General features: G+C 59.6%; 38 protein-coding genes and 1 riboswitch (1 of these 39 only partly in view). Of the genes, 20 read left to right on the forward strand and 18 right to left on the reverse strand.

Going from position 1 to position 41,672, the window contains the following annotated elements; genetic code table 11:
* Both IH944_11640 and IH944_11645 read left to right on the forward strand, forming a co-directional pair.
* Positions 1-1,043, forward strand: the 3' portion of a protein-coding gene (locus IH944_11640) for an MmgE/PrpD family protein (GenBank protein MCH7905198.1). Its footprint begins 574 nt before the window's first position; 1,043 of the gene's 1,617 nt are visible here — the last part of the coding sequence; the start codon falls outside the window, past its left edge; its stop codon occupies positions 1,041-1,043.
* A gap of 66 nt (positions 1,044-1,109) precedes the next feature.
* Complete coding sequence (locus IH944_11645) at positions 1,110-1,880, forward strand: heparin lyase I family protein (GenBank protein ID MCH7905199.1); 771 nt, start codon at positions 1,110-1,112, stop codon at positions 1,878-1,880.
* Between the two features lie 332 nt (positions 1,881-2,212).
* On the opposite strand, the gene IH944_11650 is transcribed toward IH944_11645, so the two are convergent.
* The gene (locus IH944_11650) at positions 2,213-2,953 is read right to left on the reverse strand and encodes a TerC family protein (GenBank protein MCH7905200.1); all 741 of its coding nucleotides are present in this window, start codon (positions 2,951-2,953) and stop codon (positions 2,213-2,215) included.
* A gap of 59 nt (positions 2,954-3,012) precedes the next feature.
* Between IH944_11650 and IH944_11655 the strand changes: the two genes are divergently transcribed.
* Entirely contained in the window at positions 3,013-4,164 is a 1,152-nt protein-coding gene (locus IH944_11655; GenBank protein ID MCH7905201.1) for a hypothetical protein, read from the forward strand.
* On the opposite strand, the gene IH944_11660 is transcribed toward IH944_11655, so the two are convergent.
* The gene (locus IH944_11660) at positions 4,161-7,049 is read right to left on the reverse strand and encodes a glycosyl hydrolase (GenBank protein ID MCH7905202.1); all 2,889 of its coding nucleotides are present in this window, start codon (positions 7,047-7,049) and stop codon (positions 4,161-4,163) included. The genes IH944_11655 and IH944_11660 overlap by 4 nt on opposite strands.
* A gap of 24 nt (positions 7,050-7,073) precedes the next feature.
* Positions 7,074-8,078, reverse strand: coding sequence for an acetoin utilization protein AcuC (locus IH944_11665; protein MCH7905203.1), 1,005 nt, complete (start codon positions 8,076-8,078; stop codon positions 7,074-7,076).
* A gap of 138 nt (positions 8,079-8,216) precedes the next feature.
* Here IH944_11665 and IH944_11670 point away from each other — a divergent pair, with 138 nt between their 5' ends.
* The 3 genes from IH944_11670 to IH944_11680 are packed head-to-tail and all read left to right on the forward strand — an operon-like array spanning position 8,217 to position 10,876.
* Positions 8,217-9,101: a UbiA family prenyltransferase gene (locus tag IH944_11670; protein MCH7905204.1), complete on the forward strand. Its 885-nt coding sequence runs from the start codon at positions 8,217-8,219 to the stop codon at positions 9,099-9,101.
* Positions 9,102-9,104: 3 nt separating this feature from the next.
* Positions 9,105-9,365, forward strand: coding sequence for a hypothetical protein (locus tag IH944_11675; protein MCH7905205.1), 261 nt, complete (start codon positions 9,105-9,107; stop codon positions 9,363-9,365).
* Positions 9,362-10,876, forward strand: a complete 1,515-nt coding sequence (locus IH944_11680; GenBank protein MCH7905206.1) for an amidohydrolase — start codon at positions 9,362-9,364, stop codon at positions 10,874-10,876. Before IH944_11675 ends, IH944_11680 begins: the two co-directional genes overlap by 4 nt.
* A 134-nt stretch (positions 10,877-11,010) precedes the next feature.
* On the opposite strand, the gene IH944_11685 is transcribed toward IH944_11680, so the two are convergent.
* Genes IH944_11685 through IH944_11700 form a run of 4 tightly spaced genes read right to left on the reverse strand, consistent with a single transcriptional unit; the run spans position 11,011 to position 15,068 of the window.
* On the reverse strand, positions 11,011-11,649 hold the full coding sequence (locus tag IH944_11685; GenBank protein MCH7905207.1) for a hypothetical protein: 639 nt from the start codon (positions 11,647-11,649) through the stop codon (positions 11,011-11,013).
* Between the two features lie 13 nt (positions 11,650-11,662).
* Positions 11,663-13,273, reverse strand: a complete 1,611-nt coding sequence (locus IH944_11690; protein ID MCH7905208.1) for a hypothetical protein — start codon at positions 13,271-13,273, stop codon at positions 11,663-11,665.
* 1 nt (position 13,274) lies between these two features.
* Positions 13,275-14,528 (reverse strand): tetratricopeptide repeat protein, encoded by a 1,254-nt coding sequence (locus IH944_11695; protein MCH7905209.1) that lies wholly within the window; start codon positions 14,526-14,528, stop codon positions 13,275-13,277.
* Between the two features lie 60 nt (positions 14,529-14,588).
* The gene (locus IH944_11700) at positions 14,589-15,068 is read right to left on the reverse strand and encodes a hypothetical protein (GenBank protein ID MCH7905210.1); all 480 of its coding nucleotides are present in this window, start codon (positions 15,066-15,068) and stop codon (positions 14,589-14,591) included.
* Between the two features lie 163 nt (positions 15,069-15,231).
* Here IH944_11700 and gcvT point away from each other — a divergent pair, with 163 nt between their 5' ends.
* The 4 genes from gcvT (at position 15,232) to IH944_11720 (ending at position 19,209) form a co-directional block, all read left to right on the forward strand.
* A complete protein-coding gene (gcvT, locus tag IH944_11705) occupies positions 15,232-16,326 on the forward strand; it encodes a glycine cleavage system aminomethyltransferase GcvT (protein ID MCH7905211.1) in 1,095 nt (364 codons plus the stop codon).
* 41 nt (positions 16,327-16,367) lie between these two features.
* Positions 16,368-16,676 carry a hypothetical protein gene (locus IH944_11710; GenBank protein ID MCH7905212.1) on the forward strand — a complete coding sequence of 103 codons (309 nt, stop codon included), beginning with the start codon at positions 16,368-16,370 and terminating at the stop codon, positions 16,674-16,676.
* A gap of 194 nt (positions 16,677-16,870) precedes the next feature.
* A complete protein-coding gene (locus IH944_11715) occupies positions 16,871-17,542 on the forward strand; it encodes a hypothetical protein (GenBank protein ID MCH7905213.1) in 672 nt (223 codons plus the stop codon).
* Positions 17,543-17,589: 47 nt separating this feature from the next.
* A riboswitch (S-adenosyl-L-homocysteine riboswitch) is annotated at positions 17,590-17,678 on the forward strand.
* A gap of 115 nt (positions 17,679-17,793) precedes the next feature.
* A complete protein-coding gene (locus IH944_11720) occupies positions 17,794-19,209 on the forward strand; it encodes an adenosylhomocysteinase (GenBank protein ID MCH7905214.1) in 1,416 nt (471 codons plus the stop codon).
* Between the two features lie 178 nt (positions 19,210-19,387).
* On the opposite strand, the gene IH944_11725 is transcribed toward IH944_11720, so the two are convergent.
* From IH944_11725 to IH944_11740, 4 genes are all read right to left on the reverse strand, one after another.
* The gene (locus IH944_11725; protein ID MCH7905215.1) at positions 19,388-20,020 is read right to left on the reverse strand and encodes a hypothetical protein; all 633 of its coding nucleotides are present in this window, start codon (positions 20,018-20,020) and stop codon (positions 19,388-19,390) included.
* A 153-nt stretch (positions 20,021-20,173) separates the two neighbouring features.
* On the reverse strand, positions 20,174-20,770 hold the full coding sequence (locus IH944_11730; protein ID MCH7905216.1) for a transposase: 597 nt from the start codon (positions 20,768-20,770) through the stop codon (positions 20,174-20,176).
* 99 nt (positions 20,771-20,869) lie between these two features.
* The gene (locus IH944_11735) at positions 20,870-21,373 is read right to left on the reverse strand and encodes a hypothetical protein (GenBank protein MCH7905217.1); all 504 of its coding nucleotides are present in this window, start codon (positions 21,371-21,373) and stop codon (positions 20,870-20,872) included.
* Positions 21,374-21,382: 9 nt separating this feature from the next.
* A complete protein-coding gene (locus IH944_11740) occupies positions 21,383-21,886 on the reverse strand; it encodes a hypothetical protein (protein MCH7905218.1) in 504 nt (167 codons plus the stop codon).
* Positions 21,887-22,028: 142 nt separating this feature from the next.
* Between IH944_11740 and groES the strand changes: the two genes are divergently transcribed.
* The 4 genes from groES (at position 22,029) to IH944_11760 (ending at position 25,159) form a co-directional block, all read left to right on the forward strand.
* Positions 22,029-22,319, forward strand: a complete 291-nt coding sequence (gene groES / locus IH944_11745; GenBank protein MCH7905219.1) for a co-chaperone GroES — start codon at positions 22,029-22,031, stop codon at positions 22,317-22,319.
* 45 nt (positions 22,320-22,364) lie between these two features.
* The gene (locus tag IH944_11750; protein MCH7905220.1) at positions 22,365-22,880 is read left to right on the forward strand and encodes a four helix bundle protein; all 516 of its coding nucleotides are present in this window, start codon (positions 22,365-22,367) and stop codon (positions 22,878-22,880) included.
* Positions 22,852-24,489: a chaperonin GroEL gene (groL, locus tag IH944_11755; protein ID MCH7905221.1), complete on the forward strand. Its 1,638-nt coding sequence runs from the start codon at positions 22,852-22,854 to the stop codon at positions 24,487-24,489. The genes IH944_11750 and groL overlap by 29 nt, the downstream gene beginning before the upstream one ends.
* Before the next feature lie 109 nt (positions 24,490-24,598).
* Positions 24,599-25,159 (forward strand): four helix bundle protein, encoded by a 561-nt coding sequence (locus IH944_11760; protein ID MCH7905222.1) that lies wholly within the window; start codon positions 24,599-24,601, stop codon positions 25,157-25,159.
* 77 nt (positions 25,160-25,236) lie between these two features.
* Here the strand turns inward: IH944_11760 and IH944_11765 are convergent, their stop codons facing one another.
* Positions 25,237-26,223 (reverse strand): hypothetical protein, encoded by a 987-nt coding sequence (locus IH944_11765; protein ID MCH7905223.1) that lies wholly within the window; start codon positions 26,221-26,223, stop codon positions 25,237-25,239.
* A 204-nt stretch (positions 26,224-26,427) separates the two neighbouring features.
* Here IH944_11765 and IH944_11770 point away from each other — a divergent pair, with 204 nt between their 5' ends.
* From IH944_11770 to IH944_11780, 3 genes are all read left to right on the forward strand, one after another.
* Positions 26,428-27,507, forward strand: coding sequence for a hypothetical protein (locus IH944_11770; protein MCH7905224.1), 1,080 nt, complete (start codon positions 26,428-26,430; stop codon positions 27,505-27,507).
* Between the two features lie 257 nt (positions 27,508-27,764).
* Complete coding sequence (locus tag IH944_11775; GenBank protein ID MCH7905225.1) at positions 27,765-29,714, forward strand: VWA domain-containing protein; 1,950 nt, start codon at positions 27,765-27,767, stop codon at positions 29,712-29,714.
* A gap of 299 nt (positions 29,715-30,013) precedes the next feature.
* Positions 30,014-31,198: a PEP-CTERM sorting domain-containing protein gene (locus IH944_11780; protein MCH7905226.1), complete on the forward strand. Its 1,185-nt coding sequence runs from the start codon at positions 30,014-30,016 to the stop codon at positions 31,196-31,198.
* Positions 31,199-31,642: 444 nt separating this feature from the next.
* On the opposite strand, the gene IH944_11785 is transcribed toward IH944_11780, so the two are convergent.
* Together IH944_11785 and IH944_11790 are read right to left on the reverse strand one after the other, a co-directional pair.
* Positions 31,643-33,007: a M20/M25/M40 family metallo-hydrolase gene (locus IH944_11785; protein MCH7905227.1), complete on the reverse strand. Its 1,365-nt coding sequence runs from the start codon at positions 33,005-33,007 to the stop codon at positions 31,643-31,645.
* 57 nt (positions 33,008-33,064) lie between these two features.
* On the reverse strand, positions 33,065-33,871 hold the full coding sequence (locus IH944_11790) for a dienelactone hydrolase family protein (GenBank protein ID MCH7905228.1): 807 nt from the start codon (positions 33,869-33,871) through the stop codon (positions 33,065-33,067).
* A gap of 249 nt (positions 33,872-34,120) precedes the next feature.
* Between IH944_11790 and IH944_11795 the strand changes: the two genes are divergently transcribed.
* Positions 34,121-34,606: a methylated-DNA--[protein]-cysteine S-methyltransferase gene (locus tag IH944_11795; GenBank protein ID MCH7905229.1), complete on the forward strand. Its 486-nt coding sequence runs from the start codon at positions 34,121-34,123 to the stop codon at positions 34,604-34,606.
* Positions 34,607-34,706: 100 nt separating this feature from the next.
* On the opposite strand, the gene IH944_11800 is transcribed toward IH944_11795, so the two are convergent.
* The gene (locus IH944_11800) at positions 34,707-35,246 is read right to left on the reverse strand and encodes an adenylate kinase (GenBank protein ID MCH7905230.1); all 540 of its coding nucleotides are present in this window, start codon (positions 35,244-35,246) and stop codon (positions 34,707-34,709) included.
* 5 nt (positions 35,247-35,251) lie between these two features.
* The gene (locus IH944_11805; GenBank protein MCH7905231.1) at positions 35,252-37,942 is read right to left on the reverse strand and encodes a pyruvate, phosphate dikinase; all 2,691 of its coding nucleotides are present in this window, start codon (positions 37,940-37,942) and stop codon (positions 35,252-35,254) included.
* 216 nt (positions 37,943-38,158) lie between these two features.
* Between IH944_11805 and rpmE the strand changes: the two genes are divergently transcribed.
* Together rpmE and IH944_11815 are read left to right on the forward strand one after the other, a co-directional pair.
* Positions 38,159-38,407 (forward strand): 50S ribosomal protein L31, encoded by a 249-nt coding sequence (gene rpmE / locus IH944_11810; protein MCH7905232.1) that lies wholly within the window; start codon positions 38,159-38,161, stop codon positions 38,405-38,407.
* Between the two features lie 103 nt (positions 38,408-38,510).
* Positions 38,511-39,803 carry a PLP-dependent transferase gene (locus IH944_11815; GenBank protein ID MCH7905233.1) on the forward strand — a complete coding sequence of 431 codons (1,293 nt, stop codon included), beginning with the start codon at positions 38,511-38,513 and terminating at the stop codon, positions 39,801-39,803.
* Here IH944_11815 and IH944_11820 read toward each other — a convergent pair.
* On the reverse strand, positions 39,800-40,396 hold the full coding sequence (locus IH944_11820) for a thioredoxin family protein (protein ID MCH7905234.1): 597 nt from the start codon (positions 40,394-40,396) through the stop codon (positions 39,800-39,802). The two genes, IH944_11815 and IH944_11820, sit on opposite strands and share 4 nt — an antisense overlap.
* A 69-nt stretch (positions 40,397-40,465) precedes the next feature.
* The coding region (locus tag IH944_11825; protein MCH7905235.1) for a hypothetical protein at positions 40,466-41,672 on the reverse strand (1,207 nt) is incomplete at its 5' end.

Consider the following 41,672-nt stretch of genomic DNA (forward strand, 5'->3'; position numbering starts at 1 on the left):
CCGCCGAGCAGATCGAGTCGGCCATCGGCATGTTCGTCGCGCACTACATCCCCTGGCGCGCGATCCGCGCTGGCAAACAGCTTTCGGATTCGAAGGGCGCGTCGGCTGCGATCTCGACTGAGGCAGCGATCCTCTGCATGAAGCGCTCGATGAACGGCTTCGTCGGGCCTCGCGATATCTTCCGCAATCCCGAGGCGCTCTTCCGTTTCTTCGAGCCGACGACCGACGGCGCGGAGCGTTGGAGCGAGCAAGGCGACTCGCCGTTCGAGCTGGTTCTGTCGCACTCCGGCGACGACTTTGCGGTGATGGGGATGCACTTCAAGCTCGGGCTGTACGAGCATCAGTCGGCCGGCGCGCTACAGGGGATGATCGATCTGCTTGCGGCGAACCCTTCGCTTTTGGAGAACAACGGCGACAACATCCAGCGCATCACGATCCTCGCCTATGAGCCCGCGTTCGGCATCATCGGCAACCCGATGAAGAAGGACCCCAAGACGCGGCAGAGCGCCGATCACTCGATGGCGTACATCGTTGCGACTTTGCTCCGCAAGGCGATCGAGCGCGGCTCTCTTCCGAGCAGTACCGATGAGATTTGGAAGTCGCTGATGCTGACTCCGTTCGACTTCAAGGTCGACGAGTCGGCGATCTTCCACCCGTTGACGCGATCGTTGATGGAACGCATCGAGTTCCAGCACGGAGGCCCGGAGTACGACGCGAAGTACCCGGACGGGATTCCCACGTCCGTGAAGATCGAGGTCGCCTCAGACCAACCCGAACCAACCCGAACAAACCCGAACCAGCCCGAACAAATCCTGGACTCCGGCCTCGTCATGTATCCCGCCGGGCACGCGCGCAACACGACCGCCGACCTCCCCGACATCCTGGGGCACAAGTGGAACATGCTCGGCGAGATCGCACTGCCAGACGGCGGCGATACGAGAGCCTTGGTCGAGCGGCTAGAGTCGATCACGGATAGCGACGCCCACGAACTCAGTTCGTACTACGACTTCGACATAGCCGAGCGACTGGGGTACGAAGAGTAGGATCAGGCGATGAACACGGGAGGATGACTGCTCGCCCTGCCCGAGAATGGATAGAATAGTAGCAGCATGCTGTCCTTAGTAGTCGCACTCGCGATCCAACAGCCCGTCATCTTCGCCGATGGCTTCGAGTCCGGCACGCTAGACGGTTGGGGCGACAACCGGGGGACGATTGAGATCGTCACAGACGACCCGTACGAAGGGAACCGGTGCATCAAGTACACCGGCGAAGTCGGCAGGGAAGAGGGGGCGCACCTCGTCCACTGGTTCATGCCCGGCGTCGATGAGGTTGCGATCAGGTGGGCGGTGAAGTTCGCGGACGACTTCGACCAAGGACGGTTCATGCACCTCTGCGCTGTCGGCGGGAACCGCACGGACAACAAGTGGTCGTCGTTCGGGAAGGCAGGTCTAAAACCGAACGGCACTGACTTTTTTATCACGAATCTGGAGCCTACGCTGGGCAAGAGCACCCCGCCTGGAACGCTCGTGTTTTACTCCTACTGGCCGGACATGAAGCGCGATCCGGGTGGAAAGTACTGGGGCAACATGACGCACTCCGAACTCCAGGTGCCGCGTGGCAAGTGGGTCGTGATGTCTCTCTGGATCAAGCTGAATACGCCTGGGAAGAGCGACGGCGAGCAGGCGTTTTGGATGGACGGAAAGCTCGGCGCACACGTCAAAGGCATCCGCTTCCGCGACTCGAACGTCCTGAAGCTCAACTCCTTCTTCCTCGACCTTTATCTGCACGACTCGAAGAAGGTCAACGTCTGCTGGTTCGACGACGTGGTGATCTCAAGAACGCCGTTCGAGTGGATGAAAGGTGATAACGTAGGCCGATGACGTGTGCCCCAGTCAGGCCCGACAAAGTTTATCCGTGTTGCGAATGCGAGCCCCAATCCCTCCCCCGGTCCAACTGAACAACGATCGCCGCAAACTTTCGTGGCCGGGGGAGGTTAGGAGGGGGCAGATGAGATCTCAGATCTCAGATCTCAGGTTTTAGAGTCGGAGGCCGTTGCTGTCGAAAGCTAAGGTCGCCCAGGAGGACGACCCTCCATGGGGAAGTCAAAAGTTCCCAGTCCCGAGTCTCGAACGAACCCGAACAAACCTGAACCAATCCGGACAAGACCGAGCAAATCCCGTGTGTCACGATTCGACTGCATTTGGACGCACGATCACTCCGGCGAGTAGTCGCTGCGCAGCTTCAACGGTTTGACTTTCGGCCGCACGCGAAGGTTCAACATCTCGACGCCGATCGCAAACGCCATCGCAAAGTACGTGTACCCCTTCGGGATGTGCTGGCCAAATCCCTCCGCAATCAGATTCACGCCGATGAGAACGAGGAACGACAGCGCGAGCATCTTGACCGTCGGGTGCCGCTCGACAAAGTTCGAAACAGGCGTCGCGAAAATGAGCATGACGATCACAGCGACGACGATCGCCGCTACCATCACGCCGATCTGCTTAGCCATCCCGATCGCCGTGATGACCGAGTCGAGCGAGAACACTATGTCCAGCACGAGGATCGTCGCGATCACTTGCGAGAACGTCGCCTTCACGGTCGCGTCCTTTCCGTGCTCCTCGCCCTCCAGCTTTCCGTGAATCTCCATCACCGCTTTGTAGATCAAGAACAGTCCCCCTCCCAACAAGATCAGGTCGCGCCCCGAAAAGCCGTGACCGAACGGGGCGAAGAGGTCAGTCTCCAGCCGCATGATCCAGGTCAGCGACAGCAGCAGCAGGATGCGCATGATGAGTGCAAGCGACAGGCCGACCTGTCGCGCTTTCGCCTGCTGGCCCTCTGGCAGCTTGCTGCTCACAATCGAGATGAAGACGATGTTGTCGATCCCGAGAACGATCTCCAAGACGGTCAGCGTGAGAAACGCAGCCCAGATGCTGGGGTCCGTGATCCAGTCCATAGCCGAATTCTGGCCGATGCTGGCGTTGGGCCGCCCAACACTAGCGTACAATACACTGTATGTCCTGGGTTCGGCGAGCCGCCTTGATCTTCCTGGCGACCGTAGCTGCGGCTAGCGGCCTGGCTCAGAGCCACGCCCAAGAGTTTTGGCACTCCTCGCTGTCGAGCCTTGCTTTTCAGGAACAGACCGCCCTGCTGATCGACCTCGATTACTGGAATCCGCCTCCGGTATTCCAGTACCGGACGAGGCAGGGAGTCGCGGGCTTGAGCTTGTTTGGGCATTTCATCGGCAGATCGTACGTCCAGGTCGGCGGCGTGTCGGTTCTTCGGCGACAGATGTCGGTAGACGACCTCCGTTCGCGAACGCCGTCGGATCAGATTCTTGACTGGCTAAGGGTGCAGAGCATGTCGACGTTGAAGCGGCTGGTCGATGGCACCTTCGATGCATCGACTTTGACCGCCGAAGAGCTGCGGATGTTTCGATATGCGTCGGTGTCAGTCGGCGGTGAACTGGGGTACGTGATGTCAACCAAGTTCGCGGACGAGCTGGCTGTTCGACTCGTGTTCGTCCCGCAAGTCGAACAGATCGACGCCGAACCAATGCGGCTGTTGCGTCGCGAACCAACCCTGGAGTTTCAGAAGCTATCGGTTGCCGGACCAGTCGCATTTCCTGCGATGCCAGATGAGGGCATCGATTTTGGTCGGGGGGCCGTTATGACCCTAATGGCGCTGGCAGAGCGGCTTGGAGGCGACGTGCGGTTCGATCCTCGACTCGCGGGGAGCGTTTACTTTGTCGCCGGCCGAGCATCAAGGGAGGATTGGCTTGCGGCGGTCAACTCTGCCACGCAGACTCTGGAAACGCGCCCAGCGATCGCCCAAGAGCCGCGAACGAGCGATGTTTTGACCGTGATCGAGCGCGCCTACGTCGGTCGAGCCGACACCGTCAGCGTCCTAGGCTCTGCATCGGTCGCTGACTGCCTCGCGAGGAAGCAAGTTCAGTTGGGCGAGCTGTTCGACGAGCGATTCAAGGCGTCAACCGAGGTGTTCCTAGACGAATACGGATTGACTTTGGAGTCCAAGGTCACGCTTTCGCCAGGGTTGATGCTGGTCATCGGAACCCCCGGATTCTCACCCGTTGACACAGGCCAGCGCGACGCCGCCGGTTACCCGATCATCTTCAACACGCTGCACCGAGTGCGGATCTGGTTCTAGTCGCGGATCTCCCATTCGATCGTCTTTTGGGTATCGCCCACCGTGATCTCGATCGTGTATTCCCCAGGCGGCAAGTAGCTTGGCCGCGAGTATGGATCAGCGAGCGCTTCTTGCAGCGTCTTCGGCTTCTCAATCTTCTTCGGGTCGGCTGACTCGCGCGCTTTCACCTGTAAGCCGAAAGTGAAGAAGTTGAACCCCGGTGTAACGACCAAAGCTTGCTCAACGACCGCCTTGCCGTCGCTGTCGAGCACTCGCAACGATCCATCGCCGCTAACACGCGACCAGAACCTGCCGTCCACCTCCGGCTCGCGCGGTTCCGACTTGTCCCACGGCTGTTTGCGATCGAACCCCCACCGCTCGCTGAACCGAAGAGAGTCGACTTCCCAAATGTACAAGTCGCTGCCGAGGATCTCGTCGGTAAGATCTGCCACGGGCTCCACGTCTACGATCCATACCGACCGTGCGTGCGTCGCGATCACCATTTCGCGCTCGCGCTCTTGAATGACGAGGTCGTGAACCGGAACGTGGGGAAGTCCGCCGCCATAAACCTGCCAGCTTTCACCGGAGTCCATGCTGAAGAAAACGCCCATGTCGGTGCCGACGTAGAGCACGTTCTCCAGGTCGGGGTCTTCACGGATCGTGTTGACCGGCTCGAACGGGAGGTTGCTCGCGATGCTCTCCCAGGTCTTGCCGTAGTCGGTAGATTTCCACACATACGGCGACCACTCGTCTTGGCGGTAGCCGTTCTGCGTGCAGTAGACGGTTTCCTCGTCGTGCCGGCTTGCGATGATGCGCGTCACCCATCGGTCGGTAGCCGTCGTCGGGATCGCATCCCAAGTTACGCCGCCGTCTTTCGTTACATGGATCGAGCCGTCGTCTGCGCCGGCGTAGATCACACCGAATTTGAACGGGCTTTCATCGAGCGCCGTGAGCGTCGAAAACGGCACGTCTCCTCGCGGCAGCTCTTTGGTCAGATCGGGGCTGATCGCCTCCCACTTCCGGCCCTGATTGAACGAGCGGTGAACGAACTGCGAGCCGATGTAGATGATGTCCGAGTGGTGCTTGCTGATCACGATCGGAGAGATCCAGTTGAATCGCAGCCCCCGCCCCGAAGGCCGCGCCGACCAGCGTCGCCCTGCCGCTTGATCGATCGCGCTGTGCGAGCCGAACTGCGACGCGACGTAAACAACGTCGCCGTCGTTGCGCGGATCGACGGCGATCATGCTGCCGTCGCCGCCGGCGATCCCTGTCCACCTGGTGATCGGGTCGATCCCCTGCCGGTAGTTGCTCGGCCCTTTGATCGTGCCGTTGTCCTGTAGGCCGCCGTAGATGTTGTAAGGGCTCTTGTTGTCTACAGCGATCGTGGTGTACTGGCCGACGGGCACGTTGTTCAAGTGTCGCCATGTTTTGCCCGCGTCCATGCTGAGGTACGGCCCCCCGTCGTTGCCGTCGATCATGCGATTCGGATTCCGATCGTCGATCCAGTAAACGTGGCGATCAACGTGGTTGCGCGGCGCGATGGATTCCCAAGACCTTCCTCCGTCCTCCGACTTCAAGAGGCGCGTGCCGGTGATGTAAAGCTCGTCGGGGTTCTCTGGATGTACCGTCACGCGACCGCAGTAGTAGCCGAGCATCGACCCGACCGTCGGCGATACCAGCTCCCAAGTCCGTCCGCCATCGTCGCTGCGCCAAACTTGGCTGTTGGTTCTGCGCAAGGCGAACAGGTTTGGATTCTCCTTCAGCAGCAGCTCTCCGAGTTCAACCACGCCAAGGTCGCCGTCCTTGATCTGCTTGATCACATCGTCGACGTCCTCATCATCCGGCAGCTTGTTTCTCAGGAAGGTCTTCAACTCATCTTCGGGGACTTGCTTGAGCAGGCCGTCGCTCATTCTGCGAAGGCGCCACGCCGTCAGCTTTCCGTCCGGCACGCGCTCGTCCATCCACTCAGTGTCTTCGTACGCCGACTGGTTGTCGATGTAGACGTAAACGACGTTCGGATCGCTAGCGCTGAACGCCACGCCGGTGCGTCCCATGGCGTCTCCCGATGGGAGGCCTTTGACCACCGCCCACGTATCGCCGCCGTCTTCTGACAAGTAAAGGGCGCTACCGGGGCCGGACTCCAACATGTTCCAAGCACGTCGGTCGCGATGCCACGCCGCTGCAAATATGCGGTCGGGGTCGCTCGGATCGATCGCAAGATCGATGACGCCCGTCCATTCGTCGATTGCCAAGACGTGCTCCCAAGTTTCGCCGCCGTCCTTTGTTCGATAGACTCCACGGTCGTGGCCTTGGCTGTACAGCGCACCGTTGGCTGCGACGAAGACCGTGTTCGGATCGTTCGGGTGGATCGTGACCCTGCCGATGTTATGTGTCTCCTCCAATCCCATGTGCTGCCACGTCGCGCCACGGTCTACGGATTTGAAAACGCCGGTGCCGCTGTAGTGCGTGCGCGCGCTGTTGTTCTCGCCTGTCCCGACCCAGATCGTCCGCCCGTCATCCGAAACATCGGTGTCCCCGATGGCGAAACTGCTTTCGAAATCGAACAGCGACGTCCACGTGATGCCGTCGTCCTCCGTGCGCCAGAGCCCTCCGCTCGCGTAACTGATGTAAAGCGTTGTCGGTTCGCTCGCAGGACTGTCGACGTCGACGACCCGACCGCCCTGATGCTCCGATCCGACGCTCCGCCACATAATCTTCTGGAACGTTGAGCTGCGCTCCATCTCCATGCGCTTCTCAAACTCTCGAAGGCGAAGCTTCTGCGACATGCCGGTGACAGAAGGCGTGTGGTACTTCTCGATCTCCTCAGTTTTGGACATCGGGTAACTGACGGGAATGCGCTGTTGGACGGCGTTCAAGGCAGTAAGGAGGAGCAGGCCGCTAATCATTGCTTTTAGTATGCCTGATCGAACTCAAAGTTGCAGAAGCTCGGCGACAACTCGTTCTGCCGCTGCCTTTCCTCGACCGCGAGGGCTCGGCAAATGTCGGTCAAAAAAGTGCGGCATGCCCCAGTCCGGCGGGATCGCATCCGGGATTTCGTCCGAGAACTCGATCCCGGCGAGCGTCATGACCGCCGCTGCCCACATCCGCGGTACGCAGGACTGCTCGTAGCCGCCCCCGCCGACGGCTACAGTCGGCAGGCCGAGGTCTTTTACTTGCTGCACGGCTGCCAGCCACTCCTGCGCCGAGACCTCGAGGTTGCCGAGCGGATCGAGAAAGTGCGCGTCGGTGCCCATTTGCAAAACGATCGCCTGCGGCTCAAACGCTTTCACGCGCGCGATCACTCCGTTTTCAAACGCCCAGAGCCACACGTCTCCAGTCGTCCCGGCTTCGAGCGGAACGTTCACCGCCGAGCCCTCCGCTCCGTGCTCGTGTACGAAGCCTGTGCCGGGGAACAGGCTTACGCCCGATTCGTGGATCGAACACGTCAAGACCGACGGATCGTCATAAAAGACGCTTTGCACTCCGTCTCCGTGGTGCAGGTCGATGTCGATGTACGCAACGCGCTCAAACGAGTCGCGAAGTATCGAGCAAGCGATCGCTGGGTCGTTGAAGACACAGAAGCCGCTCGCCGCCGATCTGTGCGCGTGGTGCAGTCCGCCAGCGATCCCAAACGCGAGACGCGCACCGTCGCGAACGTCCGTTGCAGCGTTGACGGTTCCCGATACGTAAGCCCTCGAGGCGTTGTACATTCCGAGGAACGGCGGAGTGTCGGTGCTGTGAAACCCCCATTGGCCGAGGTTCCCGCGATCCAGGGCGTGTGTGTCTGCATCGAGCTGCCGCACAACGTCGACGTACTCGATGCTGTGCACCCGACAAATGTCCTCGCAGGTCGCCTGGCGGGGGAGCTGCGGCTCAAAGCCCGGCACGCACGCTCCCAGCACGGCCAGCGTTCGCTCCAGGCGCAACGGTCTCAACGGGTGGTCTGGGCCGAAGTCGTAGAGCAGCGAGTCCGGATCGAAATAGAATCTCGTGAGCGGGCCTGGGATGCGTTCATTCTAGCCGCAAACTTGCGGTCACGGGCTACTCGTGCACCGGGCAGTAAACTACGAACCATGGCCGCACCGGCGCGCGGGTTCAACTCGCTGCGCACGTATCTGGAGATGATCAAGATCGAGCACTCGGTCTTCGCCTTGCCGTTCGCCATGGTCGGCATGGTTTGGGGCTCGGTGGCAGACGGCGGTTCCGGCTGGCCCGGCTGGCGAGTGTTCGGGCTGATCGTTCTGTGCATGGTCAGCGCTAGGAGCGCGGCGATGGCGTTCAACAGAATCGCGGATCGCGAAATAGACGCTAAGAACGAGCGCACCAAGAGCAGGGCGATTCCGGCAGGGCTGCTCAGCCTGAGGCACGCGAACCTCTTCCTCTACGCAAGCTGCGCCATCTTCTTTACTGGCGCGGCGCTGCTCAATCCGCTGACGCTCGCCCTGAGCCCGATCGCGCTGTTCACGATCCTTTTTTATTCGCGGACGAAGCTCTTTACGCCGCTTTGCCACTTCGTCTTGGGAGCGTCGCTTGGCATCACGCCAGCTGCGGCGTGGGCAGCTGTGACAGGGCGACTGGATTGGCAGATTCTGCCGGTTTGCCTCGGCGTGATGTTCTGGACCGCCGGTTTTGACATCATTTACAGCTTGCAGGACGAGGAATTCGATAGAGAGCAGAGGCTGCGATCTTTGCCTGAGACCCTGGGCAAGAGCCGGGCGCTATCCATCAGCCGATTGTGTCACGTCCTCGCCGTCGTACTTCTTGGGTTGGGCGTTGCCATGATGGAGTCGGGTGCGCTGTCCTGGGTCGGCTTGGCGGTCGTGTGCGGGATTCTCATCTACGAGCAGAGCGTTGTGAAGCCGCACGACTTGAGCCGCGTCAACCTGGCGTTTATGACGCTGAACGGGTTTGTGTCGATCGGGTTCTTCCTCTTCGTCATGGTGGATTTATGGATGTGAGTTATGCCGAGTGAGTGGAGCGCGTATTTCCTTGGAGGGATCGTCATTTCGCTCATAATGACGGCGATCTGGTTGGCGCGTCTTAAGGCGAAGGGCAAGCGCGCAATAGTGATGGCCATGGCGTTTCTTGCATTCGCAGGGTTGCTGCAAGGGTTTCGGCTTGCGCTCTCTGGTACCGTCCTCTGGGTTCTGGGATCAGCGGTCGCGCTGTTGCTCGTGACAGACGTTGTATTGAGGTTAGCTGAGGAGCCGAGAAAAGAATGATCAAGAATTTCGTGAACGCCAAGACGTTAGAGGGCGAGCCTCTGTCATTTGCGGTTGAACGTGGGAGATTCGTCTCAATCGGAGACCGCCAACCCGGCCAAGATGCCATTGATCTGCAGGGGGGAACTGTGCTTCCAGGTTTCATCGACGCGCACTGCCACATCATGCCGACCGGTCTTGACGAATTGCGGTTGCACCTCGGCGATTGCATGTCGCCAGAAGAAACCCTCGGCGCGATCCGAGATCGGCTGCCGACCATCGAGCCCGGGCAGTGGCTGATGGCCGTCCACTACGACCAGAATCGGTTCGAATCAGGCGATCACATTCACCGCGACCAGCTCGACGAAATCTCTGCCAGCGTTCCGATCGTGCTGCGTCACGTCAACGGCCACGCGAGCGTTGTGAACTCCGCAGCGCTCCAGCACGCGAAAGTGGACGAGTCGGTCTCCGATCCGAAGGGCGGCACGTTCGTTCGAGACCAGGGCGGGCGACTGACCGGAGTGCTGCTAGAGCGAGCGCACGAGTACGTGAGCGATCGAGCCCCAGCGCCGAGCCAGGAGCAGATGGTTGAGGCGATTCTGCGCGCGGCCCGTTCGATGAGCAAGTTCGGGATCACTTGCGCATCGGACATGATGACCGGATACTGCAACCTTGAAAAGGAGCTGACTGCTTACCGTCTCGCTGCCGAAGCGGGTGCACCGATCCGTTTTCGGCTGTACGCGATGTGGTCCAACGTCTTCGGTCCAAGGCCGTTGGAGCGGGATCGCTTGAAAGAACTGATCGACGCCATGGATCCCGAGCGATGCAAGGTGGCCGGAGCAAAGATATTCGCCGACGGCGCAATCGCTTCCGCGACCGCCGCCATACACTGTGAGTTCGCCAAGGGCGGAAACGGCCAGCTGATCTACTCTCCAGATCGGCTGCAGGGGATGGTGTCCACCGCAGACGCGGAAGGCTGGGCCCTCTCCGTCCATTCGATCGGCGATCGAGCAACGGATCATGTGCTGGACGCTTTTGCCAAGACAACCGACCCGAGTCGGCACCGGATCGAGCACGCCATGATTCTAAGCGACGATCAGATCGGCCGGCTCGCGGACCTTCAGTGCCACACAGCGATGCAGCCGGAGTTTCTCATGCGGCTCGGGCACGCATATCGCCGGCAGTTGCCCAGCGATGTCGCAGCGCGTTTGAAAAGGCTTGCGTCTGCGCTGCAAGCTGGCGTTAGGCTCTCGCTGAACTCCGACCGGCCCGTAGTGCCCGGCAACCCGTGGGACGGCATCGCATCGGCCTCACAACGACCCGCGGGCTTCGCGCCAGAGGAGAACATTCCAGAGCGCGAGTCCATCCGGCTCTATACAGAGGGGGGAGCTGACGCCAATGACGATCGTGGTGTGATGGGCGAAATCGACGTAGGGTGTCTCGCAGACTTCCAGGTTTACAACGAGCTTCCGAGGGCCGCAGATCCAAAGTTGCCGGACTCCGTTTACCTAGGAGGGGATTCCGTTCGCTAGGACCCAATGGAACATAAAGCGCCTCAAAGACGTTTATATAAGTGACGCAAATCCTCCTCTCCCAACGAGGACAGAGACAAGCAACGCTTGACTCACTCTAGCGCCCCCGTCTTTTCCCAGCGGGGGCGCGAATATTATAGATCGAGTCCAGAAAGCGGCTCGTCAAACCGAAGGCGAGTGCGGTAACCCAGGTAAGCATTGCCGGACTCCTCCCTAGAATTAAGCGACCAACCGTAGGCCTCGCCGCCATCCGGCAATTCTAACTTCACGGTGGTTCCAGGCCGGATGTACTTATCCGTTGCCAGGCAAGCCCCTCCAGCCGAAAGGTCCAGCATGGACACTTCGTTGCCGTTGAGCAACGCCGTACGCCCGCCGAAGGATTCGTCGCGCGGCTCCGATCTGCGATCGACCCGACGCAGATGCTGCGGCAGTTCGAGCGTCAGCTCTTTGGTGGCCTCGTCGCAAGAAGAGACGACTGAACGAAAGGTCATGAGGTAGCCATCGCTTGGAGCCTGCACGAGCAGTCGGTCGCCGACCTCGATCCGCGTGAAGCGATCGGCCTGCAAGGGGGAGGAGAAAACCAGCCCAGAAGAGTGCTTTCGAACGAAATGACACCGGTACACACCGCCCGGACCGACCATGCGAACTCTTGAATTGGGCTCGATGTCTACGTCGTAACGCCGGGCGGCAAAGTGCGCCGTCACGAAGTACGCGATCATCGCAGAACCGCCGAAAAGAAGCAGCGGCACCAACAGCAGGTCAGGAACACTCATAGTTTGCACTCATTCAGAACAGATCTGACGAGTTGCCGTAGCGCAGTTCCTGCTCGTATATCTCCCGGACGGTCGGAAGGAGGCGCGCCGCCTCACCGAGGCTGAGCGACGACTCCATCGCGACGTCTTCGTCCAGCTGTTGCGCAAACGACAAAACGTCGTACGCACACTGTGCAATCAACTTGTGTGCCAAGTTCCTGGTCGCGTGCGACTTTGAGAACCGTTCTGGAACCGGTACTGTTTCTAGGAACGCGACCATCGCCGTTGCGACTGATTCGTTGCGCTGCGCTTTTTCGAGCGTGGCCGGACCGTTCGCAGTTCGAATCTCGAGCGGTAAGTCCCGAAGGCTTTGGACCAGCGAGTCGACAGCCGGGTTGAGCAGGGTGATCAAGTGCCGGTATGTCAGCTCGGAGTTCTCGATATCGAGTCCACGTATAATCGCTAGGTCAAGCTCGCACTGGTCGCCGTCCCCGTTCAGCGCGCAAACCAGCGCGCGACCAAGTCTGGCTTCGACCGAGTCTGCCCTTTCCAAGGATCGCGTATACGCGGCAACGGCCTCATCGAGCCTCCCCTCCAACAGCAGCAGGTCGCCGCTGATTCGATCAGACGTCTCCGAATCGATTCCGCGAGCCAGTGCCTCGTTCAAGGCGGTTCGCGCCTTTTCTGGCTCTAATGCGAGTATCCAGCCACGTGAGGCCAACAGCCACAGGTCCGCGGCGTCGGGCGCGAGCTGAGCCCCGCGGCCGGCTTCAGAGGCTGCTTGTCTAAAGTGTCCTGCGGCCAGAAGCCTGTTTGTGAGCAGGCGGCGCGCGCTCGCGCTGCTCGGGTCGGCGTCCACCGCTTCCCGAAGCACAAGTATCGCCTCCGGGTTCTTGCCGTCCTCGATGAGGGCTAACGCTTTTTGGATCGCGAATTGCACCTCGGGCGGGTCTGCAGAAAAATCGCCGACGTCATCCGAAAAAATCAGGCTGCCCCCGGGCTCCGGCGTGAATGATCGGTTGCGAGGCGGATGCTCTTTGAACGGTCCCTCCGACAACATTCTCGAGACCGTTCTAGCGAGCGTCATGGCCGTGCTTAGCGGGTCGATCTTGCCATTCACGGTAACGACGAACGTCGAGGCGTTTGCACCCTGCAACTCCAGGTACTGCTCCTTGATGCGCCGCGTCTCGGCTTCGTTGACCACGCCGTCTTCAAGGACGACGAGGCGTCCGCCTCCGCGTCGCTGCTCCTTCTGCAGGCTCCAAGCCGGACGGGTGGCGCGCCCGCGGTACAGATCGGCCGCTGGTGTGACCACGCCGTCGACGATGTATGCGTCGACGATCATCACGTACTGCACGCGCAGTTTGCGTCCGACGTCTCGGATGAGCTTCAGATCTGGAGCAGGAACAAATTCGCCGATCGTTCCGTCGCCGACGTACTCCCGGAACATCGGATCGTTCATCGACCAGACGATCGGTGCAACACGCCCGGTAACGTCGAGTTCCTCTGCTAGGTATTGCGCGAAGAACAGTTGCAGCTCGGGTTGATCGCGTGAAAGCGGTTGGACGATGAGAACGGCGGGAACGGCAAACGATGCGCACGATGCGAGAAGCAGGAGTACGGCCGTCAGAGCGCGCGGCGACATGTTACCGATCCCGGAGAATCTTGATGGCTTGCTGACAAGCCGCGATCGCCAACTTTGCACGCTGTGGGAGCGGAGTTACCCTCTCATAGGCGCTGATCGCGAGTTCGTACCTTCGGATGGCGTCGGCCCGGCGACCAAGCTTTTCGTAGCACTGTGCCAGGCGCTGATTCGTGCTGCCGGGGCTGGCACCGGCAGCGAGCGCCTTTTCATACGCGTCAGCCGCCTTTTCATAGTTCGCCAAAATGTACTGCTGACGTGCTACCCGCGTCAGCGTATCCGCCAGCGCGGCGGTGTCGTCGACGCTTTCACTGCCGTTCGACGTCGTCGTAGGTCCGCTGTTCTGCCCTTCGCTTGGCCTGATGTCGATGACGGAATTGCGGCCGCTGTTTGCTTGCCGGTCGTCTGAGCCAATCGGATCGGGTGGTGGATCAACGGTGTCGTTGTTGTCGTCCCTGACGGTCGGGACAGGCGTTCCTGGATTCACGGGGTAAGGCCCCGTGGGGGACAATCTTCTTGGGTCGACGATGCTTGGCGCGTTCGGATCGTACTGCTTGAGGATTCCTGGACTGTAGATATTGTTGGCACCTAGAAGCTCCGTGCCGATTTGCGCCGTTATGCTGTTGCCTGGCTGCGCAACTTCGCCGTTAGGCTGTCGATCCGATAGTGGCTGTGTGCCAACTGTCCCAGTCTGCGTGGGGACACGCGGAAGTATTCTAAACGGCGTCACTTCGACGCCCTCCTGACCATCGTCAAGAGCTTGGACATCGTCAGTGGGTCTCGTCGCCAAGACCAACGCTGTGCCGGACGAAATGAGAAGCATCGCCGCAGCGATGGCAGCGCCCAGAGCCTGGGATTTGCGTTTCGGCGCATGATCGACGGCTATCGCCTCGGAGCCGATCAACTGTTTCAATCGGGTAACGCGAATTTCGTCGAGCTTTGATTCTGGTCGAACGCTCAAGATCTGCTCGAAACGGGCAAGTGCGGCGTCGTAGTCTCCAAGCGCTTCGAGGCAGTCTCCGTGCAACGCGAGCGCGGGTACGGAGAGCGGGTCGTCGTCCAGCACCGCGACCGCCACGTTGGCAGCATCCGTGTATCGGGCTGCGGCGAACAGCCGTTTGCCATCAGCGATCATCTCGGCATTCTCTTCGTGCCGAACCTCGCCAGGTACGACGGCTAGGGCAGCACCGCACTCACGGCAGAACTTGCTGTCTGCCATGTTTGCCTTGCCACACTTGTCGCACGCTACCAAATTCAAAAGGCTTCCTCGCAACCTAGCACAGTGTACCAGCCACCAGCCTAATGGACGGGTCAGACTCTACCTAGAGTTCGCCAAGCTAGTACCGTTCGAGCGACATTTCTTCATCGGGCGGCGATCTCGGTTCCGGCCCCCCCTTCTCGTTTCATCTTCATACACGTCGGCCAGACCTCGAAACGGGTAGCTGGTCCAAGCCTCGACCAGCTTCTTTGCAGCCTGAAAGAAGATGTTCTGGGCGCCCTGCTTGCTATGTCCGCGCCTTCGGCCGATAGACTCAAACGTGTGACCCGCCAGCCTCAAACTCACAACTTCCAACTGATTGCCGGTGAGATTGGCGCGATCCAAGATCGCCTTCCACTCCTTCTCGACGAGGTAAGTCGGTCTTCGGGAGTGGAACCCCGGTGGCAACTTCGCCTCGTACTGCCTCGCCTTGGTGAGCTTGCGACGAAACGTATCGTCCCGGTAGTGCGGGCGCTGAGGGTCGCGGTCGACGGACGAAAGCAAGCGGTCTGCGTCGTACGATAGTTGGTCGATATACATTTACGCAGTAGGTCTAATACTAGTGTATATATGTATACTATTCACGATCTGCCAAGCTCGTCAACCGTGGCCCGAAGAAAACCCTCAGAATCTGTCCACATCGGCCCTCTTGCAGCGACCGCGCTCCCACGAAGCCCGGCCTGCCAGCGGATATAATCGCTCGGTGAACCAGCCTTACCGGAAGACTCCGCTGCATGCCCAGCACTCGAACGAAGGCGCGAGATTGGTCGAGTTCGCAGGGTATGAAATGCCGGTTCAGTACGGCGGCGTCATTCAAGAGTCTCAGGCTGTGCGGAAGGCGGTCGGAATGTTCGACGTCAGCCACATGGGTCGGCTCACTTTTACGGGCGCACAGGTTCTGGAGTACTTGGAACGGGTCACCACGAACGACGTCGCAAAGCTCGACGATATGAAGGGCCAGTACTCGCTGTTGCCGAACTCCACGGGCGGCGTCGTCGACGACGTGATCGTCTACCGGATCGACGCGAACGAGTACCGGATGGTCGTGAACGCGGCAAACCACAAAAAGGACCTTGCTCACTTTCGCAGGGAGAACTCGTTCGGCGTCGAGATTGAGGACACGACCGATGACACGGCGATGATCGCCGTGCAAGGCCCAAGGGCGGCGCACGCGATCGGCTCGCTCTGCAACCGTCCGGGCGAACTGGCAAGCGCCAAGCTGTTTGGAGTCGTCGAGGCAGAGGTTGCGGGCTGCCCATGCTGGTGCGCTCGCAGCGGATACACCGGCGAGGACGGATTCGAGCTGATCTGCAGGGCTACCGACGCGCCAAAACTGTGGAAGGCGCTGCACGAAGCAGGCGTCGTGTCCTGCGGGCTAGGCGCGAGAGACGTTCTGCGAGTCGAGGCAGGGCTGCCGCTCTACGGCCACGAGCTGCTCGACGACGTCAGTCCGATCGAGTCCGGGCTTGGCTGGGTCGTCAGCGAAGAGAAGGGTTTTCTCGGCAGTGAAATCGTAAATCGAATACGCAAAGAGGGGCCAAAGAGAAAGCTCCGCGGTATTCGGCTAGACGGGCGACGGCTGCTGATTCCTGGCATGTCGGTGATCGTGGAGGGACGCGAGGTGGGTAGTATCACGAGCGGGATATTCAGCCCGGAACTGAACTGCGGCATCGCGTTCGCGTTTCTCGATGCAGAGGTGAAGCTGAAGACCCCCTGCCAGGTCGAAATCCGGGGCAAGCGCGAGCCGGGCATGGTCGTTGGAAGGCGGTTTTATCGCCGACAAACCAGCACGGACTGAGATTCGACGGACGGCCTGCCAACAATTGACTTAAGGATGCCATGCAACAGACAATCGACTGCCCGCTTCTAGGACTCGACACGGTCTTTCCCGACCAGTTGTACGTGTTGCGCCACGGCCCGTCGGCTAAGTACGGCTGCTACTGCTTCGATGGCGTGCACGGCTTGGCGTGCTTTTCGAATGACATCGCCGCGTTCCGTTTTGCCGAGTGGATCGATCTTTCGGGAATGGCTTGCGAAGAGGTCAGCTTCGACGAAGCTCGGAGAATAGCGCAAGACCGCCCGATGCCGATCGTCTCACTCATGCTGCTCGACGACCTCGACGCTCCCGAGATCCACTACGTCCGGTAGTCCCTTCTCCCTTAGCCTAGGGAGAAGGTTAGGATGAGGGAGCGAATTATGAAAGGCCTTGTCGATTCGCCGCCTACCTCAAGCCGACTCATGGAGGGTCGACCTCCTGGGCAACCTTAACGAACGGCGAGCACGAACTTGCAACGCTGGCTCTTTAGCATCATTCGAAACACATCGCCGAAATACGTCGTCAAATGAGTGTAGTGGTGACAGCGGCGTTCCTCGCTCTTGCGATTCAGGATCAGAAGACAATCCACGATACTCGTGCGTGGCAGGACTACCAGCGCGAGCTCAAGAGCGCACAGATGCTCGAAGTGCGATGGGAGAAGACAGTCAAGGACAGCAAGGGTGAAGTGGTCACAAACTTCGTGCTCTACAAGATGGGGGACAAGGTCTCGCTCGAAGAAGAGGGGAAGTTCAAGACTGTCTGGAACGGCTCAAAGGGCATTAAGATCGATCATGAGAAGAAGGAGGCAAGACTGCTGGCTGAAAAGCCAGAGTTTGGGCCGGCTTTCTTCCTTGAAATCCCCGGCGTGCTCAAAGGCAAAGGCAACAAGCTTACATGGCGGCTGAAAGAATCGCTGGAGCGTTTGGGAGAGCGCGAATATCGAGCGGTGTCTGTACAGCTCCATCAGATAGACGCAATCGTGATCTACTCCTACTACTTCCACAAGGAGACTAACCTGGTGGCTCTTTTTTTAGCCGACTACATCGGTATGTGGGAGGGAGGTGAGAGCGTCAGGCGCTACCGGGTGAAGACGTTCGATACGTACGCGCTCTTGGACGACACCCCGTTTTCGCTAGAGCCGCCCAGAGGTTATCGCGTGGTTGGTGGAATTGGTGCCAGCGCTTCCGCAGGTGGATAACAAGTCCTTTCCTGGTATTGGTTCTCGCTGAACTGTGGAATACTATGTTAGCTGAGGAGCGTTGCGATCCCGAGGTTTGTCGGGACCAGGCTCAGCGAAGGGCTCAATTCAGCCCTATAAACGGCGCTCGCGAATTACGTTCGCGGGCGCTCTTCTAGTTTAGGAGCGCGGACTCTTAGTCCGCATCCAGGCCCGTGGACTCTTAGTCCGCAGAACAGAAGAGCGCCGCCTACAAAAACCGAGAAGAGAACATGAGCTCTGTCAACGCAACATCAGAACAGGATTACTTCGTCAAAGACCTGAGCCTCGCCGAATGGGGACGCAAGGAGATCGCGATCGCCGAAGTCGAGATGCCCGGCCTCATGGCGATTCGAGAAGAGCTCGCAGGCGCGCAGCCGCTCAAGGGCGCGCGCATCGCCGGCTCGCTGCACATGACCATCCAGACCGCCGTCCTGATCGAAACGCTTAAAGCGCTCCGCGCAGACGTAAGATGGGCGAGCTGCAACATATACTCCACGCAGGACCACGCAGCCGCAGCGATCGCCGAGGGAGGAACACCCGTGTACGCCTTCAAAGGCGAAACGCTCGACGAGTACTGGGAGTACACGCACCAGATTTTCACTTGGCCGGACGGCGGAGCGCCGAACCTCATCCTCGACGACGGCGGTGACGCGACGCTCCTCATTCTCAAGGGCGCGGAGGCCGAAAAAGACCCGAGCTTTCTAGACAGCCCGACCAACGAGGAAGAGACCGCGCTCTTCGCCGCGATGAAGAAGAAGCTCGCCGAAGACCCGAACTTCTACAGCAAGGTCAGGGCGAGCATCCAGGGCGTCACCGAAGAGACAACGACCGGCGTCCACCGCCTCTACGAAATGCAGAAGGCGGGAACGCTCCCGTTCCCGGCGATGAACGTCAACGACTCCGTCACGAAGAGCAAGTTCGACAACCTCTACGGCTGCCGCGAATCGTTGATCGATGGAATCAAGCGAGCGACAGACGTGATGATCGCGGGCAAGATCGCGGTCGTCTGCGGATACGGCGACGTCGGCAAGGGGTGCTCGCAGGCGCTCAGTTCGCTCAAAGCCCAGGTCTGGGTGACCGAGGTCGATCCGATCTGCGCGCTGCAGGCCGCGATGGAGGGTTTCAAGGTCGTCACGATGGACTACGCCTGCGACAAGGCCGACATCTTCGTCACCGCGACCGGCAACTACCACGTGATCGAAAGCAGGCACATGGAGAGGATGAAAAACCAGGCGATCGTCTGCAACATCGGCCACTTCGACAACGAGATCGACATCGCCGGGATGCAGAAGTACGAGTGGGACGAGATCAAGCCGCAAGTCGACCACATCATCCTCCCGAACGGCAACCGCATCATCCTGCTGGCTGGCGGACGGCTCGTCAACCTCGGCTGCGCGACCGGCCACCCATCGTTCGTCATGAGTTCAAGCTTCGCCAATCAGGTGCTCGCACAGATCGAGCTTTGGCAAAACGGCAAAGATTACGCCCCCGGCGTCTACGTGCTGCCGAAACTGCTCGACGAGAAAGTCGCGCGGTTGCAGCTCAAAAAGCTCGACGCGGAACTGACGGTGCTGTCACAGGAACAGGCCGACTACATCGGCGTCCCAGTCGAAGGCCCCTACAAGGCCGACCAGTACCGCTACTAAAAGGAGCGCGGGGGTTCGCCCCGCACCCCGGTTCGCGGGCGTTCGGCCCGCAAGAGCTATCGCCCAGCAAGAGCGGGACGATAGCGCGTGATGGATCGCGGGGGTTCGCCCCGCACCCCGCTCCGCGAGCGTTCGGCCCGCATGATCAGAGCGGAGCGCCCTTTTTCGCTCTCGTAACCTATTTCAGGGACAGTCCTTCTGAAATCAAGAACTGCTCCCATTTGTAGATTGCATCAGGCAGAACCTTCTGGAGCTCGCCGATCTTGTTCCCATTCTCGTCATGGATGTCGCTGCCAAGCACAACCTCCATATTCGAACTCGTTCCACTACCCGATATTTCACCAGTCTGAAAGTCAAATGGCGCACCAATGATCTGGCCACTCTTAGCATAGGTGCCTGTTGATCGGTCGTACTTGAGCGTCGCGAACCGATCGACCTTCACAAGATTCGGTTTGTGCCCTGAAAACGGCGGTCCGTCAAGCTCACCGTGCTTGTCTGTATTTGCGAGATCGTGCACAAGCGAAACTGCTTGGTCAGACTTGATGAAAGTATCAACCTTACTGTCGTCACCGCCACTATTGCGGAGCCACTTTTTAGTGCGGTCTCGAATCCCCATGATCTCGTTTATTATTGATGCTGCATCACCATCAAGATCTTCTTGAGATCGACCTCCCCTGAAGTCCTGCGTTAACGTGAAGCCGTCTTCGCTACTCTGAACTTCAGGTTCAAAGTCCTCTGGCTTGAGGTTGGTTTTGTCGCCAAAGGCAGCGTATACGCGCGCTAAGCGATTCTTGATTTCCGCTTCGGTCATGAAATCATTATGTCGTTTTTCAAACCTAGTGAACATTTCGGCCTAGTTCCCTCGCGCACTCTTTTTTTGACTCTTAGTGAAAGGGGGCGAAAACATGGAGCGCGGGGGTTTGCCCCGCACCCCGGTCCGCGGGCGTTTGGCCCGCACGTGCTGTCAAGCCAGACGTCCGTCGTGGCCGATTCGACCAAAGGACGTAAAAGGCCAAAGCGAAGGGTCGTGGCAGAGCCCCGCCTTGACAGGATTCCATTCGATGTACCGAGCGACCTTCTCATGGTGCTCGCTGTCTCTAATCAGCCTGTCAAAGAAATCCGGCTGCCACAAACGCCCGCTACCTCCAAGCGCTTCGTGGATGCACTTCGACGTATAGCTCTTGAGCGGACGAACGATGTCTGTCAGAGTAATCCCAGGGAGAGGTGTGACGAGCAAGTGGACGTGGTTCGGCATGACGCACCAAGCGTGCAAAACGTACTTCTTTCCGTTGTAAAAAATGATCGCCTCGTTGACGATCTTGCCGGCAACAGGGTTCCGTAACAGAAGCGATCCATGGCCTTGGTCAAGGTGCTTTTCGATACGACTGTACATCTCCTTCTTTTGCTCGCTGTCAGTCTTCGTAGAGAGTTCGCAGCGCCAGGCAGATATCAACGAAGCAGGCAGCGAGTCTGCCAATCGGAATGTCAAGAACTGTGTGGCGCTTCCCGCGTCGATGTGTGGCAAGTAGCCACGTGAGTATCTTCCCCGTGATTGATCCATCGCTCCATCAGTTTACTGCCTACGGCGGGCCAAACGCCCGCAGTCCGGGGTGCGGGGCAAACCCCCGCGCTCCTTTTTGGGGCGAACCCCCGCGCTCCGTCAGGGGCCGAGGTGGACGCCGATTCGGTAACAGATCAGGTCGACGAAGCTCATCGACTCCTCTTGCTGCGTGCCAGCGACGTCGGTCAGCTCCTTGATCTTGTGGCTCGGCCATTGCCAGAAGAACGCGTGATCGGACACGTATTCGCCCTCTCCAGTAAACGTGCAAAGGTCGAGCCGCTTGCCGCTCTTCAACCCGAGCCCGACCTCGAACTGTTCCGGCCCCTCGCGCTCGCCGCTCAGAAACCCGCCGCCGAGCGTGTGATCCAGGCACTCGTATGTGATGTAGGCGATCTGGTCGAACGCGACCGTGTGCTGTCTGCGACCGACCCAAAGATAGCGAATGTCGATCCGCACAGTCCGCGTGCGCGAATCGATTGCGATGTTGCGCGAATAAGAGCCCAGCGTCAACACGTGCGTGAGCCAGGGCGACCTCGACGTCACGAGCTGCGGCGTCACTTTGACGACCGGTCGCGTAGAGAGGAACGAGATGTAGAACGCCATCTCTTGCGATCACCTCCTATTCGACGCGTACTCTTTGAGGAAGGCGCGAAGGGGATGATGGTCAGGCGTGACTTGTTGGACAGCAGCGCTGAAGTCAGGAAACTCGCGAAGGAAGAGTGGAACCCAGAGACGGAACATATGTCCCTTCCCCTGCACGATTACAAAAATACCGACCCCATACCACGGTCGCCATGCTCGGTCGATATCATTGATCGGCATCTTCTGCCGGATACCGTATGCGTTGGACGTCGTTATAGAATCCGGTGTCAGATCGACCCGTGTAAGCCAGTTCATCAACGGCGTCACGATGATCGCCATTGCAGGCGGCACGATCAGCAGCTGCCAATAGTCGCGGCTCGACCATTGAAGGCCATAGATGGCGTGGAAAGTAAAGTGCAGAGCAGCGAAAGTCAATGCGGTAAACACCATGGTCACCACAAAGACCGGTAACAAAGGCACGCGGTACACCTTCTTCGCAAACGGCGGCCTTGACCAGTCGAACCCCTCTGGCATAGGTCTAAGATACCTAGAATTCAGCTGGCACTCAATACCTATCTCTGCCAAAAACCCTTGCCTTACGACCCTGAAAAGAGCCAGAATTAGCAATCGGCCCCGGCGAGTGCCAATTCGCCGGGCCAGGAGAAACGACACACAGATGGCAAAGATCAAACCACTCGGCGACAAGGTCGTCGTGCAGGTTCTCGAGGCGGACGACAAGACCGCCGGAGGAATCATCCTGCCCGACTCGGCCAAGAAGAAGCCGACCGAAGGAAAGGTGATCGCAGTCGGAGACGGCCGCGTTCTAGACAACGGTGACCGCAACAAGCTCAGCGTGAAGAAGGGCGACCGCGTCCTCTTCAGCAAGTACGGCGGAAACGAAGTGACGCTCGATGGACAGGACTACACGATCCTGGACGAGGATCAGATTTACGCGATACTTAACTAGCGCGTCGCCAGGTCGTCGCCAAATCGTCGCCAAGTTGATAGGAGCATGGGTAGTTACAAGGATCTCGTAGTTTGGAACCTCGCACGCGAGGTTGTTAAGATGGCGTATGAGCTGTCTTCCGAACTGCCAGATTCTGAGAGGTATGGACTTGTCTCCCAGCTCCGCAGGGCGGCCGTTTCTATTCCCTGCAACATCGCGGAAGGCGCTGGCAGAAGGACAGACGGTTCTTTTGCACAGTTCCTAAGGGTTGCGGTTGGCTCTGCCAACGAACTTGAGACGCTTCTGATCCTTGCAGTCGATCTCGGCCTCCTAAGAGAGGAGTCCACGCAACAGATCAACAGCAAGCTGAAGAGCCTTGGCATCAAGTTGCAGAACCTGACGAAGTCCATTAAAGGCGACGTCGTTCGAGAAACAGCGGCAGTCTACGCCGGCGAGCCTGGTGATGACGACCTGGCGACCACAAGGCGACTACTGGGCGACAGCGAAGAAGGAAAACAGCAAAGCAGAAGAACAGCAAAGCAGGAAAAAATCAATGGCAGCAAAAACACTTTTATACGATGAAAACGCGCGCCGCGCTTTGGAGCGCGGCGTCAACAAGGTCGCAGACGCGGTCAAGATCACTCTCGGTCCCAAGGGCCGCAACGTCGTGCTCGACAAGAAGTGGGGCTCACCGACGATCACCAAGGACGGCGTCACCGTCGCCAAGGAGATCGAGCTGGAGGATCCTTACGAGAACCTCGGCGCGCAGCTCTGCAAAGAGGTCGCCTCGAAGACCAACGACGTTGCAGGCGACGGCACGACGACGGCGACAGTGCTCGCACAGTCGATCGTGCAGGAAGGACTCCGCTACGTAGCGGCAGGCGGAAACCCGATCGCGGTCAAGCGCGGAATCGAGAAGGCCGTCGAAGTAGTCATCGCCAATATCAAGAAGGGCGCAAAGCCGATCAAGGACAAGGAGCAGGTGCAGTTTGTCGCGGCGATCGCCGGTAACGATGCTGAGATCGGCGAGAGGGTCGCCGATGCGATGGACAAGGTCGGCAAAGACGGCGTCATCACGGTCGAGGAGTCGAAGGGCCGCGACACGACGGTGGAAATCGTCGAGGGCATGCAGTTCGACCGAGGGTACATCAGCCCGTACTTCGTGACCGATCCGGAGCGAATGGAGACCGTGCTCGAAAACCCGCATATCCTCATTCACGAAAAGAAGATCGGCAGCGCGCAGGACTTGCTCCCGTTCCTTGAAAAGGCAGCGCAAGCGCGCCGCCCGATCCTGATCATCGCTGAGGACATCGACGGCGACGCACTCGCGACGGTCGTGCTCAACAAGATCCGCGGCGTGCTGCAGATCGCAGCAGTCAAGGCGCCGGGGTTCGGCGACCGCCGCAAGGCGATGCTCGAAGACCTCGCGATCCTGACCGCCGGAACGTTCATCAGCGAAGACCTCGGTCAGACCCTCGAGAACGTTTCGATGGACATGCTTGGCAGCGCCAAGAAGATCATCATCACCAAGGAAGATACGACGATCATCGAAGGCGCCGGCAAGAAGTCCGACGTTATGGGCCGCATCAGCCAGATCAAGTCGCAGATCGAGAACACCGACAGCAACTACGACAAAGAGAAGCTGCAGGAGCGGCTGGCGAAGCTCTCCGGCGGAGTCGCGGTGATCAAGGTCGGGGCTTCGACCGAGACGGAGCTGAAGGAGAAGAAGCACCGGTACGAGGACGCTCTCTCCGCTACGCGCGCGGCTGTCGAAGAAGGCATCGTCGCCGGTGGCGGCGTCGCGTTGCTCAGGGCCCAGAAGTCGCTCGACAAGCTCGACCTGGAGGGCGACGAGCAGACCGGCGTGATGATCGTGCGGCGCGCGCTCGAAGAGCCGCTGCGGCAGATCGCTGAGAACGCTGGCCTCGAGGGCAGCGTCGTCGTCGCCGAAGTGCGAGCCGCCAAGTCAGGCATCGGACTCGACGCCGAAACGGACGAGCTGGTCGACATGGTGCAAGCCGGCATCGTCGATCCGGCCAAGGTCGTGCGCTCGGCGATCATGAACGCCGCGTCCATCGCAGGGCTCGTGCTGACGACCGAGGCGCTCGTGGTCGAGAAGCCCGAGCCGAAAAAGGGCGGCGGCATGCCCGACATGGACGGCATGGGCGGCATGCCCGGCATGGGCATGTAGGTCGACTCGTATCTCCCTCCTCCTGCCCCGCAGGAGGGGGGGCGTTTCTATAAGTCATATAGGACTTATAAGACTTATATGTCGTATCCTTGCGGCAAAGGCGCGAACCATGAACGAAGACAGAGAGAAACTGATCAAGCCGCACGGCGGCTACAAGGATTTGGAGGCTTACAAGCTCTCTGAAATCATCTACGACGCCACGGTCAAGTTCACTGCGCGCTTCATCGACAGACGCTCGCGGACCGTCGATCAAATGGTACAAGCCGCACGAAGCGGAAAGCAGAACATCGCAGAAGGGAGCATGGCTTCGGGCACGTCGAGCAAGTTCGAGATCAAACTCATCAGCGTAGCTCGCGCTAGCTTGGAAGAACTGCTCTTAGACTATCAAGACTTCCTCAGACAAAACGACCACGAACTCTGGCCCAAAGACCATCCGAAGGCGGAGTACATCAGAAAGATGGCTTACAACAAGGATAAGTCGTATAAGACGTATAGGACGTATATCGAAGAGAAGAGCCGGGAGACAGCCGCCAACACAATGGTTTGCGTCATCCACCAGGCGAACTTCCTCCTCGACCGGCTCATGAAAGAGCTGGAAAAATCCTTCATCGAAGCAGGGGGATTCACCGAACGCATGCACGGCGTCAGATCGCAGAATCGAGAAAGGTGATCAGATAGGACCTATTTGTCTTATAGGTCGTATCAAAAACTATCCTAACACACGATGCAGTCTGAATTTCCGCGCTGCTACTTCACGATAGCTTCAGCAGACGCGTCCTCATGGTACGGAAGCGCGTCCGACTCATTGAGCGAAAGCCGCTCGTTGATCGCGCGCAGATAATGGTCGAGACCGATCTCGGCACCGGGGCGGAAGCCGGGGGTGGAGATGACCTGGGCCAGAACGCTGTCGACCCCGCGATGAGCCATGCCGCGCGGAAGGTACACGAGGTCGCCGACCCGCAAGGGAGTCTCTGCAAGCAAACCAGCAGCCTGTGCAGCGGTAACAGAACCGGGGTCCTCGATCAGATCGACGCTCATGCTCGTGATGATGCGCGCCTCGGGCTGGACCATCTGAACGAGATAGAACTCGTCGAAGCCGCCGTCGATCGGGTGGTAGTGCGTGAAGGAGTCGGTGATCCTAACGCGGTGCGCGTTGAGGGCGTGGTACGTGTATGGGCCGACGGAGTCGAGCCACGTGAGCAGTATGCGGCGGTAAGCGCCGGTCTCGGTGGCACAGCCGCCAACGACGTCAGTGATGTTGTCGTCCCAGTCCGGCCGGATGAACGTCGGAAGCTCGTCAGGGAACGGCTCGGGAACCGTGAAGGCAAGGAAGTCTGTCGGCACATCGACACTGACCGACTCCCCCGGACGGAGGATGAGGATGTCTCCGACATCAATGTCGGAACTGTGACCATCGGGCTCGACGGTCGCGACAGAGGCGTACCGCTGGACGAACACGACCCTACTGGTGTCTTCTGGCTCTAGCTCGGACGTTGCCGCGTGCCATGCGATGTCGTATCCCGGGTTGTTCTCGCGGAAAGCCGTCCGAATCTTCAAGAACGAACCGTCGTCCGAAGACTCGAGGTTGGCGACGAGCGGCGCGTGATTCGGCATTACCTGTATGACCTGTCCGCTTTCAATATAGCCGCTCTCGACTAGAGCGCAACCGAATAGAATCCAGAGGCTCGCGGAAACGGCGAGTGCGGATCGGACGAAAGAGCGGTGTGCTTTCATATGGTCAGTCCTTCGCTATGAAGAGTGAAGTATACCGGCGCGAGCCCTTGATTAGGCATTGTCTGTCCGAGCCGCCGAAGGGCGGTAGCATGCCCGCCATGGGAGTGTCAATGAGGTGCGCTGCGGACAAACTCTTCGAACCTGACCGTGGCACACCGGATTGGCACACGCCATCAAGCGCCCCAGTCTTGTACAATGACTGTCATGAGGGAACAGTGGCTCGGACGGGCCGTGGTGTTGGCATCGATCATGGCGCTTGCCGTCGCGGGATGCAGGAATTATCAGCAGCCGCTGGCTCAAGACGCAGCCGAAAAACAACAGCTTCCAAGAATTGCCTACGGCCAGGATTTAGACCCGTCGACGCGGCCGATCGTCGAGCTCGACAGGTTCAAGGACGCTGAGATCATCAGCGTGACGGAGTACCTGACAAGCTTCGGCGGCGCGCTTGCGATCAACCGCGTCCATCGCCTCACGTACAAAGCCGATTACGAAGAAGAAGTCGCTTTGTGGCGCGAGATCTTTCCCGAGTCCGAAGGCTGGAGGGTCGAGTATGTCATTTCGAACGAGATCATCATCGGAAAGGACTATAGGGATGGCAAGGTCGCTGGGCACGCGATGATCTTGGAGCCCGGGACGTACGAGCGAGACGAGACGGCCCACGCAAACACGGTCAAGGTCGAGGATTACGACTACGTCCGGATCGCGCTGAACGAGTACGAGTGGCCGGATCAGAAAGAGCCTCTCGCGTCCATTGTGGCGCTCACCGCCAGATACGATCAGTACATAGATATACCAGTGCCGAGTTCTGCCGTGCTAGACAGCTGGAAGCAGAGTGAGAAGGGTGGAAAGACGAACTTCACGTTCAGTTTCAAAGAAGAGCGCGACGACGCGGACGGTTCCTTCCACATGTTAGAGCTGTGGCTGAAGAAGGGCAGTCAGACCAACGTTGTCGTGGTGCAGTTGAGCAAGGACTTCCCACGCGTGCCTGGGCTCGCCGCCACGACCAAGGGCATAGCTCTTTTGCTCGATGACGAGTCGGTCGTCGACCGGCTTGCTGTCGAGTTCGATGGAGCCTCAGTTACTGTGGAGATGTCGGACTCCGACGGCTGGGACCTGTGCCTCGCGATCAGCCGATGGGCTCCCGCAACCGTAAGGTCCCCGTACGAGCGGCCAGAACTGATCTACGTCCGGATTTCGTCGATCAAAATGGCTCCAGAAAAACTTGACATCGTCCGGCCGAACTTGTGGCTGTTCTATAAGCCCGTGCAAGACGCAAGTTTCTAGTCGTGCGATCGCCGTTAGAACGGCAATGTGTGCCACGGTCAGGCCCGATACGGTTTGTAGGTGCCGCCAAGCAGACCCCTTGGCTCTACTGGCTGTTCTCGGCGGACGACAAGACACTCGACACCTGTGCGTAACTCCGCCATCGCCCTGCGCGTCCGATTAGCAGGAGTCCCTGGAAACGGAGCCGCATGCGGTTTGCTCCGGTCTTAGGGCAGTGAGTGAAACAAATGTCGCAAACAGTGAAAAAGGCACGAAGCGTGGGTATTTGCACGGCCCTCTTCGCGTCGATCGTTCTTCTCGTCCTGCCGTGCATAGGCACCGCGCAAGATGGCACCTCGACCGCCTCAGCGGCCAGAACCCGCTATCTGGGGAGCTTGGGAGTGATCCCAGGTTCGCGCGAAATCGCGGTCGAAGACTTCGTCAACTACCACCGCCACGAGATCGGCCGTCCGAGAGCGGGAGAAGCCGTCGGGCTCGATGTCCGTTGGAGCAGCGACTTGATGTCCGAAGGGAGCGTGTTTCTGCAAGTGGGTCTCAGCACCTCGCTCCTGAATGACAGGCAAGACAGGAAGCCAGTCAACCTCTCTCTGGTCATCGACAAGAGCGGTTCGATGGCAGAAACGAACAAGATGACGCGCGTGAAGTCGGCCCTGCTGACCCTCGTCACCAAACTCCGGGAGACCGACGTGCTCTCGATCGTCGTCTTTGACTCAGAAGCGCACGTCCTGTTGCCAGCGGCGCGCCTGACAAACAAGCAGGCCGTCAAAAACGCAATCCGCGGCATCCAGCCCGGAGGTTTTACGAACATCGACGCAGGGCTGTCGCTCGGATACCAGGAGGCGCTCAAGCAGTACCGGAAGGACGCAACCAACCGCGTTATCCTGCTGACCGATGGCATCGCGAACCGGGGCGTGACCGACCCGGACCAGATCGCCAAGGGATCGCTCGTGTACAACGACCGCGGCATCGACCTCAGCACGATCGGAGTCGGACAGGACCTGAACCACGACCTCCTCAGGACGCTCGCAAGCAGCGGACGTGGGCTGTTCCACTTCGTGGCAAACGCACAAGACATCGAAAAGGTGTTCTCGAAAGAGGTCCAGAGCCTGCTGTCCCCGGTCGCGGTGGAGCCGAACGTCGAGATCGAGTTTCCACGCGGGTTCCAGATCGAAAAGGTCTACGGATACGACCCAAAAATCCGCGGGAACAAAGTCAGCATCAAGCTCGACAACATGAACAGCGGGATGACCGAGGTAGTCCTGATCCGGTTCAAGCCAAATGCCGGAACCAAACGCACCTCGCGCGTGCCGGTGAAGGTCAAACTCACGTACTACGACCTCGACCGCAAGAAGCAGGTGACCAAGACCGAGGCGACGTCCGTGTCGTTCGACAACCGTGCGCTCGTGGACAGTTCCGTGGACAAGAACGCCACTATCGCCGTTCTGGCGCAGGCGATCCGGGACATGGCCGAGTCGTACGAAGCCGGACGCGCGCACGAGGCGGAGCGCACGATAAGCAAAGCGATCTCGGCGGCTCATCACCGCTACCCGAACATGGAAGACCCCGACATCAGGCGGACCCTGGCGATTGCGGAGACGTACCAGCGCGCCTTGAGTGAATACGGCCGGGAGCGCGAGCCGTACAAGCGCTCTACCGCGCCGACACGCCCGACCAAATCTGCCCCAAACCCCCTGCCCACAGGTGACTTCTCAACTGGAAACGCGGGCTTCGCTTCCGCGCTTAAATACACACCGCCGAGCAAGAACTGCCTCTGGCAAATGGGCTACACAGTCGCGCCAAAGTGGAACGACCCGCTCCTGCACAGGCTGTTCATAACTTCAGAGGAGTATCGCGCTCCGAAGCGACCGACAGGCAAGGAACAGGTCTTCTTCGCCAACGCGGGCGGCACCGACTCGCTCTTGCTGTGGACCGCAGTTGTGGGATGCAAGCCAAATACGACGTATAAGATCAGCTTTCAGAGCGTCAGCCTGAACGCTGGGCGCGAGTGGATTCCGACGTACGAGATACGGGTCGGCGGCGAGCGGAGCCAGCCACAGCCAGCGGGCTACGGCAAGTACGCCGAGATCAGCATGGTATGGCAGTCGGGCCCGACCTCCAGCACGACCATAAACATCGTGCGCATGCCGATACCGCACGGCGGCGGCCTGATCGCAATCGCCAACATCGAGATGGTCGAGGTCGATTGACTGTGGAAGATCGTTCGTGGCAGTAACGAAACGGACAGTCGATCGATGGCCAAGGTCGCCCAGGAGGACGACCCTCTATTCGTCACGGTAGCCGGCAGACCGCGAAACTCGATGCAAGGCTGCGCCGGAATGCCTCTCGCGGCTGAGGTATGCGTGTCCTGACCCAAAGACTGCAACCGGAAAAAAGGCTATCGCAACACAGGCACGAGCCTGGTAATTATACTGGTGTTTGGCCAGCATCCGTCTGTCTTCGTGATATAATGATTTCGGGAGAGCTTTTGTTTAGATCGGAGAGACAGATGAATAGAATATACATGGTGCGGGGCGTTGTCGCTTGCGCTACCCTCGTCGCACTTTCAACGACCGGCACCGCCGCTGATTTTTGGTTCAACTGGTCAGGCTCGCAGACGACCATCAACGCAGCATGGATGTCCGGCGGATATGGGTCTGGAATGACCAACGCAGAGCAAACGACCTTTAGGGGCATGGTCAAGTCAAATGTCGAAACGATCTACAACGGTTTTAACGCACCGATCTTTACGTCGATGCCAGGCGGCGTTTATGAGACGGTTCGACTCGGCGCGACGACGTCCTCGAACTCGCTGCTCGGGAGTGCGGAGCGCGTCGACTGGCGCAACCGTTTCAAGGACGACATTGCAAGCATATACATCGCGAACTTCGGGTTTACAGTGAACGCCGGTGCTTTTTCTCGAGCGACCAACATCAACAGACTTGCAAACGGCGTCGCTGGTACTACCGCGCACGAGATGGGGCACAACCTTGGTCTGCAGCACTACGACACCTATGGCGTAGACAATATCCAAGCCCCGACTTACAACGTATTTGGACAGCAGAACAGGCACATCATGGCAACCGGTTCAACTGGCCTGACCCGTAGCGGAAGGGTCGTGCCGCGCACTCTCAACCCTCTCGAAAAACTCAAATTAGAGTACGCCGATGGCGTTGCGCCGACTCTCGGAACTACGATCGCAGAGGCGGCCGGGTTCAAGGGCTCCTTCGGCACCGCACAGGCGATCTTTGGCGATCCACTTCCGCTCTCCGGGATTACCGCCGTCAACATCCGAGGATCGCTCGCCAACTCTGGCGAAGTCGATATGTATTCGTTCACCGCCGACGCCGGATCGCTGTTGAAGGCGAACACGATGTCGCGTCGTTGGTTCAGCAATCCGGTTGATACGACGTTGACTCTCTACGACGATTCGGGCAACGTACTCTTTAGCGACGATGACATCTACTACTCGCGCAACTCGTTCATGAACGGCATCGGGTTCCGCAGTTTGGATACGCTGATCCTCAACTATCAGGCGCAGTACACTGGAACGTACTACATGGCACTCGGTGGATTCGATGGTGGCAACTACGATCTGCTCATGGGTGGGCTGAACCCCGTTCCAGAGCCAGCGACCATGGCCGTGCTCGGTCTTGGCGTGCTAGCGCTGATACGACGCAGACGAAAGCGCTGAGCTTAATTCTGATCGAGAGAAGATCCTGCCACATCGGGCAGGATCTTTTTCGTACCGAACGTCTCGTTCTTTAAGCGGTAAGTACGTGATCGCGACGACCCTCCATATGGACGTGCCACACCGTCAAGTTCGGGACCACGGACAAACCCTTCGGGCCTGACCGTGGCACACTTGCCTTGGACTGAGAGTCCGCGCTCCGAATCCCTCTCCCGGCCTGCCGACTATCGCTTGTCCCATGTACTCGTGGCCGGGGGAGGTTAGGAGGGGGCCGAAGCGACGCTTATGCCAGAGCGCGGTGTCGCAGGATCCTATCCTTCGTCAAGCTCAGGACAGGCTCGCTCAGGATGACGTGCCACCCGCAACGCACGGACAATCCCTTCGGGCCTGACCGTGGCGCACCGAATTGCTCCGGCTCCCCCTCCTCCTGCACCGGAGGAGGAGGGGTTAGGGGGTGGAGGTCTGGTCTTCCAGACCCTCTTCAGAGATCAGCCACGCCAGCAGCGCCATCGCCATCGCGCCCATCTCCAGCTCGCGCGCGTTGACTTTGTCGATCGTGTCGTTCCGCGAGTGGTGGTAGTCGAAGTACCGCTGATTGTCGGGTCGCAGGCCGAACAGCGTCGTGCCGAGCGGCCCGAGCGGGTTGATGTCGGCGCCCCCTCCGCCAGGAGTAAATCGCTCGATACCAAATACTTGAAAAAGAGGCGCCCACTCCTGCACGCGCTCGAGCTTCGACTCCGTGACGCTAAACGCCCGCGGCATAAAGCCGCCTGCGTCCGATTCGATCGCCGCGTAGTGGACCTCGTCGGCGTTCGCCGCCATCTCAGCGTAAGCCGTCGCACCGCGCAGACCGTTCTCCTCGTTCATGAACGCCACGACGCGGATCGTGCGCTTCGGTCTCAGCCCCAACTCCTTCAGCAGTCGCAGAGCCTCCAAGGCTTGCGTTACCCCGGCGCCGTCGTCGTGCGCGCCCTGGCCCAAGTCCCAGCTATCGAGGTGCCCGCCCATGACGATCACTTCGTTCGGCATCTCCGATCCTACGATCTCGCCCAATACGTTGGCCGACGGCTCGTCCGGCAGGCTTCTACAGCTAAGCTCGAGGCGAACAGTGACCGGACCTCTCTTGAGAGCCGCGCTCAGCCGGTCAGCGCTCTGAATGCCGAGCGCCGCAGCCGGAATCCGGCGGCCTTCCGAGTACCGCATCGCGCCCGTGTGCGGCTCGTCGTCCTTGGCCAGCGTCATGGATCGCACAAGCACGGCGACGGCGCCGGACTTCGCCGCGGCGGACGCACCGCCGGAACGCTGATCGACCGTGCCGCCGTACGCCGCGAAAGTCGTCGGCAGCGTCGGATCGAACCCGCGGTTGAAAAAGACGATCTTGCCCTTGCCGCGCTCCCCGAGGTTCTCCGCCTCCTCAAGCGACTTAACCTCGACAACTTCGGCCTCGATGCCTCCGACGGGCGTTCCAACGCTACCCCCGAGCGCGCAGATCGAGAGCCCATGCACCCGGTCGTCGCTGACGATGATAGCAGCCCGCTCGGTAGCGCCTCGCACCCAGTGCGGGACCATGCACCGTATTTGGCGGATGTTGCTCAGCCCGATCTCGTCCATCTGCAACGCGGTCCAGATGACGGCTCTCGCGGCCTCCGGCGAACCGCTCAGCCGACCGCCGATGGTAGTGCAAAGCTCGTACAACATCTCATATGCGCCGAGATCGGTCAGCCCGCGCGCCAGCAGGCGGTCTGCTACGTTTTGCGGTTCGTTCGGCAGTGGGGAAGGGAGCACCAGGGCGGCCAAAAGCGCGACAGTCATGGCAGTAAGGCTACCTCTCCGATCGGAGAGGATCTATCGAAACGGCGTCGGGCGATGTCAGGATCGACCCAGAATCTCGAGCCAGCGCTTCCAGGCGGCGTCGCGCCCTGCGGCGTTCGCCGCCTGTGCTCCCGGTTGTTGGCCGCTTCGCATGAATCCGTGGCCGGCGCCGTCGTAGATCTCGGGTTCGTACGTCTTGTTCGCGCTCTTCATCAACGATTCGCTCGCGGGTATAGACGCGTTGACCCGGTTGTCGCGGCCGCCGTAGAATCCGTACACTGGTGACTTGATACGGTCGATTGCGGAGGCGTCAGTCGGCCCCGTTCCGTAGAAAACGAACGCTGCTGACAGATCGTCGCGGTTGGTCGCAAAACGGAAAGTCTGCGAGCCGCCCCAACAGAATCCGGCCACTGAGACCTTGCCGTTGGCGCTTGCGATCGCCTTGCCGTATTCACAGGCAGCGTTCAAGTCTGCGGTCACCTGTTCCGGCGGCAGGTTGCTTACCGCCTCACGCGCCGCGCCGGCGGTCTCAAAGTCGATCGAGCGCCCACCGCCATCGGCCATGCCCGATAACAGATCAGGGGCGATCACGATATAGCCTGCTTCGGCCAACTGATCGGCCATCCACATCACCCAATCAGTCATCCCCATGATTTCGTGAATCAATACGATGACTTGGGTCTTGTCCTCGCGCTCCGGGTACACGATGAAGCACTTCACCGTTCGGTCGCCGTTCTGCACATTGACCCACTCCTGGTGCCTCGGCGATGCGTCAACGTGCTCTCGTGCCCACTCTTGTCCCCAAGTTAGAGATGCCAACAAGAGAGTTGTGGCGATCAACGTCGACTTAATGTGTGATGTCATGCGCTCGGTTCTACCCTATGGTAAACGCGTACTGCACCTGGCTGGACAGTATCAACTCCTTTATGCTGGCGATGCCGATCAGCGGTTCACCGTTCTCCGCAGTGACATCGGTGTCCAGTTTTCGGTAGCGCAGGAAGGCCAAGTCTCCGGTAAAGTCTACGCATGCTGACGCTACCCTCGACGGGCGAGGGGCCAATATCCTCTGATGACTCTCTGAAGACCACTGTGATCGACACGCCGCTTGGGTCTATGATCGCGGTCGCGAGCGACGATGCCCTCTGTCTTCTTGAGTTCACAGACAGGCGCATGCTCGAAACACAGATTGATCGACTAAAAAGAAGATTCAAGAGACCGATCACTCCGGGCGAGTGCGTGGTCTTGGATCAAGCTAGTAGCGAGCTCGCAGAGTACTTCCGCAAGGAACGCAAGGTCTTTGACGTTGAGATCGAACCGCGCGGCAGCGACTTCCGACTACAGGTCTGGCAAGCCCTCGTAAAGATTCCTTACGGCGAAACGCGCAGCTACGGAGAGCTTGCCATCGATCTGGGCAACCCCGGCTCACTGCGCGCGGTTGGGCGCGCAAACGGCGACAACGGCATCGCGATTATCGTGCCGTGCCACCGCGTCGTCGGCGCCGATGGAACGCTCACCGGCTACGGCGGCGGCCTGTGGCGCAAGCGCCGGCTGCTCGACCACGAATCCGGCGAACCAACGCTTTTCCGACGCGGCCACTAGTCAGGAAGCGGCTGTCGATCGGGCACGGCCCACCGTTCCCCCGCCTTTCGAACGACGTGGACGGTGCCACGGTACGCCTTGGCCGGACGCTCAACCTCCCTCACTTCAACTGACGGAGCCACTCGTCTGCTTGGCGTGGGTTCTTGAAGCGTAGGAAGCAGATCGAGGAGTTCGCCAACTGTCGCTCCAGTTCGTTGCACTGTCTCCTGCGTCTTGCGTGAGTGGTGATCATCCACCACAGGATGCTGTCTCGGCTGAAGAACGACTTGGAAAACGTCTCCCGGTTTCCGTGCCAAAGCTCCTCGCGTTTCCACGATCTGCGGACCGTCCTAGCAAGCAGCTGCAAGAAGACGGTCAAGAACGAATAATCGAGCCAGACCACCGTGTCAGCGCTCACCAAGCACTCGTTGAGGACCGCGCCATAGTTCCCGTCGACGATCCAAGTCTCGTTCGCCACGATTTCTCGGACCATCTCCGCGAGTTCGTCCTGCGGTCTCTCCTTCCAATCGGGGAGGTGGTAGAGCGAGTCTAACTCAGTGTGCTCGATCCCCAGAACGTATGACAGAGCCCTGGACATGGTTGTCTTGCCTGAACCGCTCGTGCCACGAACAATGATCCGTCGTGGCGATCCGTTCTTCATCGGACTTACTTGTCGACCGTGACGGCGATCCGCTCGCGCAACACCGCTTGCGCAGCCGCCAGGCGTGCGATCGGCACCCGGAACGGAGAGCACGAAACGTAATCAAGCCCCAGCTCGTGGCAGAAGTAGATCGACTCCGTTTCGCCGCCGTGTTCGCCGCAGATGCCGCACTTGAGATCGGGCCGTGCTGCACGCCCCTTCTTCATGGCGATCCGCATCAGCTCGCCGACGCCGGCTTGGTCAATCGTCTCGAACGGGTTGGACGGCAGTATCTTCTTCTCGACGTACCGACCGAGGAACTTGGCCTCTGCGTCGTCGCGGCTGAAGCCGAAGCACATCTGCGTCAGGTCGTTCGTTCCGAAGCTGAAGAACTCCGCGTACTGTGCGATCTCGTCCGCCGTGAGAGCCGCGCGCGGTATCTCGATCATCGTGCCGAACATATACGGCACGTCGACGCCTTGCTCTGCGCAAACGGCCTTGGCAACATCGTCTAGCTGCTGCTGGACCTCCCGCAGTTCGTTCACGTGGCCGACGAGCGGAATCATGATCTCCGGCAGGACTTTGATTCCGCGCTTGGTCAGTTTCGTCGCAGCCTGCATGATCGCGCGTGTCTGCATGCCGACTATTCCCGGCATCATGATCGAGAGTCGGACGCCTCGCAGGCCCATCATCGGGTTGGTCTCCTTCATCCCTTCAACGACTTCGAGCAGCGCCTCCTTTTCCGCCAGAACAGTCTTGAGCGACTGCCCGCCGAGACTGTTCACCGCAAGCCTCAGCTCTGTGACGTCGCGCAGCAGCTCCACATGGCTCGGCAAGAACTCGTGCAGCGGCGGATCGATCAGTCGGATTGTGACCGGTTTCCCGTCCATCACTTCAAAAATCGCCTCGAAGTCGCCTTGCTGAACCGTCAGCAACTTCTGTAGGGCGGCGTCGCGTTGCGTGTCGTTCTTTGCAAGAATCATGTCTTGTACGATGGGGAGTCGGTCTGCCTCGAAGAACATGTGTTCCGTCCTGCAAAGCCCGATTCCCTGCGCGCCAAATTCAAGAGCCTGTTTGCTGTCGCGAGCGTTGTCGGCGTTTGCGCGGACGTCGAGCTTTCGATACTCGTCGCACCACGTCATGAGCGTGCTGAAGTGCCCGCTGACGTCCGGGGCGATGAGAGGAATCTCCGTCCCGTACACTTTGCCGGTGCTGCCATCGATCGTGACCCAGTCGCCCTCCGCGATTTCATGCGATTGGTAAGTGAACTTTCTATTCACCTCGTCGACCACGATGCCTTCGCAGCCAGAGACGCAGGGGATGCCGAACCCGCGGGCGACAACGGCGGCGTGTGACGTCTTGCCGCCTCTCGCAGTGAGGATTCCCTTTGCCGCAAGCATCCCGTGCACGTCATCGGGGTTCGTCTCGTCCCTGATCAAAATGACCTTCTCGCCGGCGTCGCCCAACCGCTCGGCGGTATCGGCGTCGAACACCGCTTTGCCGACGGCTGCCCCCGGCGATGCGGCCAGGCCCACCGCTATTGGAACAATGTGCCGATCCGTTGTGTACACCTCGTCGAGACGCGGATGCAGCAGTTGGTCGAGATGGGACGAAGTGATACGCTGCGTTGCAACCTCTTTGCCGATCAGTCCCTCGTCGACCATTTCGACTGCGGTACGAACGGCAGCCGGGCCGGTTCGCTTCCCGACCCTGCACTGCAGTATGAAGAGCCGACCCCGCTCGATGGTGAACTCGATGTCCATCATGTCCTTGTAGTGCGCCTCCAAGTTATCGCAGATGTCCGAGAACTCCTTGAACACTTCAGGGTTCTGGCGCTCCAACTCGATGATCGGCAGCGGCGTTCGGGTACCGGCTACCACGTCCTCGCCTTGCGCGTTCATCAGGTACTCGCCGTACAGGATGTTTTCGCCAGTGGCAGGGTCGCGAGTGAAGGCCACACCGGTACCGCAGTCCTCGCCGAGGTTTCCAAAAACCATCGCCTGCACGGTGACGGCAGTCCCGATTTCGTCCGGTATCTTCTCGGTCTTGCGATAAGTGATCGCCCGGTCGTTGAACCAACTCCGGAACACGGCTTCGATCGCAAGCTGCAATTGCTCCGACGGATCGCTGGGGAAGCTGCGCCCCGTCTTCGACTGCACTAGTCCGAGCGACTCGCTGCAAACTTGCTGGAGGTCGTCGCCGTTCAAATCGGCGTCGCCCGTGACGCCCACCTCGACCTTTTTCGCTCTCAATATATCTTCGAACTGCTGCTTCGGCACTCCAAGGACTACGTCGCTGAACATCATGATGAACCGCCTGTAAGCGTCGTACGCAAACCTCTCGTTCCCCCCCTCCGCGAGCGCAGGAATCGTATCGCTGTTGAGTCCGAGATTCAGGATCGTGTCCATCATGCCGGGCATCGAGAACTTCGACCCAGATCGCACCGAAAGGAGCAACGGCTTCGACGCATCGCCGAACCGCTTGCCAAGCTCGCTTTCAACGGCCTCGAGACAGGCGTTGACTTCTTCCATCAAGCTGTGCGGCAGCTGGCTCCCGCTGGCGTAATACTCGTTGCAGACCTCGGTCGTGATCGTGAAGCCTGGCGGCACCTGCAGCCCTATGTTTGTCATTTCGGCGAGGTTTGCGCCCTTGCCGCCGAGCAGGTCCCGCATTTCGGCGTTGCCGTCACGGAATAAGTAAACTCGTTTTTCGCTCATTGTTCGAATCTCGCAGATAACTGAAGTTCAGGGCGTTCTCCGAGCGGCGCCATTGACGAACGGATGATTGAAGCTAATTCCGAGTCTACCAGGGCATGGTTGAGGACGCTGGGAAGGTTGATTTCCGGTTCCTGGCGGTAGGCACTTGGCGACGTGGAGCAGGGTTGGATTGTGCTATTATTTCGACTGCGCTGTGCCCAGCCGAGGAACGCAACGATGAAGTCTGGAATCCATCCTATCAGTCACCCGGCTCTGTTCATTGATGGCGAGCACGAGTGGACCGGTATCACGACGCAGTCTTCGGATGAACTTCGAGAGATCGACGGTATCAAGCACCACGTCATCCACGTCGAGATCAGCGCCTTTACCCACCCGCTCTACACCGGGCAGAAGAAGATCGTCGATACCGCCGGCCGCGTCGAGAAGTTCCGCCGCCGCTACGCCAAGCAGCTCGAAGGCAAGTAAACGGCCTCACGGCTATTTCCGAAATAAACGTTCGCAAACCCTTTGCGGATAGTTGCTTTCTTTTGTGGATCAGCAGTTGTCGCTAATTGGGTAAGGTTGGGGCATGGCACGAGAGGATCAATACCGTGACAGATCAGTCCTGATCCACGGCAAGTTCAAGAGCGAAAAGTGGGATTTCCGGTACCACATTACTCCTCCGATCACGACTGCCGTAGCGTTCCGCCTGGGAAGCGCGGCTAGAGGCGCACAGGGATTCAGCCAGTTCGCAAATCCGGATGTTGATCGCGGCACGGCCCCCCCGATATATATATACGATCGGATGGACGAACCGTGCTCGGGCCTGCTCGAAGAGACGCTCGCGTTTGCGGAAAAGGGGGAGTGCGCGGTGTGTTACGGCACTGGTATGGCGGCGATCAGCGCAGCGATCGGCGTCCACGTCAAGTCCGGCGAGCACCTGTGTTACCATCCGGCGATCTACGGCGCCACTTACAGTTACATTGTGAAGTGGCTCGACCGGTTCGGCGTCAGCAGCACGGCCGTGAGTTTTGAAGATATGCAAGCCCTGGGGGACGCCGTCAAGCCGGAGACCAGGGTGCTTTTCTTCGAGACGCCGTGCAACCCGACCATGGAGTTGATCGACCTGGCGGCTGTCGCAGAGTTCGCGGAAAAGATCAACGCCGACCGGCCGCCGGAGAGCAGACTGGTCACGATCATCGACAACACTTTCGCCTCGCCGTCAGGCCAGCGGCCTCTTCCGTTCGGCATCGACTTTTCGATCCACAGTCTCACGAAGCACATAAGCGGATTCGGCGCGACGATGGGCGGAGTTGTAGTTGGCCCTCGATCGAAGGAGACCGACCTGCTGCAATGCCGTTCGCTCCTCGGTGGGTCAATCTCCCCGGACGCTGCGTGGCACATTCTGACCTACGGCGTGCCGTCGCTCGCCATGCGGCTGGAGAAGCAGCAGGAGATCGCGCAGGTTGTGGCGGAGGCGCTTGAGAGCCATCCCAAAGTCGCAAAGGTCTTTTATCCTGGGCTGGACTCCTTCGAGCAGAAAGATCTGGCACGACGGCAGATGCTGGACTTCGACGGAAACTTCGCGCCGGGATCGATGATCTACTTCGTGCTGGCAGGAGACTACGAGCAGTCCTACAAGAGCGCGGTAATCGTGAGCGACTACATCGCCGACAACGCGCTCAGTGTGACGCTGGCTGTCTCTTTAGGACAGATAAGAACGTTGATGGAGCACCCGGCGAGCATGACCCACAGCTCGATTCCGCCAGAAGAACAGGTTTCCGCCGGAATCCTGCCAGGCGGCATTCGCCTCAGCGTCGGCATCGAAGACGTCAACGACATCGTCCGCGATCTGACCGAGGCGCTGGACTCGCTCGACTAGCCGCTCGTCACGAGGTCGCACGCTTCGGCGGGCATCCAGTGGGCGTCCTTGCCGTCCCACTTGACGTTGCATCCGATCGGATTCGTGAGGTCCGTGGCGACTTTGTTACCGGATAGCACCGCGTCGAGCGCGTCCTCCAACTCGTTCGTCGTCGACTTCGTCCAGTCCATCGGGTTGTCGATCGCTCTGCCTGTGTAAACGAGCTTCCGGTTTTTGTCGAACACAAAGAAGTGCGGCGTCCGCATCGCGCCGTACTCGAGCGCGATCTCCTGCGACTCGTCGTGCAGGTACTTCCAGGGGAAGTTGTGCTCGCTCATCCGCTCGACCATGTGCGGAAAGTCGTCGTGCTCGTAAGTATTCTTGCTGTTGCTGTTGATCCCAACGAACGCAATGCCCTTCGACGCGTATTTGTCAGCCGTCTTGCGCGTCTGTTCGTCGCTGCCCAGCACATATGGGCAGTGGTTGCACGTGAAGAACACGACGAGCGCCTTCGCATCAGTGAAATCGCTCAGGGAATACGTATTCCCGTCGGTCGCCGGCAGGCTGAAGTCTGGCGCGGACGCACCGATCTGGAGGGTGAACGGCTGTTTCATGTCTCTGAGGGTACCTGCACTCGAAATGGAGCGCGGGCGTTCGGCCCGCGCTCCCGAGGAATCCAGCAATCAATTCGGCGGAGGCTTTTGCGCGGGCGCTTTCTCAGGTTGTTCGCGAGCTCGCTGCTTCGCAAGCCAAAACTCGATGACGTTCGCTGGCAGGTCGCCGAACGTGACCCAAGCGTCCGGGTCCACGGCAGGAGGGTCTTCCATCTCCGCGACGAGCCCAAGCTTCGGGCCGAGCATGAACTCCAACCTGAGTACCGTCTGTTCAATCGTCTGGGCCTTCGCGGTACGGTCGGCGACAAGCTCGTCGACACCGAACCCACCAAAACCCTCGGCCCTCCAGATGATCGGCGCGCTCCAATTCTTGTCCGGCCCGTAGAGCACTGCAAGGCCAGGTTCGGTTTTCAGAGTGATCTTGCCGACGAGCATCGCCGGAACCCCGTCGGGCATCGCCTCGGTCGGTCGCTTCGAAATGTGGCCGAGCGGGTGCGCTGCGTCGGGCTCCCTGTCCTCCCACAGGTAGTCGAGCCCGAAAGTGTTCTGCCACGAGTCTCCGAACGCCCACGCCGCGAGCACGTCGCGCGCCTCCTTGCTGAGTTGCGCGGCGTTGAACTGGAACTCGGTCTGCTGAAGCGGAGTCTCGAAGATTTTGGTGGCGCCCAGGAAGAGCAACGGGTAGCGGTTGTAGTAGATCGCGGAGCCGACACTCCTGCCCGCGGCCAGTGCCAGCAGCCGACCGTCGCTCATCGTGAGCGCCATGGTCGAACTCTGCCTGGTGCCGTACGTCGCCAAGTTTGCGATCGTCAAGCGCTGTTCGCGGACTGCCCGTAGCATGGCGGACTCCAGGGCGCCGCGGTCCAGGTATGCGTCATGCGCCGCGGCGAACGACTTTGGCCGGACTGTCAGCCAACCGCCGCTCATGCGCGCATCGCAGTGCCAGTCCTTTGAGACGATGCCCATCACGTAGCTGACTGTCATCGACGGCTGGACCGCCGGAAACTCCAACATGTGGTTCAGCCATAGGATGGCGTCGTCCGGCACTGACGCGACCAGGTTTGCGTCCAAAGCGCGCGCGGCGCCGACCAGCATCTCCGTCTGCAGGGGTTGCAGCGGGTCGTACTTTGTTGGCGCGGCGACCTTGTGCATCCACCTCTCGCGCAGGTCGGCCATCCTGTTTCCGCGCGGAGTGAGGGCGACGGTAAAGTACCTTGCCAGTTCGAAGAAGTCGAGAACTTCCTCAGGCATGTCGAAGTAGCCTGAGTGCCATTGC

The sequence above is a fragment of the Armatimonadota bacterium genome, assembly GCA_022563855.1.
In the GTDB taxonomy this organism is placed as follows: domain Bacteria; phylum Armatimonadota; class Fimbriimonadia; order Fimbriimonadales; family Fimbriimonadaceae; genus JADFMN01.

Bases quoted from the DNA above. Each gene is read 5' to 3' on its own strand.
- IH944_11645 (MCH7905199.1), top strand. From the start codon at position 1,110: ATGCTGTCCTTAGTAGTCGCACTCGCGATCCAACAGCCCGTCATCTTC.
- IH944_11650 (MCH7905200.1), bottom strand. From the start codon at position 2,953: ATGGACTGGATCACGGACCCCAGCATCTGGGCTGCGTTTCTCACGCTG.
- IH944_11655 (MCH7905201.1), top strand. From the start codon at position 3,013: ATGTCCTGGGTTCGGCGAGCCGCCTTGATCTTCCTGGCGACCGTAGCT.
- IH944_11660 (MCH7905202.1), bottom strand. From the start codon at position 7,049: ATGATTAGCGGCCTGCTCCTCCTTACTGCCTTGAACGCCGTCCAACAG.
- IH944_11670 (MCH7905204.1), top strand. From the start codon at position 8,217: ATGGCCGCACCGGCGCGCGGGTTCAACTCGCTGCGCACGTATCTGGAG.
- IH944_11675 (MCH7905205.1), top strand. From the start codon at position 9,105: ATGCCGAGTGAGTGGAGCGCGTATTTCCTTGGAGGGATCGTCATTTCG.
- IH944_11680 (MCH7905206.1), top strand. From the start codon at position 9,362: ATGATCAAGAATTTCGTGAACGCCAAGACGTTAGAGGGCGAGCCTCTG.
- IH944_11685 (MCH7905207.1), bottom strand. From the start codon at position 11,649: ATGAGTGTTCCTGACCTGCTGTTGGTGCCGCTGCTTCTTTTCGGCGGT.
- IH944_11690 (MCH7905208.1), bottom strand. From the start codon at position 13,273: ATGTCGCCGCGCGCTCTGACGGCCGTACTCCTGCTTCTCGCATCGTGC.
- IH944_11700 (MCH7905210.1), bottom strand. From the start codon at position 15,068: ATGTATATCGACCAACTATCGTACGACGCAGACCGCTTGCTTTCGTCC.
- IH944_11710 (MCH7905212.1), top strand. From the start codon at position 16,368: ATGCAACAGACAATCGACTGCCCGCTTCTAGGACTCGACACGGTCTTT.
- IH944_11715 (MCH7905213.1), top strand. From the start codon at position 16,871: ATGAGTGTAGTGGTGACAGCGGCGTTCCTCGCTCTTGCGATTCAGGAT.
- IH944_11720 (MCH7905214.1), top strand. From the start codon at position 17,794: ATGAGCTCTGTCAACGCAACATCAGAACAGGATTACTTCGTCAAAGAC.
- IH944_11725 (MCH7905215.1), bottom strand. From the start codon at position 20,020: ATGACCGAAGCGGAAATCAAGAATCGCTTAGCGCGCGTATACGCTGCC.
- IH944_11730 (MCH7905216.1), bottom strand. From the start codon at position 20,770: ATGGATCAATCACGGGGAAGATACTCACGTGGCTACTTGCCACACATC.
- IH944_11735 (MCH7905217.1), bottom strand. From the start codon at position 21,373: ATGGCGTTCTACATCTCGTTCCTCTCTACGCGACCGGTCGTCAAAGTG.
- IH944_11740 (MCH7905218.1), bottom strand. From the start codon at position 21,886: ATGCCAGAGGGGTTCGACTGGTCAAGGCCGCCGTTTGCGAAGAAGGTG.
- groES (MCH7905219.1), top strand. From the start codon at position 22,029: ATGGCAAAGATCAAACCACTCGGCGACAAGGTCGTCGTGCAGGTTCTC.
- IH944_11750 (MCH7905220.1), top strand. From the start codon at position 22,365: ATGGGTAGTTACAAGGATCTCGTAGTTTGGAACCTCGCACGCGAGGTT.
- groL (MCH7905221.1), top strand. From the start codon at position 22,852: ATGGCAGCAAAAACACTTTTATACGATGAAAACGCGCGCCGCGCTTTG.
- IH944_11760 (MCH7905222.1), top strand. From the start codon at position 24,599: ATGAACGAAGACAGAGAGAAACTGATCAAGCCGCACGGCGGCTACAAG.
- IH944_11765 (MCH7905223.1), bottom strand. From the start codon at position 26,223: ATGAAAGCACACCGCTCTTTCGTCCGATCCGCACTCGCCGTTTCCGCG.
- IH944_11770 (MCH7905224.1), top strand. From the start codon at position 26,428: ATGAGGGAACAGTGGCTCGGACGGGCCGTGGTGTTGGCATCGATCATG.
- IH944_11780 (MCH7905226.1), top strand. From the start codon at position 30,014: ATGAATAGAATATACATGGTGCGGGGCGTTGTCGCTTGCGCTACCCTC.
- IH944_11785 (MCH7905227.1), bottom strand. From the start codon at position 33,007: ATGACTGTCGCGCTTTTGGCCGCCCTGGTGCTCCCTTCCCCACTGCCG.
- IH944_11790 (MCH7905228.1), bottom strand. From the start codon at position 33,871: ATGACATCACACATTAAGTCGACGTTGATCGCCACAACTCTCTTGTTG.
- IH944_11795 (MCH7905229.1), top strand. From the start codon at position 34,121: ATGATCGCGGTCGCGAGCGACGATGCCCTCTGTCTTCTTGAGTTCACA.
- IH944_11800 (MCH7905230.1), bottom strand. From the start codon at position 35,246: ATGAAGAACGGATCGCCACGACGGATCATTGTTCGTGGCACGAGCGGT.
- IH944_11805 (MCH7905231.1), bottom strand. From the start codon at position 37,942: ATGAGCGAAAAACGAGTTTACTTATTCCGTGACGGCAACGCCGAAATG.
- rpmE (MCH7905232.1), top strand. From the start codon at position 38,159: ATGAAGTCTGGAATCCATCCTATCAGTCACCCGGCTCTGTTCATTGAT.
- IH944_11815 (MCH7905233.1), top strand. From the start codon at position 38,511: ATGGCACGAGAGGATCAATACCGTGACAGATCAGTCCTGATCCACGGC.
- IH944_11820 (MCH7905234.1), bottom strand. From the start codon at position 40,396: ATGAAACAGCCGTTCACCCTCCAGATCGGTGCGTCCGCGCCAGACTTC.